Origin of the sequence: Streptomyces sp. NPDC002181 (genome assembly GCF_042890485.1) — a bacterium.
In the GTDB taxonomy this organism is placed as follows: domain Bacteria; phylum Actinomycetota; class Actinomycetes; order Streptomycetales; family Streptomycetaceae; genus Streptomyces.
Genome location: NZ_JBIASC010000006.1, coordinates 114,324 through 171,761 on the forward strand (window position 1 = coordinate 114,324; position 57,438 = coordinate 171,761).

The 57,438-nt window shown below is 72.0% G+C and carries 45 protein-coding genes and 1 riboswitch (2 of these 46 running past the window's edge); of the genes, 31 read left to right on the top strand and 14 right to left on the bottom strand.

What is annotated here, in order from left to right:
• The 4 genes in view from ACFYXV_RS17835 to ACFYXV_RS17850 are tightly spaced (at most 27 nt apart) and all read left to right on the top strand, a layout consistent with a single transcriptional unit that may run on beyond the window.
• Positions 1-913, top strand: the 3' portion of a protein-coding gene (locus ACFYXV_RS17835; protein WP_389383391.1) for an extracellular solute-binding protein. 488 nt of this gene lie to the left of the window's left edge; the window shows 913 of its 1,401 coding nt (coding positions 489-1,401); the start codon falls outside the window, past its left edge; its stop codon occupies positions 911-913.
• 11 nt (positions 914-924) lie between these two features.
• Positions 925-1,818, top strand: coding sequence for a carbohydrate ABC transporter permease (locus ACFYXV_RS17840; RefSeq protein ID WP_389383393.1), 894 nt, complete (start codon positions 925-927; stop codon positions 1,816-1,818).
• 15 nt (positions 1,819-1,833) lie between these two features.
• Complete coding sequence (locus ACFYXV_RS17845) at positions 1,834-2,709, top strand: carbohydrate ABC transporter permease (RefSeq protein ID WP_385460391.1); 876 nt, start codon at positions 1,834-1,836, stop codon at positions 2,707-2,709.
• Positions 2,710-2,736: 27 nt separating this feature from the next.
• Positions 2,737-4,353: an alpha-amylase family glycosyl hydrolase gene (locus ACFYXV_RS17850; RefSeq protein ID WP_389383394.1), complete on the top strand. Its 1,617-nt coding sequence runs from the start codon at positions 2,737-2,739 to the stop codon at positions 4,351-4,353.
• Positions 4,354-4,393: 40 nt separating this feature from the next.
• Here the strand turns inward: ACFYXV_RS17850 and ACFYXV_RS17855 are convergent, their stop codons facing one another.
• Positions 4,394-5,647, bottom strand: a complete 1,254-nt coding sequence (locus ACFYXV_RS17855) for a citrate/2-methylcitrate synthase (RefSeq protein ID WP_389383395.1) — start codon at positions 5,645-5,647, stop codon at positions 4,394-4,396.
• Positions 5,648-5,702: 55 nt separating this feature from the next.
• Between ACFYXV_RS17855 and ACFYXV_RS17860 the strand changes: the two genes are divergently transcribed.
• Both ACFYXV_RS17860 and ACFYXV_RS17865 read left to right on the top strand, forming a co-directional pair.
• Positions 5,703-6,869 (top strand): citrate synthase/methylcitrate synthase, encoded by a 1,167-nt coding sequence (locus tag ACFYXV_RS17860; RefSeq protein ID WP_385460863.1) that lies wholly within the window; start codon positions 5,703-5,705, stop codon positions 6,867-6,869.
• A gap of 14 nt (positions 6,870-6,883) precedes the next feature.
• Positions 6,884-8,068 (top strand): CobW family GTP-binding protein, encoded by a 1,185-nt coding sequence (locus ACFYXV_RS17865; protein ID WP_389383396.1) that lies wholly within the window; start codon positions 6,884-6,886, stop codon positions 8,066-8,068.
• Between the two features lie 6 nt (positions 8,069-8,074).
• Here ACFYXV_RS17865 and ACFYXV_RS17870 read toward each other — a convergent pair whose 3' ends face one another.
• Both ACFYXV_RS17870 and ACFYXV_RS17875 read right to left on the bottom strand, forming a co-directional pair.
• The gene (locus ACFYXV_RS17870; RefSeq protein WP_389383397.1) at positions 8,075-10,180 is read right to left on the bottom strand and encodes a restriction endonuclease; all 2,106 of its coding nucleotides are present in this window, start codon (positions 10,178-10,180) and stop codon (positions 8,075-8,077) included.
• A 100-nt stretch (positions 10,181-10,280) separates the two neighbouring features.
• Complete coding sequence (locus tag ACFYXV_RS17875) at positions 10,281-12,737, bottom strand: DNA topoisomerase (ATP-hydrolyzing) subunit A (protein WP_385460406.1); 2,457 nt, start codon at positions 12,735-12,737, stop codon at positions 10,281-10,283.
• A 250-nt stretch (positions 12,738-12,987) separates the two neighbouring features.
• Here ACFYXV_RS17875 and ACFYXV_RS17880 point away from each other — a divergent pair, with 250 nt between their 5' ends.
• From ACFYXV_RS17880 to ACFYXV_RS17895, 4 genes are all read left to right on the top strand, one after another.
• Entirely contained in the window at positions 12,988-14,337 is a 1,350-nt protein-coding gene (locus tag ACFYXV_RS17880) for a M16 family metallopeptidase (protein WP_383337379.1), read from the top strand.
• 20 nt (positions 14,338-14,357) lie between these two features.
• On the top strand, positions 14,358-15,725 hold the full coding sequence (locus ACFYXV_RS17885) for a M16 family metallopeptidase (protein ID WP_385460866.1): 1,368 nt from the start codon (positions 14,358-14,360) through the stop codon (positions 15,723-15,725).
• Positions 15,726-15,909: 184 nt separating this feature from the next.
• Positions 15,910-16,069, top strand: a riboswitch (cyclic di-AMP (ydaO/yuaA leader).
• Positions 16,070-16,081: 12 nt separating this feature from the next.
• Positions 16,082-16,876, top strand: a complete 795-nt coding sequence (locus ACFYXV_RS17890) for a M23 family metallopeptidase (protein WP_389383398.1) — start codon at positions 16,082-16,084, stop codon at positions 16,874-16,876.
• 163 nt (positions 16,877-17,039) lie between these two features.
• Positions 17,040-17,705, top strand: a complete 666-nt coding sequence (locus ACFYXV_RS17895; RefSeq protein ID WP_385460412.1) for a GntR family transcriptional regulator — start codon at positions 17,040-17,042, stop codon at positions 17,703-17,705.
• Between the two features lie 177 nt (positions 17,706-17,882).
• Here ACFYXV_RS17895 and ACFYXV_RS17900 read toward each other — a convergent pair whose 3' ends face one another.
• Positions 17,883-18,164, bottom strand: a complete 282-nt coding sequence (locus ACFYXV_RS17900; RefSeq protein ID WP_053691473.1) for an HPr family phosphocarrier protein — start codon at positions 18,162-18,164, stop codon at positions 17,883-17,885.
• Between the two features lie 184 nt (positions 18,165-18,348).
• On the opposite strand from ACFYXV_RS17900, the gene ACFYXV_RS17905 reads away from it, so the two are divergent.
• From ACFYXV_RS17905 to ACFYXV_RS17920, 4 genes are all read left to right on the top strand, one after another.
• Positions 18,349-21,114, top strand: a complete 2,766-nt coding sequence (locus tag ACFYXV_RS17905) for a GNAT family N-acetyltransferase (protein WP_389383399.1) — start codon at positions 18,349-18,351, stop codon at positions 21,112-21,114.
• 64 nt (positions 21,115-21,178) lie between these two features.
• Positions 21,179-21,784 carry a DUF5998 family protein gene (locus tag ACFYXV_RS17910; protein WP_383337387.1) on the top strand — a complete coding sequence of 202 codons (606 nt, stop codon included), beginning with the start codon at positions 21,179-21,181 and terminating at the stop codon, positions 21,782-21,784.
• Positions 21,784-22,986, top strand: a complete 1,203-nt coding sequence (locus ACFYXV_RS17915) for an alkaline phosphatase family protein (protein ID WP_389383400.1) — start codon at positions 21,784-21,786, stop codon at positions 22,984-22,986. Before ACFYXV_RS17910 ends, ACFYXV_RS17915 begins: the two co-directional genes overlap by 1 nt.
• Before the next feature lie 71 nt (positions 22,987-23,057).
• The gene (locus tag ACFYXV_RS17920; RefSeq protein WP_366104666.1) at positions 23,058-23,708 is read left to right on the top strand and encodes a thymidine kinase; all 651 of its coding nucleotides are present in this window, start codon (positions 23,058-23,060) and stop codon (positions 23,706-23,708) included.
• Positions 23,709-23,773: 65 nt separating this feature from the next.
• On the opposite strand, the gene ACFYXV_RS17925 is transcribed toward ACFYXV_RS17920, so the two are convergent.
• Positions 23,774-24,571, bottom strand: a complete 798-nt coding sequence (locus ACFYXV_RS17925) for a VOC family protein (protein WP_385460423.1) — start codon at positions 24,569-24,571, stop codon at positions 23,774-23,776.
• A 175-nt stretch (positions 24,572-24,746) separates the two neighbouring features.
• Here ACFYXV_RS17925 and ACFYXV_RS17930 point away from each other — a divergent pair, with 175 nt between their 5' ends.
• On the top strand, positions 24,747-25,601 hold the full coding sequence (locus ACFYXV_RS17930) for a sulfurtransferase (protein ID WP_389383401.1): 855 nt from the start codon (positions 24,747-24,749) through the stop codon (positions 25,599-25,601).
• Positions 25,602-25,685: 84 nt separating this feature from the next.
• On the opposite strand, the gene sepH is transcribed toward ACFYXV_RS17930, so the two are convergent.
• Complete coding sequence (gene sepH, locus ACFYXV_RS17935; RefSeq protein ID WP_385460429.1) at positions 25,686-26,714, bottom strand: septation protein SepH; 1,029 nt, start codon at positions 26,712-26,714, stop codon at positions 25,686-25,688.
• Positions 26,715-27,251: 537 nt separating this feature from the next.
• On the opposite strand from sepH, the gene ACFYXV_RS17940 reads away from it, so the two are divergent.
• Entirely contained in the window at positions 27,252-28,034 is a 783-nt protein-coding gene (locus tag ACFYXV_RS17940; RefSeq protein ID WP_389383402.1) for a hypothetical protein, read from the top strand.
• A 6-nt stretch (positions 28,035-28,040) separates the two neighbouring features.
• Here the strand turns inward: ACFYXV_RS17940 and ACFYXV_RS17945 are convergent, their stop codons facing one another.
• Positions 28,041-29,369, bottom strand: coding sequence for a D-arabinono-1,4-lactone oxidase (locus tag ACFYXV_RS17945; RefSeq protein WP_389383403.1), 1,329 nt, complete (start codon positions 29,367-29,369; stop codon positions 28,041-28,043).
• Positions 29,320-30,576 (bottom strand): MFS transporter, encoded by a 1,257-nt coding sequence (locus ACFYXV_RS17950; protein WP_385460438.1) that lies wholly within the window; start codon positions 30,574-30,576, stop codon positions 29,320-29,322. The genes ACFYXV_RS17945 and ACFYXV_RS17950 overlap by 50 nt, the downstream gene beginning before the upstream one ends.
• A 193-nt stretch (positions 30,577-30,769) precedes the next feature.
• Here ACFYXV_RS17950 and ACFYXV_RS17955 point away from each other — a divergent pair, with 193 nt between their 5' ends.
• Both ACFYXV_RS17955 and ACFYXV_RS17960 read left to right on the top strand, forming a co-directional pair.
• Positions 30,770-31,939, top strand: a complete 1,170-nt coding sequence (locus ACFYXV_RS17955) for a ferrochelatase (RefSeq protein ID WP_389383404.1) — start codon at positions 30,770-30,772, stop codon at positions 31,937-31,939.
• Positions 31,940-31,954: 15 nt separating this feature from the next.
• Positions 31,955-32,755: an inositol monophosphatase family protein gene (locus ACFYXV_RS17960; RefSeq protein WP_389383501.1), complete on the top strand. Its 801-nt coding sequence runs from the start codon at positions 31,955-31,957 to the stop codon at positions 32,753-32,755.
• Between the two features lie 76 nt (positions 32,756-32,831).
• On the opposite strand, the gene ACFYXV_RS17965 is transcribed toward ACFYXV_RS17960, so the two are convergent.
• Positions 32,832-32,999, bottom strand: a complete 168-nt coding sequence (locus ACFYXV_RS17965) for a hypothetical protein (RefSeq protein ID WP_359168322.1) — start codon at positions 32,997-32,999, stop codon at positions 32,832-32,834.
• Positions 33,000-33,243: 244 nt separating this feature from the next.
• Here ACFYXV_RS17965 and ACFYXV_RS17970 point away from each other — a divergent pair, with 244 nt between their 5' ends.
• The 4 genes from ACFYXV_RS17970 to ACFYXV_RS17985 all read left to right on the top strand — a co-directional run bounded on the left by ACFYXV_RS17970 (position 33,244) and on the right by ACFYXV_RS17985 (position 36,760).
• Positions 33,244-33,897, top strand: a complete 654-nt coding sequence (locus tag ACFYXV_RS17970) for a response regulator transcription factor (RefSeq protein ID WP_030154340.1) — start codon at positions 33,244-33,246, stop codon at positions 33,895-33,897.
• 5 nt (positions 33,898-33,902) lie between these two features.
• Positions 33,903-35,147: a sensor histidine kinase gene (locus ACFYXV_RS17975; protein ID WP_383337408.1), complete on the top strand. Its 1,245-nt coding sequence runs from the start codon at positions 33,903-33,905 to the stop codon at positions 35,145-35,147.
• A gap of 383 nt (positions 35,148-35,530) precedes the next feature.
• The gene (locus tag ACFYXV_RS17980) at positions 35,531-35,827 is read left to right on the top strand and encodes a DUF4193 domain-containing protein (RefSeq protein ID WP_030154344.1); all 297 of its coding nucleotides are present in this window, start codon (positions 35,531-35,533) and stop codon (positions 35,825-35,827) included.
• Positions 35,828-35,839: 12 nt separating this feature from the next.
• On the top strand, positions 35,840-36,760 hold the full coding sequence (locus ACFYXV_RS17985) for a hypothetical protein (RefSeq protein WP_385460447.1): 921 nt from the start codon (positions 35,840-35,842) through the stop codon (positions 36,758-36,760).
• 63 nt (positions 36,761-36,823) lie between these two features.
• Here the strand turns inward: ACFYXV_RS17985 and ACFYXV_RS17990 are convergent, their stop codons facing one another.
• On the bottom strand, positions 36,824-37,279 hold the full coding sequence (locus ACFYXV_RS17990) for a DUF3093 domain-containing protein (RefSeq protein ID WP_389383405.1): 456 nt from the start codon (positions 37,277-37,279) through the stop codon (positions 36,824-36,826).
• Between the two features lie 58 nt (positions 37,280-37,337).
• Between ACFYXV_RS17990 and ACFYXV_RS17995 the strand changes: the two genes are divergently transcribed.
• From ACFYXV_RS17995 to ACFYXV_RS18025, 7 genes are all read left to right on the top strand, one after another.
• A complete protein-coding gene (locus ACFYXV_RS17995; RefSeq protein WP_383337414.1) occupies positions 37,338-37,922 on the top strand; it encodes a PaaI family thioesterase in 585 nt (194 codons plus the stop codon).
• Complete coding sequence (gene dut, locus ACFYXV_RS18000) at positions 37,922-38,458, top strand: dUTP diphosphatase (protein WP_383337416.1); 537 nt, start codon at positions 37,922-37,924, stop codon at positions 38,456-38,458. The genes ACFYXV_RS17995 and dut overlap by 1 nt, the downstream gene beginning before the upstream one ends.
• Before the next feature lies 1 nt (position 38,459).
• Positions 38,460-39,245, top strand: coding sequence for a DUF3710 domain-containing protein (locus ACFYXV_RS18005; RefSeq protein ID WP_383337418.1), 786 nt, complete (start codon positions 38,460-38,462; stop codon positions 39,243-39,245).
• Between the two features lie 162 nt (positions 39,246-39,407).
• Complete coding sequence (locus ACFYXV_RS18010; protein ID WP_389383407.1) at positions 39,408-42,059, top strand: DUF4118 domain-containing protein; 2,652 nt, start codon at positions 39,408-39,410, stop codon at positions 42,057-42,059.
• Positions 42,056-42,742: a response regulator gene (locus ACFYXV_RS18015; protein ID WP_030154358.1), complete on the top strand. Its 687-nt coding sequence runs from the start codon at positions 42,056-42,058 to the stop codon at positions 42,740-42,742. Before ACFYXV_RS18010 ends, ACFYXV_RS18015 begins: the two co-directional genes overlap by 4 nt.
• Before the next feature lie 24 nt (positions 42,743-42,766).
• Entirely contained in the window at positions 42,767-43,186 is a 420-nt protein-coding gene (locus tag ACFYXV_RS18020) for an OB-fold nucleic acid binding domain-containing protein (protein WP_383337424.1), read from the top strand.
• A gap of 3 nt (positions 43,187-43,189) precedes the next feature.
• Positions 43,190-43,924, top strand: coding sequence for a DUF3159 domain-containing protein (locus ACFYXV_RS18025; RefSeq protein ID WP_383337426.1), 735 nt, complete (start codon positions 43,190-43,192; stop codon positions 43,922-43,924).
• 112 nt (positions 43,925-44,036) lie between these two features.
• On the opposite strand, the gene ACFYXV_RS18030 is transcribed toward ACFYXV_RS18025, so the two are convergent.
• Positions 44,037-44,699 (bottom strand): TrkA family potassium uptake protein, encoded by a 663-nt coding sequence (locus tag ACFYXV_RS18030; protein WP_030859497.1) that lies wholly within the window; start codon positions 44,697-44,699, stop codon positions 44,037-44,039.
• Complete coding sequence (locus ACFYXV_RS18035; RefSeq protein WP_030154367.1) at positions 44,696-45,364, bottom strand: TrkA family potassium uptake protein; 669 nt, start codon at positions 45,362-45,364, stop codon at positions 44,696-44,698. The genes ACFYXV_RS18030 and ACFYXV_RS18035 overlap by 4 nt, the downstream gene beginning before the upstream one ends.
• Before the next feature lie 209 nt (positions 45,365-45,573).
• Between ACFYXV_RS18035 and ACFYXV_RS18040 the strand changes: the two genes are divergently transcribed.
• On the top strand, positions 45,574-47,622 hold the full coding sequence (locus ACFYXV_RS18040; RefSeq protein ID WP_385460458.1) for an APC family permease: 2,049 nt from the start codon (positions 45,574-45,576) through the stop codon (positions 47,620-47,622).
• 96 nt (positions 47,623-47,718) lie between these two features.
• On the top strand, positions 47,719-49,050 hold the full coding sequence (locus ACFYXV_RS18045) for a class I SAM-dependent RNA methyltransferase (RefSeq protein ID WP_389383410.1): 1,332 nt from the start codon (positions 47,719-47,721) through the stop codon (positions 49,048-49,050).
• Positions 49,051-49,294: 244 nt separating this feature from the next.
• Here ACFYXV_RS18045 and ACFYXV_RS18050 read toward each other — a convergent pair whose 3' ends face one another.
• Entirely contained in the window at positions 49,295-55,981 is a 6,687-nt protein-coding gene (locus ACFYXV_RS18050; RefSeq protein ID WP_389383411.1) for a DUF3320 domain-containing protein, read from the bottom strand.
• Positions 55,982-56,261: 280 nt separating this feature from the next.
• Positions 56,262-57,438: the 3' end of an AAA domain-containing protein gene (locus ACFYXV_RS18055; protein WP_389383412.1), read on the bottom strand. 2,690 nt of this gene lie beyond the right edge of the window; the window shows 1,177 of its 3,867 coding nt (coding positions 2,691-3,867); its start codon lies off the right edge, out of view; it ends in the stop codon at positions 56,262-56,264.

A 57,438-nucleotide genomic window follows, 5' to 3' on the forward strand; every position in this document is an offset into this window, starting at 1 on the left:
CGGCAAGCTGTACGGCCTGCCGACCAGCAACTACACGATGGGCCTGCTGGTCAACCGCAAGCTCTTCCAGCAGGCCGGGCTCGACCCCGACACCCCGCCGCGCACCTGGGAAGAGGTCCGGGAGGCCGCCAAGAAGATCGCGGCCCTCGGCAACGGCACCGCCGGCTACGGCGAGTACAGCGTCGAGAACACCGGCGGCTGGCACTACACCGCCGCCATGTACGGCCTCGGCGGGGACATCGTCGGCGCCGACGGCAAGGCCGCCTTCAACAACCCCACCGGAAAGCAGATCGCCGGCAACCTCCACGCCATGCGCTGGGAGGACGACAGCATGGGCAAGACCCAGTTGCTCAAGTGGGGCGACCTGCAGAAGCAGATGGCCTCGGACAGACTCGGAATGTTCCTCGCCGCGCCCGACGACATCACGTACATGGTCCAGCAGCTCGGCGCGAAGTACGAGAACTTCGGCATGGGCCCGCTCCCCGGCGGCGCGGCCACCCTGGCCGGCGGCAACGGGTACATGATCAAGAAGGGCAGCTCGCCCGACAAGATCAAGGCCGCCGTGGCCTGGCTGAACTTCAAGACGCTCGCGGTCGGCAAGGGCCAGTTCCGGTACGACCGCTCCAAGGCCGACGGCCTGCCGGTCGGACTCCCGCAGCCCGCCTTCTTCACCGGCGCGAGCAAGGCGAAGGACGACGAGCTCAAGGCCGCGAGCGCCACCATGCCCGTGGCCAACTTCAAGGCGTTCCTCGACAACCCGGTACCCGGCAAGGCGGAGCCGCAGAAGGCCCAGGAGGTCTACAAGATCCTCGACAAGGTGATGTCCGGGATCCTCACCAACAAGGACGCCGACGCCGCGCAGCTCCTGGCCGAGGCGGAGAAAGCCGTCAACCAGCTGCTGGCGAACCAGTAGGAGCGGGCGGGATGTCGGCCATCGCCCCGGAGGGCCTTCGCCGGGCGTTCAAGCGGAACCTCACGGCCCACGGTTTCCTGATCGGCGCGGTCCTCTGCTTCTCCTTCTTCTCCTGGTACCCGATGGTCAGGGAGTTCCTGCTGGCCTTCCAGAAGACGGAGGCCGGCACCACCCGATGGGTCGGCTGGGACAACTTCCGTCACGTCTTCCGGGACCCGGGCTTCTGGCAGGCCTGGCGCAACACCCTCCTCTTCACCGCACTCGCCCTGGTCCTCGGCTTCCTGCTGCCCTTCCTGGTCGCCGTCGTCCTCAACGAATTCCGGCACGCGCAGGGCTACCTGCGCCTGCTGGTCTACCTGCCCGTGATGATGCCGCCGGTGGCCTCGGTCCTGCTGTTCAAGTACTTCTACGACCCCGGATACGGTCTGTTCAACAGGGCCCTGGAATTCCTGCACCTGCCGGCGCAAGACTGGCTGCAATCGGGCGACACCGCCATGCTGTCCGTGGTCATCGCGTCGACCTGGATGAACATGGGCAGCGCGACCCTGATCTACCTCGCCGCTCTCCAGGGCATCCCCGGGGAGCTGTACGAGGCCGCCGAGCTCGACGGCGCCGGACTGCTGCGCAAGGTCTGGCACGTCACCGTTCCGCAGACCAAGCTCATCCTCTCGCTCATGCTGCTGATGCAGATCATCGCGACGATGCAGGTGTTCACCGAACCGTTCCTGCTCACCGGCGGCGCCGGCCCCGAAGGCTCCACCACCACCGTCGTCGTCCTCATCTACCAGTACGCCTTCAACTTCAACCAGTACGGCGGCGCCGCGGCCCTGGGCCTGTGCCTGCTCGTCCTGCTCTCCGGCTTCTCCGCCCTGTACGTCCGCCTCAGCCGCGACAACGAGAGCTGACAGGAGCCCCCGCCCATGGCAGAGCGCACCCTGATATCCCCGGCCCAGCTGGGCCGCACCCGGGGGAAGGTCCTCTACTGGACCGTCCTCGCCGTGGTGGTCACCGGCTTCACCGTCGTCTTCCTCGGCCCCCTCTACTGGATGGTGGCGAACGGCCTCAAGAGCACCGAGGAGTTCGCCCGCGTACCGCCCACCCTGGTGCCGCACTCCGCGCACACCGCCAACTACGCGGCCGCCTGGAAGGTCATGGACCTCGCCAAGCTGCTGTTCAACACCCTCTACTACGCCTTCGGAGCCCTCGCCTTCCAGCTCGTCCTCGACGTCGGCGCCGCCTACTCGCTGTCCAGGCTGCGACCGGTCCTCGGCAAGGCGGTCCTCGCCATGATGCTGGCGACCCTCATGATCCCGGCCGCCGTCCTCGTCGTACCGCAGTACCTCACGGTCCTCGACGTGCCGCTCATCCAGCGGAACCTGCTCGACTCACCCTGGGTCATCTGGCTGCCGTCCGTCACCAACGCCTTCAACATCTTCCTGCTCAAGCGGTTCTTCGACTCCATCCCGCAGGAGATCCTCGACGCCGCCTCCATCGACGGGGCGAGCGCCCTGCGCACCCTGCGCTCCGTGGTCCTGCCGATGTCCCGGCCCGTCCTCGGCGTCGTGTCGATCTTCGCGATCGTCGGCGTCTGGAAGGACTTCCTCTGGCCGATGCTGACCCTCCCCGATCCGGCACTGCAGACCCTCAACGTCGGCATCTACTCGCTGTCCACCGGAGTGCCCGAGAACCACCTCATCGCCGCCCTCGCCATGGCCTCCGCGCCCACGCTCCTCATCTTCCTGGTCTTCCAGCGCAACATCATGAGCGGCCTGACGGCGGGCTCCCTCAAGGGCTGACCGGCCGCCCCCGTGAAAGGAGCCCCCGTGGCTGACCTCCCCCTGCCCGCAGACGCCGCCGACTGGTGGCGCTCGGCCGCCATCTACCAGGTGTACGTCCGCAGCTTCGCCGACGGCGACGGGGACGGCACCGGCGATCTCGCGGGCGTCCGGGCCCGCCTCCCGTACCTCGCCGAACTGGGCGTGGACGCACTCTGGTTCACCCCCTGGTACCTCTCCCCGCTCGCCGACGGCGGCTACGACGTCGCCGACTACCGCACCATCGATCCCGCTTTCGGCACCCTCGCCGAGGCCGAGAAGCTCATCGCAGAGGCCCGCGCGCTGGGGCTGCGGACCATCGTCGACATCGTCCCCAACCACGTCTCGGACCGGCACGCCTGGTTCCGGGCCGCACTCGCCGCCGGCCCCGGCAGCCCCGAGCGCGAGCTCTTCCACTTCCGGCCCGGCCGCGGCGAGAGGGGCGAACTGCCGCCGGGGGACTGGCCCTCGCAGTTCAACGGCGCCGCGACCTGGACCCGCGTACCGGACGGCGAGTGGTACCTGCACCTGTTCACCCCGCAGCAGCCCGACCTCAACTGGGCCCACCCGGCCGTGCGCCGGGAGCACGAGGAGGTACTGCGCTTCTGGTTCGAACGCGGAGTGTCCGGCGTGCGGATCGACTCCGCCGCCCTGCTCGCCAAAGACCCGGCCCTGCCCGACCTGGCCGGCCGCCCGCCCGAGCCCTGGCCGCCCGGCGCCGGCGAGTCCCACCCGTACATCGACCGCGACGACCTGCACGCCATCTACCGCTCCTGGCGCGCGATCGCCGACTCCTACGGAGCCGTGTTCGTCGGCGAGGTCTGGCTGCCCGACTCCGAGCGCTTCGCCCGCTACCTGCGCCCCGACGAGCTGCACACCGCCTTCAACTTCTCCTTCCTCAGCTGCCCCTGGGACGCCGGACGGCTGCGCACCTCCATCGAGGAGACCCTCGCCGAGCACGCCCCGGTCGGCGCCCCCGCGACCTGGGTGCTCTGCAACCACGACGTGACCCGCACCGTCACCCGCTACGGGCGCGCCGACACCGGCTTCGACTTCGCCGCCAAGGCCTTCGGCACCCCTGCCGACCGGGCCCTCGGCACCCGGCGGGCGCGCGCCGCGGCGCTGCTGACGCTCGCGCTGCCCGGCGCCGTGTACGTCTACCAGGGGGAGGAACTGGGCCTGCCGGAAGCGGACATACCGATCCACCGGATCCAGGACCCCATGCACTTCCGCTCCGGCGGCACCGACCCGGGGCGCGACGGATGCCGGGTGCCGCTGCCGTGGACCGCCGAGCCCTGGCACGACCCCTGGCTGCCGCAGCCCGCGGACTGGGGCACGTACGCCGCGGACCGCCAGGGCGGCGACCCCGACTCGATGCTCAGCCTCTACCGGACGGCCCTCGGGCTGCGCCGTGCGGCCGGCGGCTTCGGGAACGGCTCGCTCGCGTGGCTGCCCGCGCCGCCCGGGGTACTGGCCTTCGCCCGCCCGGACGGGCTGGTCTGCGTGGTCAACCTGTCCGGCGCTCCGGTCGGGCTGCCGGCGCACACGAGCCTCCTGCTGAGCAGTTGCGCCCTGGACGCGGACGGGCTGCTTCCGCAGGACACGGCGGTCTGGCTGCGGACCTGACCCCGCGGCCGGACCGCCGGCACCCGCCCCACCCGAATCGCTACGGCATCGGCATCGGCATCGGCTGTGGCGGGCGGGGCCCCTGGTACTGGCCGCTCGGGCGCATGCGGAGCGGGCGCTCCTGGTACTCCTCCAGCGCGTGCGCCATCCAGCCCGCGGTCCGGGACACGGCGAACACCGTCTCCCCGGCCTCGGCGGGCATGCCGCAGGACACCGTCAGCACCGCCAGAGCCAGGTCCACGTTGGCGTGGAGCCCGCCCCGCCGGGCCGCCGCCGTGGCGACGACCTCCCGGGCGGCCGCCAGCGCGGGACCGGCCTGCGGCACGCCCTCCAGCCGGCCGAACAGCGCCGTGGCCCGCGGGTCCTCGCCCTCGTAGAGCCGGTGCCCGAGCCCCGGAACCCGCCGCCCCGCCCGCAGGTGGTCCGCGACCACGGGTGCGGCCCCGCCCCGCTCCAGCGCCTCCACCAGCATCCGGTGCGCGAGCCGTCCGGCGGCGCCGTGCAGCGGGCCTTCGAGCGCGCCCAGGCCGGCCGAGACCGCGGCGTACGGATGGGCCCGCGCGGACGCGGCCACCCGTACGGCCAGGGTGGAGGCGGCCAGATCGTGGTCGATGAGCAGGGTGAGGGCCAGGTCCAGCACGGCCAGCGCGTCGGGGTCCGGCTCCTGCGCGGTCAGCCGGCTCCACAGCCGGCGGGCCAGCCGCCCGTCCCCGCGCCAGCCGGCCGGGCCCACCTCGGGCAGTGCGCCGACCAGCGTCGGGACCAGGCAGCGCGCGGAGCCCAGTACGGCCTCCTCGGACAGGTCGAAGCGCAGCGGATCCGTCACCGCGGCGGCCGCGGTCGCCACCCGGAGCCGGTCGATCGGACCACTGTGCTCGGGCAGCGCGGCCACGGCGCGCCGGGCGGCGGCCAGCGCCTGCGGGGGAGCGGTGAACCGAGCGCCGCGCGGGAGGGTCCCGGTCCAGAGCCACTCGGCGACCTCCTCGTAGCAGTACCGGGAAGCCAGCCCGACGGCGTCCACGCCCCGGAAGTAGTACCGGTCGGGCTCGATGAGCGTGAGCGAGGTGCGTACGGAGAGCTCCGCGCCCGCAGGCGCCGCCGCCTCGCGCCGGCTGCGCAGGGCCAGGGCCTCCACCTCGCGCGCGTCGAAGCTGCTGCCGCGGCCGACCGGATCGCGGCGGCTGGTGAGCTGGCCGCGGCTGACGTACGCGTACACCGTCGCGGGCTTCACCCCCAGCAGTTCCGCCGCCTGCCGGGTGCTGATCCGGCGCTCGCCGTCCGCCTGGTCGTTCATGACATCCACCCTACATATATTGATTCAATCAATATTGACAAGGATTCAATCCATGATGGATGGTCGATCCATGAACACCACCGTCGATGTGCCCCGCGGTCTCGCGGGAGTCGTGGTCACCGAGACCGAACTCGGTGACGTCCGAGGCCGCGAGGGCTTCTACCACTACCGCCAGTACTCGGCCGTCGAGCTCGCCACGAGCCGCACCTTCGAGGACGTGTGGCACCTGATGTTCCGCGGCGCCCTCCCGGCCGACGCCGCCGAGCGGGCCGCCTTCGCCGCCGAGATCGCCCCGCTGCGCCGGCTGCCCGACGCGGTGCGCGATGCGCTGCCCGCCCTCGCCCGCGCCACCGCGCTCTCCGGCCCGCTCGCCGGGCTGCGGACCGCGCTCTCCCTGCTCGGCGCCTCCGCCGGGTTCCGCCCGGTGTACGACATCGACCCCGGGCGGCGGGCCGCCGACGCGCTGGCCGCCTGCGCCGCCGTACCGACCCTGCTCACGGCGCTGCACCGGCTGGGGCAGGGGCTGGAGCCGGTCGAGCCGCGCGCGGACCTCCCGTACGCCGCCAACTACCTGTACATGCTCACCGGCCGGGAACCCGACCCGGTCAGGGCGCGGGCCGTCGAGCAGTACCTGATCTCCACCATCGACCACGGCTTCAACGCCTCGACCTTCACCGCGCGCGTGATCGCCTCCACCGGCGCGGACGTGGCCGCCGCCCTCACCGGGGCGATCGGCGCCCTCTCCGGCCCGCTGCACGGCGGCGCGCCCAGCCGGGCCCTGGACACCCTGGACGCCATCGGCACGGCGGACCGCATCGAGCCGTGGATCCGCGAGAGGGTCCTCGCCGGGGACCGGATCATGGGCTTCGGCCACCCCGTGTACCGCACCGAGGATCCGCGTTCGCGCATGCTGCGGGAGATCGCCCTCGGCTTCGGCGGCCCGCTCGTGGACTTCGCCGTGGAAGTGGAGCGGCACGTCGAGCAGATCCTCGCCGAGCTCAAGCCGGGACGGGAGCTGCACACCAACGTGGAGTTCTACGCCGGTGTGGTCATGGAGCTGTGCGGGCTGCCGCGCGAGATGTTCACCCCGACGTTCTGCGCGGCACGCGTGGTCGGCTGGAGCGCGAACATCCTCGAACAGGCCGCCGATTCGAAGATCATCCGTCCGGCCGCCCGGTACGTGGGCCCGACCCCGCCCGAGCCGGTTCCGGCGCTCGGCTGACTACGATCGGCCGTGTGAACAGCAGTGAGACCGCGCAGCAGTCCGATCAGCCGCCCGTCCGGCATCCCGTCCAGCCGATTCCCGTCGTCGTGCTGTCCGGATTCCTCGGATCCGGCAAGACGACGCTGCTCAATCACCTCCTCGGCAACCGGGGAGGCACCCGGATCGGCGTCGTCGTCAACGACTTCGGCTCGATCGAGATCGACGCGATGGCCGTGGCGGGCCAGGTCGGCGACTCGATGGTCTCGCTCGGCGGCGGCTGCCTGTGCTGCGCGGTCGACGGCAGCGAGCTGGACGCCTACCTGGAGAAGCTCTCCGCGCCCGTCCACCGCATCGACGTGATCGTCATCGAGGCGAGCGGACTGGCCGAGCCCCAGGAGATGATCCGGATGCTGGTGGCCAGCGAGAACCCGGCGATCCGGTACGGCGGGCTGGTCCAGGTCGTGGACGCGGCGGAGTTCGAAGCGACCCGGGTCAAGCACCCCGAGACCGATCGCCACCTGGCCGTCGCGGACCTGGTGGTGCTGAACAAGACCGACCGGGCGGAGCCGGCCGGCCTCACCCGGATCGCGGCCGAGCTGGCCACGCTCTGCCCCGGCACACCGGTGGTGGCCGCCGACCACGGCCGGATCGACCCGGAACTGCTCTTCGACCGGCGCCCGTGGACCGAGACCCGGGGCCAGCTGTCCTTCGAGGACCTGATCTCCCAGGCCAGGGAGTCCGACGGAGCGGACGACGCCGACCACGAGGACCACGAGGACCACACCGGGCACGCCCACACGGTCTACGAGAGCACGGAGTTCGTCTCCGAGCAGGCCCTGAACCCGCGCCGGTTCATCGACTTCCTCGACCGCCGCCCGGCCGGGCTGTACCGGATCAAGGGCTACGTCCACTTCGGCGTCCCCGGCCACGAGGAGCGCTACGAGGTCCACGCCGTCGGCCGTTTCCTCCGCTTCGTACCGGGCCCCTGGGGCCGGGGCGAGCCGCGCCGGAGCCAACTGGTCCTGATCGGCGCCGGTACGGACGGCCCCGCGCTCCTCGGCGAGCTGGAGGCCTGCCGCGAACCGGCCCCGCAGCACGCGCCGCCGGAGAGCATGTGGGGCGTCCTGCGCTACGTCGACCGCCCGGCGCGGCCGGCCGACGACCCCGAACCGGGGCCGGAGCCGTACGATTTCGTCGCCGACCCGGAGGACCTGTAGCCGGGGTCAGGCGACCTCGACCCCGTACTCGGCCAGCAGGTCCTCCAGGCCGCCCCGGTAGCCCTTGCCGCCGATCACGAAGTCCCAGTCGCCGTTGGGGCGGTGCCGGAACGAGCCGAGGACCAGCGCGGTCTCCCCGGCCCGCCCGTCGGAGACCTCCAGCCGGCCGAGTTCCCCGCCGCCCGCGGACAGCAGGCGGATGTGGGCGTCCGTGAACCCGGCGAGGTCGGCGTGCGGATCGACGTCCGGGTCGATCGCCGCCACGAGGACCAGCCGGTCGGCGGCCTCGGGCAGGGCGTCGAAGGAGACCTCCAGAGCCGCCTTGTCCGGCTCCGCGTGCTCACGGGCGCGCACCGAACCGTCGGGGGTCCGGGGGTTGTTGTAGAACACGAAGTGCTCCTCGCTCAGCACCCGGTTGCCCGTGCAGACGAGGGCGCACACGTCCAGCGCGACGGAGCCCGACCAGGACATGCCGAGCACGTTGTGGTCCGCCGCGGGAGCGGCCGGATCGGGCTCGGGCCCGGGCCCGGGCGCGCGCTGCGCGGGAGCGCCGCCGCCGAGCCGCCCGCGCAGCCCGTACTGGTGCAGCAGCTCGACGAGGTCCGCCCCGGGAACCAACTCCAGCGGCTTGCCGTTGGCAAAGGTGTACGACCCGGGCCCGAAGGACGCGGTGGTGACGAGCACCCCCTTGTTCGCCCCCTTGTCCTGGACCGTGCCGTACAGATCACGCACGGCCGTCGGCGGCACCGTGTTCCGGTAGCGCTTGACCTGCACCACGATCCGCCCGCCCCGGATCGGTGCCGGGTCCAGCGCCTCCACGTCCACCCCGCCGTCGCCCGACCGCTGCGTGGTCACCGCCTCCATGCCCATCGCCCGGAACAGCTCGGCGACGAGGTTCTCGAAGGCGATCGGATCCATCGCGAAGAGGTCCGGCTCGTCCTCGTCCGCGCCGCCCGCCTGCCCGCCGTGGCTGACGACCCCGCCGCCGACCTCGTCGGGCCGCCGCCCGGGGCGCACCGCCGTCAGCTGGTCGGGCCGTCCCGACAACAGCCCGCCCAGCCCTGACACCAGACAGTCCACGGCGCTGACCTGCTCCAGGCGCAGCCCCGCGAACGCGCCGCGCTCCGCCGGCACGGTCGCCATGACCACCCGTGCCTCCCGGCCCGTCGCCGGATCGTGGGCGTCCACGAACCCGTTGACCACCACCGATTCGAGTACGCCGAACTCGTCCGCCGCGTACAGCTCGCGCACGACCAGCAGCATGGACTGCGCCAGCAGGTCCCGGTAGAGGGCCCGGCGCTCCGTCACCGGACGGGACTTGATCTTGTCCTGGTCCGTGCTCGGCAGGTACTGCACCGCCCTGGCCTCCGGCACCACCGCGTACCCCGGGAGCTCCCAGTCCAGCACCAGCTGGCGCGCCGCCTGGTCGTAGGCCGCCGCCACCTGCCGGGGCAGCGCCTCGGGCCAGGCCGCGGAGGCGTACAGGGCCGCCGAGAAGTACTCCACCGCCGCCTCCGCGTCGCCCCTGCGCAGGGCGGCGGCCAGCTCGGTGAGCCCGCTGTTGTGCGCCCGTACCCCGGCGAGCTGCTCGGCGGCCCACCGGTCGTACTGCTGCCGGTACGCGGCCAGTTGCCGCTGCCGCTGCGCCTCCGCGGCGCTCGCGGCCTGCCAGGCCTCCGTGTACCGGGCGTGGGCCTCCCGCTCCGCCTGTGCCCGGTGGCCGGAGCCGAGCGTCCAGCCGCTGCTCTGCTGCTGGAACTGATCGATGCGCGGCATGGGCACCGGATGCGCCAGGGCGCCGGGGTTGAAGGGCTCCAGCTGCTCGGGCCGGGCCAGGGCGGATATCCGGAACGCCGGCGCCCGGCAGCCCGCGACCAGCAGCCCCTTCAGGGCGTCCACCTCGGCGTCGATCTGCGCGGTGCGCCGCAGAGCCTCGGCCTCGCGGTACTGCCGGTGGCTGCGGTTGGCGTCCCGCTCCTGGGTCCGCTGCCGGTCCCGTTCGTACGCCAGCAGCCGGCGCTCGGCCTCCCGCTGCTGGATCACCTGTGTCTGCTGCTGCCGGCGCTGGGCCTCGGCCCAGTCCCCGATCAATCCGCCCGGCCGACGACTCATCAGCTCTGTACTCCCCCCACCAACACCCAGAGGGAAAACACTAGTCGGCATTCGGGTGGTACGTCCCCCCGGTCGCACCACCCGAATGCCGCAGTACGTCCTACAGCGCGCCCCCCGCCAGAGCGGCGACGACCGCGGGCAGCGCGGCCCCCGAACCGTCTCGGCGCGGGTCCACGGCCGGCAGTTCGGCCGGGCTGCCGTTGGCCGCGGCCGCACGCACGGGGGCGTTGCCGGCCCAGGCCAGCACCAGCAGGTCCTCGCCCTTCAGGAACCGCTGGCAGCGCACGCCGCCGGTGGCCCGGCCCTTGCGCGGGTACTGGTCGAACGGGGTGAGCTTCCCGGACAGCAGCGAGTCGTCCAGCGTCCCCTGCGAGCCCGCCACCGTGAACACCACGGCCTCGCGCGCCGGATCCACCGCCGAGAAGTGGATCACCTTGGCGTTCTCGGCGAGCTTGATGCCCGCCATGCCGCCCGCGGGGCGGCCCTGCGGGCGCACCTGGCCCGCCGGATAGCGCAGCAGCTGGGCGTCGTCGGTGAGGAAGACCAGGTCCTCCTCGCCCGTGCGCAGTTCGACCGCGCCGACGATCCGGTCGCCCTCCTTGAGGGTGATGACCTCCAGCTCGTCCTTGTTCGCCGGGTAGTCCGGCACGACCCGCTTGACCACGCCCTGCTCGGTGCCGAGCGCCAGGCCCTGCGAGGACTCGTCCAGCGAGGTCAGGCAGATCACCTTCTCGTCCGCCTCCAGCCCGGAGAGGAACTCCGAGACCGGGGCGCCGCCCGCCAGGTTCGGCGCGGCGTGGGTGTCCGGCAGTTGCGGCAGGTCGATCACCGCGAGCCGCAGGAGCCGCCCGTACGAGGTGACCACGCCGACGTCGGCCCGGGCCGACGCGGCGACCTGGGAGACGATCAGGTCGTGCTTCGCGCGGGAGCCGCCCTCCTCCTCCGGCAGCGGCTCGCCGTTGGCGGTGCGCGCCAGCAGGCCCGTCGAGGACAGCAGGACCCGGCACGGGTCGTCCGCGACCTCCAGCGGGACCGCGGCGACCGCCGTGCCCGCCGACTCCAGCAGGACCGTACGGCGCTCGGTGCCGAACTTCTTCGCGACCGCGGCCAGTTCCGCGGAGACCAGCTTGCGCAGCTCGGTGTCGGACTCCAGGATCCCCGTCAGCTCGTCGATCTCGCCCGTCAGCCGGTCGCGCTCGGACTCCAGCTCGATCCGGTCGAAGCGGGTGAGCCGGCGCAGCGGGGTGTCCAGGATGTACCGGGTCTGGATCTCGCTCAGCGAGAAGCGCTCGATCAGCCGCTCCATCGCCTGCGCCGAGTTGTCGCTGTCCCGGATGATCCGGATGACCTCGTCGATGTCGACCAGGGCGACCAGCAGGCCCTCGACCAGGTGCAGCCGGTCGCGCCGCTTGGTGCGCCGGAACTCGCTGCGCCGGCGCACGACCTCGAAGCGGTGGTCGAGGTAGACCTCCAGCAGCTCCTTGAGGCCCAGCGTCAGCGGCTGGCCGTCGACCAGCGCGACGTTGTTGATGCCGAAGGACTCCTCCATCGGCGTCAGCTTGTACAGCTGCTCCAGGACGGCCTCCGGGTGGAAGCCGTTCTTGATCTCGATGACCAGGCGCAGGCCGTGCGAACGGTCGGTGAGGTCCTTGACGTCCGCGATGCCCTGGAGCTTCTTGGAGCCGACCAGGTCCTTGATCTTCGCGATGACCTTCTCGGGGCCGACCGTGAAGGGCAGTTCCGTGACGACCAGGCCCTTGCGGCGGGCCGTCACGTTCTCCACGGCGACCGTGGCGCGGATCTTGAACGTCCCGCGGCCGTTCTCGTAGGCGTCCTTGATCCCCGAGAGGCCCACGATCCGGCCGCCCGTGGGCAGGTCCGGACCCGGCACGAAGCGCATCAGCGCCTCAAGGTCCGCCTGCGGGTAGCGGATCAGGTGGCGGGCGGCCGCGATGACCTCGCCCAGGTTGTGCGGGGGCATGTTGGTGGCCATGCCGACCGCGATCCCGGACGCGCCGTTGACCAGAAGGTTCGGGTACGCCGCGGGCAGCGCGACCGGTTCCTGCTCCTGGCCGTCGTAGTTGGCGGTGAAGTCGACCGTGTCCTCGTCGATCGACTCCGTCATGAGTGACGTGGCGTCCGCCATCTTGCACTCGGTGTAGCGCATCGCGGCCGGCGGGTCGTCGTTGCCGAGCGAACCGAAGTTGCCGTGGCCGTCGACCAGCGGCAGCCGCATCGAGAAGGGCTGGGCCATGCGCACGAGGGCGTCGTAGATCGACGCGTCACCGTGCGGGTGCAGCTTGCCCATGACCTCGCCCACGACGCGGGCGCACTTCACGTAGCCGCGGTCGGGGCGCAGGCCCATCTCGTTCATCTGGTAGACGATGCGCCGGTGTACCGGCTTCATGCCGTCCCGGGCGTCGGGCAGGGCACGGGAGTAGATCACCGAGTACGCGTACTCGAGGAAGGAGCCCTGCATTTCGTCGACGACGTCGATGTCGAGGATCTTCTCCTCGAAATCCTCCGGCGGCGGGGTCTTCGTGCTGCGGCGGGCCATCGCTGCGCGGCTCCTTAACCAAGAAAGAAAGTGTGCTGGGGTCTGGCGGGTGGTCTGATCGGCGTGGACGGGGTTGTCGCGGACCATTGTGGCCCGAGGCACCGACAACGCCGACTCCGACCCTGGGGTCACCCCCGGACGGAGGCGTGGGTGAGTGTCAGCCGGGAACTTCTCCGGTGCCCGACGCGCTTGCATACAGTGGCAGGTCTGACGGAAAACTCTGCATCGCGATCGAAGGGACCACATGCCCATGGGTCACACGGCCACAGCCCAGGCCGGCTCCGGCGGCCTGACAGCGACCGAGCACCGGCTGGCCAACGGCCTGCGCGTGGTGCTCTCCGAGGATCACCTGACCCCGGTCGCCGCGGTCTGCCTCTGGTACGACGTCGGCTCGCGCCACGAAGTCAAGGGACGGACCGGCCTGGCTCACCTCTTCGAGCACCTGATGTTCCAGGGCTCGGCGAGCGTACCCGGAAACGGGCACTTCGAGCTGGTCCAGGGGGCCGGCGGTTCGCTCAACGGCACCACCAGCTTCGAGCGCACGAACTACTTCGAGACCATGCCGACCCACCAGCTGGAGCTCGCGCTCTGGCTGGAGGCCGACCGGATGGGCTCGCTGCTGGCCGCCCTGGACGACGAGTCCATGGAGAACCAGCGCGACGTCGTCAAGAACGAGCGCCGCCAGCGGTACGACAACGTCCCGTACGGCACGGCCTTCGAGAAGCTGACCGCCCTCGCCTACCCCGAGGGCCACCCGTACCACCACACGCCGATCGGCTCGATGGCCGACCTGGACGCGGCCTCCCTGGAGGACGCCCGCGCCTTCTTCCGCACGTACTACGCGCCCAACAACGCGGTGCTGTCGGTCGTCGGCGACATCGACCCCGAGCAGACGCTCGCCTGGGTCGAGAAGTACTTCGGCACCATCCCCGGGCACGACGGCAAGCAGCCGCCGCGCGACGGCACGCTGCCCGAGATCATGGGCGGGCAGCTGCGCGAGGAGATCGTCGAGGAGGTCCCGGCACGCGCGCTGATGGCCGCGTACCGGCTCCCGCACGACGGCACCCGCGAGTGCGACGCCGCCGACGTGGCGCTGACCGTGCTGGGCGGCGGCGAGTCCTCCCGGCTCCACAACCGCCTCGTACGCCGGGACCAGACGGCGGTCGCGGCGGGCTTCGGCATGCTGCGGCTCGCCGGCGCCCCCTCGCTGGGCTGGCTGGACGTGAAGACCTCCAGCGGTGTCGAGGTGCCCGCCATCGAGGCGGCCGTCGACGAGGAGCTCGCGCGGTTCGCCGCCGAGGGCCCCACGGCCGAGGAGATGGAGCGTGCCCAGGCGCAGCTGGAGCGGGAGTGGCTGGACCGGCTGAGCACGGTGGCCGGGCGCGCCGACGAACTGTGCCGCTTCGCGGTGCTGTTCGGCGACCCGCAGCTGGCGCTGACCGCCGTCCAGCGCGTCCTCGACATCACCGCCGAGGAGGTGCAGGCCGTGGCCGCGGCCCGGCTGCGCCCCGACAACCGCGCGGTGCTGGTGTACGAGCCGCTCCCGGCAGAAGCCGGCGAGAACGGCGAGAGCGACGAGAACGAAGGGGCGGAGCAGTGAGCGACACCGCAGCCGTCACGATGACCTTCCACCCGCAGCCGCAGGCCGGCCAGGCCCGGCCGTGGGCCTTCCCGGCCCCCGAGCGCGGCGCGCTGCCCAACGGCCTGACCGTGCTGCGCTGCCACCGGCCCGGCCAGCAGGTCGTCGCGGTCGAGGTCAACCTCGCCGCCCCGCTGGACGCCGAGCCGAAGGGCCTGGACGGCGTGGCGACCATCATGGCCCGCGCGCTGTCCGAGGGCACCGACAAGCGTTCCGCCGAGGAGTTCGCGGCCGAGCTGGAACGCTGCGGCGCCACGCTCGACGCGCACGCCGACCACCCGGGCATGCGGGTCTCCCTGGAGGTCCCGGCCTCCCGCTTGCACAAGGCGCTGGGCCTGCTCGCCGAGGCGCTGCGCGCGCCGGCCTTCGCCGACAGCGAGGTCGACCGGCTGGTGCGCAACCGGCTCGACGAGATCCCGCACGAGCTGGCCAACCCGCAGCGCCGGGCCGCCAAGGAGCTCTCCCGGCAGCTGTTCCCGCCGGCCCTGCGGATGTCCCGGCCGCGCCAGGGCACCGAGGAGACGGTCGCCCGGATCGACTCCGCGGCCGTACGCGCCTTCTACGAGGCCCACGTACGCCCCGCCACCGCCACCGCGGTGGTCGTCGGCGACCTGACCGGCATCGACCTGGACGAGGTCCTGGGGGACACCCTGGGCGCCTGGACCGGCGACTCCGCCGAGCCGCTCCCGGTTCCGCCGGTCACCGCCGACGACACCGGCCGCGTGGTCATCGTGGACCGGCCCGGCGCGGTCCAGACGCAGCTGCTCATCGGCCGCATCGGGCCGGACCGGCACGAGCGGGTCTGGGCGGCGCAGGTGCTCGGCACGTACTGCCTGGGCGGCACCCTCACCTCGCGCCTGGACAAGGTGCTGCGCGAGGAGAAGGGCTACACCTACGGCGTGCGCGCGTTCGGCCAGGTGCTGCGCTCCACGGCCGACGGCAAGGGCGCCTCGATGCTCGCCATCAGCGGCTCGGTGGACACCCCCAACACCGGCCCGGCGCTCGACGACCTCTGGAAGGTGCTCCGCACCCTCGCGGAGGGCGGCCTGACCGACGCCGAACGGGACGTGGCGGTGCAGAACTTGGTGGGCGTGGCCCCGCTGAAGTTCGAGACGGCCGCGGCCGTCGCCGGCACGCTCGCCGACCAGGTCGAGCAGGAGCTCCCCGACGACTACCAGGCGCGGTTGTACGCACAGCTGGCCCAAACGGGCACGGTGGAGGCGACGTCGGCCGTCCTGGCCGCCTTCCCGGTGGACCGCCTGGTCACGGTCCTGGTGGGCGACGCCGCCCAGATCGAGGAGCCGGTGCGGGCGCTGGGCATCGGTGAGGTCACCGTCGTCACCAACTGACGGACATTTCAAGGGGCTCCGGCGGCTTGTCCGTCGGGGCCCCTTTTGTCTGTTTCGTGAAGAGGTTGCTCGTATGGGGTGTGGCGTACGCAACAAAAACGCGTGTCTGTTTGGCGATTGACTGATGATCCGCCTAGCGTCGGCCGTGCTGTCCGTCAGTTGTACCCGCCGCATCCGCGGCACCGGGCAGCGATCGCCGAGTCCCCGTCAGGCGCGAGCCTGGGGAGCCGGGGACCCACATGTGTCCCTGGGGTGAATCGGACCGCCTCGTCAGAGGGGGCCCGTAGGAGACCTTCCTGCTCCGAACCCGTCAGCTAACCCGGTAGGCGAGAAGGAAGGAAAGGATCAACCCCTTCATGGCGTTTGGCAGTCGTGCCGCCGGTAAGCACCGTGGTTCCAGTCGTCTGAGCCGCAAGACCGCCGGTTACGCCGGCATCGCCGCCCTCGCCACCACCGGTGTCGTCGGCTCCCTCGCAGGCCCCGCGTTCGCCGCGTCGGACAAGGCCCCCTCCATGGAGGACACCGGCCTGAACGCCGTCGTGACCGCCGAGGACCTCCAGGGCCAGATCGAGGCCCAGGCCGACGCCCAGGAGCACGCGGCCGAGGCCGCCGCCCTCAAGGCGAAGGCGGAAGCCGAGGCCAAGGCCCGTGCCGCCGAGGCCAAGCAGAAGGCCGAGGAGAAGGCGAAGGCCGAGCGGGAGGCCGCCGAGCGCGCCGCCCGCGAGGAGGAGCGCAAGCGCCTCAACACCTTCGTGGCCCCCGTCGACGACTCCTACGTCAGCACCCAGTGGCACGCGGGCGGCGGCATGTGGTCCTCCGGCAGCCACACCGGCATCGACTTCCACGCCGCGTCCGGCACGACCGTGCACGCGGTCGGCATCGGCACCGTGGTCGAGGCGGGCTGGGGCGGCGCGTACGGCAACAACGTCGTCATCAAGCACGCCGACGGCACGTACACGCAGTACGGCCACATGTCCTCGCTGAACGTCTCCGTCGGCGACCAGGTCACCGCCGGCCAGCAGATCGGCCTGTCGGGCTCCACCGGCAACTCCAGCGGCCCGCACCTGCACTTCGAGGCCCGTACCGGCGCCCAGTACGGCTCGGACATCGACCCGGTCGCGTACCTGCGCAGCCACGGCGTCGACGTCTGACACGCGCTACCCCGCACTTCACCGAAGGCCCCGGCTCCCCGAGCCGGGGCCTTCGTGTTGGCTGTAAACGTCTGCTATTTCCGCCCGCGCTCGGAATTTATCGCCCGGTGCAATAGAGTCCCCGTAAGGTGGTCGGCAGTCGGAAATAGGCGGAGGTCCGGACTTGCGAATTCCTGCGCACGCGGTATGCACGGCAATCCGCGAAGACATCGTCTCCGGGGTCTTCGAACCGGGTGCCCGGCTGACCGAGGAACTGCTGGCCCGCCGGTACGGGGTCTCCCGCGTCCCCGTCCGCGAGGCACTGCGGACCCTGGAGTCCGAGGGCTTCGTCACCACCCGGCGGCACGCGGGCGCCTGCGTCGCCGAACCCACCGAGCAGGAGGCGGCCGACCTCCTGGAGCTGCGGCTGCTGCTGGAGCCGCTGGCGGCCGCGCGCGCGGCCCGGCGGCGCACCGAGGGCCACCTCAAGGTGCTCCGCGGGCTGGTCAGGCTGGGCCAGGAGCGGGCCAGGCGGGGCCAGGGGGAGGATCTGAGGTCCCTGGGGGGCTGGTTCCACGAGACCCTGGCCCAGGCCTCCGGCAGCCCCGGGCTGATCGTGCTGCTCACACAGATGCGGCACAAGGTCGCCTGGATGTACGCGGTGGAGGCGCCGGCCCGTCCCGTGGACTCCTGGGCGGAGCACGGCGCGATCGTGGACGCGGTCGCGCGCGGGGACGCCGAGCGGGCCCGCGCGCTGACGGTGATGCACGCGGACCGCGCGGCCGGGGCGCACCGGCTGCGCGTGAGGACTTCGCAACATGCCGTAAACACGGCGGGCGGTCCGCATTAACAAAAGGCGGGTATCAAAGTGTGGGGCCCGCGATTGAATTCACGCCGCGAATGTCCTCGCCCCGCCCCGTGCGATGAATTCCCGAATACGGCAGACGCGCAGAACGCGGAAGCCGCGGCCACCGGAATATCGGTGGTGGCCGCGGCTCCTGCGTGTGCCCGGGGTGAACCCGAAGGGTCAGACGGTCTCGGGGAGCTCCTCGAGACCCTCGGCGACCAGCTTCGCGAGGCGGTCCAGAGCCGCCTCGGCGCCTTCGGCGTCGGACGCGAGGATGATCTCCTCGCCGCCCTGCGCGCCCAGGCCCAGCACCGCGAGCATGGACGCGGCGTTGACGGGGTTCCCGTCGGCCTTCGCGATGGTCACCGGGACGCCGGAAGCGGTCGTCGCGCGGACGAAGATCGAGGCGGGACGAGCGTGCAGGCCCTCGGCCCACCCGACGTTGACGCGGCGCTCTGCCATGGTGATGCCCTTCAGGTTCTTACGGTTGTCTAGACCAGTCTCTCACGACGCCCCTCATGCTCCGACCGACCTTCGGCCCGAAGTTGCCGCCGTTCGACCTACCCCAGCTTGCACTGGTTTGCCCGTGCTTGCCTCGTGCGCCGCGCAGGAGCCATTCGGCCAGTCCTGGCCTTAAGATCGCCGCATGACCATCGCGTCGGACCCCTCGTACCCGGCCCACTGGGAAGCGGACGTCGTCCTGCGCGACGGCGGTACCGCCCGGATCAGGCCGATCACCACGGAGGACGCGGGCCGGCTGGTCAGCTTCTACGAGCAGGTCTCCGACGAGTCGAAGTACTACCGCTTCTTCGCGCCCTACCCCCGCCTCTCCGCCCGCGACGTGCACCGCTTCACCCACCACGACTACGTGGACCGGGTCGGGCTCGCGGCGACCGTGGGCGAGGAGTTCATCGGCACCGTCCGCTACGACCGGATCGGCCCCGACGGCCGGCCCGCCTCCGCGCCCGCCGACGAGGCCGAGGTCGCCTTCCTCGTCCAGGACGCCCATCAGGGCCGCGGGGTCGCCTCCGCCCTCCTCGAACACATCGGCGCGGTCGCCCGCGAGCGGGACATCCGCCGGTTCGCGGCCGAGGTGCTGCCCGCCAACAACAAGATGATCAAGGTGTTCAAGGACGCCGGGTACGAGCAGAAGCGCAGCTTCGAGGACGGCTCCGTCCACCTCACCCTCGACCTCGAACCCACCGCCGAGTCCCTGGCCGTCCAGCGCGCCCGCGAGCAGCGCGCCGAGGCCCGCTCCGTGCAGCGGCTGCTGACCCCCCGCTCGGTGGCCGTCATCGGGGTCAGCCGCTCCGGCGGGGGCGTCGGCGCGGCGGCCCTGCGCAACCTGCGCGACAGCGGCTTCCGCGGCCACCTCTACGCCGTGAACGAGGCCGCCACCACCGATCTGCTGGACGGCGTACGGGCCTACCGCGCGCTCGGCGCCGTCGACGCCCCCGTCGACCTCGCGGTGATCGCGGTCCCCGCCGAGCGCGTCCCCGAGGCCGTGGCCGCCTGCGGCGAGCACGGGGTGCAGGGGCTCGTGGTGCTGTCCGCCGGGTACGGGGAGAGCGGCGCCGCCGGTCTCGACCGCCAGCGCGAACTGGTGCGCCAGGTGCGCTCGTACGGGATGCGGCTGATCGGGCCGAACGCGTACGGCGTGATCAACACCGCCCCCGAGGTCGGGCTCAACGCCTCCCTCACCCCGGCGCCCGCCCCGGCCCGCGGCCGCATCGGGCTGTTCACCCAGTCCGGGGCCATCGGCATCTCGCTGCTCTCCGCTCTGCTGCGGCGGGGCGAGGGGCTGTCGTCCTTCGTCTCGGCGGGCAACCGGGCGGACGTCTCCGGGAACGACATCCTCCAGTACTGGTACGAGGACGAGGCCACCGACGTCGCGCTGATGTACCTCGAAACCCTGGGCAACCCCCGGAAGTTCACCCGCCTCGCGCGCCGCACGGCGGCCGTCAAGCCGGTGGTCGTCGCGCGGGGCGGCCGCCACACCCCCGCGGGCCACGTGGTCCCCGGGACCAGACTGCCGGACGCCACCGTCTCCGCCCTGCTGCGCCAGGCCGGGGTGATCCGGGTCGGCACGGTGACGGAGCTGGTGGACGTCGGACTGCTGCTCGCCTCGCAGCCGCTTCCGGCCGGGCCGCGCGTGGCGATCCTCGGGAACTCCGAGTCGCTCGGAGTCCTCTCGTACGACGCCTGCCTCGCGCAGGGGCTGCGGCCAGGAGCCCCGCAGGACCTGACGACCGCGGCGACGGCGGCGGACTTCCGCACGGCACTGGGCGCGGCGCTCGGCTCCGCCGAGAGCGACGCGGTGATCGTCACCGTGATCCCGTGGGTGAACGAGCAGGAGCCGCAGGACGACCTGGCGGGCGCCCTGCGCGACGCGGTCGCCGCGCACCCCGGCAAGCCGGTGGCGGTGGTCCACGTGGAACTGGCCGAGCTCGTCGACGCCCTCTCCCCGGCGGGGGCGCTGTCCCCGCGCCTGCGCCCCACCGAGGAGGACGAGGGCGGGTACGCCAGACCGGACGTACGGATCCCGGCGTACCCGGCCGCCGAGCGGGCCGTACGCGCGGTCGCCGAGGCCGTCCGGTACGGACAGTGGCGCCGGGCCAACGCCGACACCGGACAGGTCCCCGAGTACGAGGACATCGACGAGGCCGGGGCCGCCGCCCGGCTCGCCGCCCTCCTCGCAGATTTCGGCGAGGGCGCCGGCGAGGGCGTCCTCACCCTCACCGAGACCGACGCCGCCGCCCTCCTCGCCCACTACGGGATCCGGGTCCTGCCCACCCTGCCCGCGCCCACCGCCGACGCCGCCGTCCGGGCCGCCCGGAGCCTGGGCTACCCCGTCGCCCTCAAGACCACCGCCCCGCACCTGCGCCACCGGGCGGACCTCGGCGGCGTACGCCTCGACCTCGCCACCGAAGCCGACCTGCGCCGCTCGTACGAGGAGCTGACCGACCTCCTCGGCACCCCCGGCGAACTGCTCCCCGTGGTCCAGGCCATGGTGCCGCGCGGGGTCGACACCGTGGTGCGGTCCGTCATCGACCCGGCCGCCGGAGCCGTCCTCTCCTTCGGGCTCGCCGGCGTCGCCTCCGAGCTGCTCGGCGACACCGCCCACCGCCTCGTCCCCGCCACGGACCGGGACGCCGCCGGGCTGATCCGGTCCATCCGGACCGCACCCCTCCTCTTCGGCTGGCGCGGCAGCGACCCGGTGGACACCCCCGCTCTCGAAGAGCTCCTGCTGCGGCTGTCCCGGCTCGTCGACGACCACCCCGAAGTGGTGGGCGTCACGCTCGAACCCGTCGTCGTCGCCACCGAAGGCCTCTCGGTGCTCGGCGCCTCCGTCCGCGTGGCCCACCCGCCGGCCCGCACCGATCTCGGTCCCCGGACGCTCCCGAGCTACTGACCGGCACCGCAACCTCGGGAAGACGGGTCCGCGGGCGCCCGGTGTGCCCCGTACGGGCCTTAGGATGGACCCCATGGCGAAATCCGGTACGACGACCCAGGGGCTGCGCACGGCGATCGAGCGCAGCGGCTACTACCCGGCCCTCGTGGCCGAGGCCGTGGAGGCCGCGGTGGGCGGCGAGCCGATCTCGTCGTACCTGGTCCACCAGGAGACGACCTTCGACTCCAACGAGGTGCGCCGGCACGTCACGGTCCTGGTCCTGACCGGCAACCGCTTCATCGTGAGCCACACCGACGAGCAGGCCGCCGACGCCGGGTCCCCGTCCCCGTACGCGACCACCTCCACCGAGTCCGTCAAGATCGGCGCGATCTCCTCCGTGGTGCTCAGCCGCGTCGTCGCGAACCCGGAGTCGTACACCCCGGGCACCCTGCCCCGCGAGGTCGTCCTGACCATCGGCTGGGGCGCGGTCTCCCGGATCGACCTGGAGCCCGCCGCCTGCGGCGACCCGAACTGCGACTCCGACCACGGCTACACCGGCAACTCCACCGCCGACGACCTCAGCCTGCGCGTCAGCGAGGCCGGCGACGGCCCGGAGGCGGTCCGCCAGACCCTCGTCTTCGCGCAGGCGCTCAGCGAGGCGACAGCGGCGACGTCCCAGTCCGCCCGCTGATGTCCTACTCCGCACCGTCGAACTGGGACGAGCCGGAGCTGCTGGACCTCACCGGCGCCCCCGTCCCGGAGTACGGCACCGGCTCGCTCGCCGACCTGCTGCCGACCCTCGTGGCCGGCCAGGGCGTCCCCGGGTTCACCGCCTCGATCCCCGAGCTCGCCCCGGCCGACCGGAACTGCGTGTTCCTGGTCGACGGCATGGGCTGGGAGCAGATCAAGGCCCACCCGGACGAGGCCCCGTACCTGACCTCCCTCCTCGGCACCTCGCGCGGCGGCACCGGCCGCCCGATCACCGCGGGCTTCCCGGCGACCACCGCCACCTCGCTGGCCTCCGTGGGCACCGGCCTGCCGCCCGCCCGGCACGGCTTGCCCGGATACACCGTGCGCAACCCGGCCACCGGCGAGCTGATGAACCAGCTCCGCTGGCACCCGTGGACCTCGCCGAAGCCCTGGCAGCCGTACCCGACCGTCTTCCAGCAGGCCGACAAGGCGGGCGTCGCCACGGCGCAGGTGTCCTCGCCCGCCTTCCAGACCACCCCGCTCACCAAGGTCGCGCTGAGCGGCGGCACCTTCCTCGGCCGGATGACCGGCGAGGAGCGGATGGACCTCGCGGCCGAGCGCCTCGCCGCGGGCGACCGCTCGCTGGTGTACACGTACTACAGCGAGCTCGACGGGGCCGGCCACCGGCACGGCGTGAACTCCGACGCCTGGCGCGGCCAGCTGATGTACGTCGACCGGCTCGTGCAGCGGCTCGCCGAACAACTCCCGCCGCGCACGGCGCTGTACATGACCGCCGACCACGGCATGGTGGACATCCCCTTCGACGAGGACTCCCGGATCGACTACGACGAGGACTGGGAGCTGGGCGCGGGCGTGGCCCTGCTCGGCGGCGAGGGCCGGGCCCGGCACGTGTACGCCGTTCCCGGTGCCGAGGCCGACGTCCTGACCGTGTGGCGCGAGGTGCTGGGCGACCGGTTCTGGATCGCCAGCCGCGAAGAGGCCCTGGAGCTGGGCTGGTTCGGCCCGCCGGGGCAGTGCGACGAGCGCGTCCTCGGCCGGATCGGCGACGTGGTCGCCGCCGCGCAGGCCGATGCGGCGATCACCGCGTCCGTGAACGAGCCCAACGAATCGGCGCTCGCCGGGATGCACGGCTCGATGACCGCGGCCGAGCAGCTGGTCCCGCTGCTCGAAATCCGCACCTGAGACGACCGACCCGCACACCCGCACACCGCCCCGCACCCGCCGACCACGACTCGAAAGGCCCCGTTCCCTCCATGCCCGAATTGGTGTTTTTCTCCGGCACGATGGACTGCGGGAAGAGTACGTTGGCGCTCCAGATCGCGCACAACCGCGACGCGCGGGGACTCCAAGGCGTCATCTTCACCCGCGACGACCGGGCGGGCGAGGGCAAACTCTCCTCCCGCCTGGGCCTGGTGACGGAGGCGGTCGAGGCGCCGGAGGGCATGGACCTGTACGGGTACCTGGTCGCGCAGCTCTCCCAGGGCGGCAAGGCGGACTACGTGATCGTGGACGAGGCGCAGTTCCTCGCGCCCGACCAGATCGACCAGCTGGCACGCATCGTCGACGACCTCGGCCTGGACGTCTTCGCCTTCGGCATCACCACGGACTTCCGCACGAAGCTCTTCCCCGGCTCGCAGCGGCTGATCGAACTGGCGGACCGCCTCGAACAGCTCCAGGTCGAGGCCCTGTGCTGGTGCGGCGCCCGTGCCACGCACAACGCCCGTACGGTGGGCGGCGAAATGGTGGTGGAAGGCGCCCAGGTGGTGGTCGGCGACGTGAACCGTCCGGCGGAGGAGATCGGCTACGAGGTCCTGTGCCGCCGCCACCACCGCAAGCGGATGACGAGCGGCTCCGTCTCCGCCGGCGCGCTCTCCCCGGACGTACTGCCGGTCGCCTCCGACTGAGACGCGCCGACCACCTGCGCCCGCGCCCGGGCCCGTGCCCGTGCCCGTGCCGCAGACCAACCCCGTCAACGGCCCTTCGCCGGGCGTGACTCCACGAGCGTGAACACCGCGCCCTCCGGGTCGGTGACCGTGGAGACCCGGCCGGTCAGCCCCTCGCGGGGCGGCTGGACGACCCGCCCGCCGAGGCGGTGCACCCGGGCCGCGGCCGTGTCCACGTCCTCGACCTCGAAGTACGTCATCCAGTGCGGGCCCCGGTCGTGCGGGAGCGAGCGGCCCACCCCGTGCACGGCGGCGACCGGACGCCCGTCCAGCAGCAGCGTCACGTAGTCGAAGTCGGAGCCGGCCGCGGCGTGCGTCTCGGCCTCGTGGCCGAAGACGTGCTGGTAGAACTTGCCCACGGTCGAGGTGTCCTGCGTGACCAGCTCGGCCCAGACCGGGGTGCCGGGGACGCCCGACAGCCGGGTCCCGATGTGCTCCTCGGCTTGCCAGATCCCGAAGATCGCCCCCAGCGGGTCGGAGCAGATCGCCAGCCGCCCCTCACCGCCCGCGTCCAGGGGCCCCACCGCGACCGTGCCGCCGCAGGAGCGGATCGTCTCGGCCGTCGAGTCCGCGTCGTCGGTGGCGAAGTACGTGGTCCAGGCCACCGGAAGATGCCGGTCCGGGGGCATCTCGCCGATGCCGGTCACCTCTTGGCCGTCGAGGAGGGCGCGGACGTACGGGCCGAAGGGCTGCGGGCCGGGCTCGTACTCCCAGCGGAACAGATCGGTGTAGAAGGCCTCGGTGGTCCCGAGGCCGTGCACCATCAGACTCGACCAGCACGGGGTGCCGGGCGGGCGCCGCGTTTCTTCCGGTTCCTCGGTCATGTCAGCCGTCTCCTCCGTCGTCGCTCATCCCGGACCAGATGCTTCCACTACGGCGGGTCCGGCGCGCCTCGACCGGCCGGGTTTCGCCGGTGCGGGGAGAGATGACCGAATCGATGCGGCCTGTCGATGTCGGGCTTGTTACACGGGCCGCGGAGCGGGGAGGAAGATGGGCCGCATGACTGCGAATTCTGCGCCCTCCGTGATCGTTTCCGCCGCCGAACTGATGGACGAGGTGGCCGGCTCCCGGCCGCCGGTGCTGCTCGACGTCCGCTGGCAGCTGGGCGGTCCGAACCTGCGCTCCGCCTACGACGCCGGCCACCTGCCGGGAGCCGTGTACGTGGACCTCGACCGCGAACTGGCAGGTCCGCCGGGATCGGGCGGCCGCCACCCGCTGCCGCAACCGGAGGAGTTCGGGGCCGTCATGCGCCGGGCCGGGGTCTCGGCCGACGCGCCGGTGGTCGTGTACGACGGGGGTCTGGGCTGGGCCGCCGCCCGGGCCTGGTGGCTGTTGCGCTGGACGGGTCACACGGACGTGCGGGTACTGGACGGGGGGCTGGCCGCGTGGACGGAGGCGGGCGGTCCGGTGACGGAGGATGCCGTCACCGTTACGGAGGGCGATTTCAAGCCAAACCCGGGGGCGGTGGGGCTCCTGGACGCGGACGCGGCGGCGGCGCTCGCGCGCAGCGGCGTCCTGCTGGACGCGCGTGCGGGGGAGCGGTACCGGGGCGAGGTCGAGCCGATCGACCGGGTCGGTGGGCACATCCCGGGTGCGGTGTCGGCGCCGACGACCGAGAACGTGGGCGCGGACGGGAAGTTCCTCGCGGCGGCCGCCCTGCGGGCGCGCTTCGCCGGGCTGGGCGCTTCGGGTGCGGCGCCGGTCGGCGTGTACTGCGGTTCCGGGGTCTCGGGGGCGCACGAGGTGCTGGCGCTTGAGGTGGCGGGAATTCCGGCCGCCCTGTACGCGGGCAGCTGGTCGGAATGGTCCGCGGACCCGGCGCGGCCCGTGGCCACCGGTCCGGACCCGCGGTAGGGGGCTACGCCCCGGGCCCCGCGCCCGTGACGGCGGCGGGGCCGGGGCCGGGTTGCGGGCCCGGGGCGCGGGGCGACCGCTCCGCTACTCCTGTTTCTTGCGGCGCGTGCCGAAGACGATCTCGTCCCAGCTCGGGACCGCCGCGCGGCGGCCGGGGCGGACGCCGTCGGCCTCCGCCTGCCGGTCCGTGGTGCCCGTCAGGCGGTCGCGGTGGCCCGCCACCGTGCGCGGCATCAGGACGTCCGCGTAGGCGGCGCCGGCTCCGGCGCTCGCCGAGGCCGCCGGGGGCTCCTCCGCCTCCGGCTGCTCCTCCGCCTCGGGCTCGGGGCGTTCGGGGACCACCAGGTCGCCGCGGAAGCTGGGCACGGCCTCCAACAGGCTCGTCAGCGTGTCCCGTTCCTCCTCGGGCTCCGGCGCGGGCGCCGCGTTGTTGGCGGTCCGCTCCAACTGCCGGTCCAGGGCGCGGTCCAGCGGCCGGTCCCGCGGCAGTCGCGCGATCCTCGGCACGAACGGGAAGCTGGGCTCCGGCGTCGCCGGGAGGTCGTCGGCCTCGCCGATCAGCGAGCGGGCCTCGTCGTCGACGGCCACGACCAGCCGGCGCGGCGGGTCGTACGTCCAGCTCGCCGCGTGCGGTTCGCCCGCGACGCGGTAGACGAGCAGGACCTCCCAGGTGCCGTCGTCACGACGCCAGGAGTCCCACTGCACGGACTCCTTCTCGGCGCCGCGCAGCGTCAGCCGCTCCTGCACGGCCTCGCCGAGCTGGGGTCCGGTGTTCTCGCCGGGGCGGCGCACGGGCGTCTTGCGGGCCCGCTCGGCCATGAAGGCGCGCTCGGCCAGCACCGGCCCCTCGAAGCGGCGTACGCGGTCGACGGGGATGCCCGCGAGTTGGGCGACCTCCTCGGCGGAGGCACCGGCTCGTATGCGGGCCTGGATGTCACGGGGGCGGAGGTGGCTCTCCACCTCGATCTCGATCTGGTTCAGGCGCGCGCGGTCGTTGCGCACGGCAGCCCGCAGCCGCTCGTCGATCGGAAGCGTGTACTCCGTGCTGTCCGCAGCCTTGAGCACCAGTCGTGTGCCGTCATTTGAGACGGCCACGACACGCAGTTCGGGCATGGGGACCTCCCGGGTGGTGCCTGCCGACGTCACGTGCGTCGCTGCTTCCGCTAGTCGAGTGTGGCCTGCCCGGGTGCAGCCTGCCACAACCTTGCCGAGTTCAACCGGCGTGTCGGGCATGCGCCCTTGATCGCCGTTATGGCACGGTTACCTGTTGGGCACACACAGTGACCGAACGGTTACTGTGCGCATCAGAAATGCGTGCAATGCCGCGGCATCACCGGTCTCGAGTGCCGTTTCTTCATCAGTCGGCCCCCTCTCCCGAGTCCGGACATCCGTAAGGAAGGACGGCCCCAGGGCTCGCCACAGTACTCCATTCGGGCCACCTGGGTGGACCGCCGCGCCGCCGAACTTGTCGCGGGCGGCGGGAGTTGGGCTGCCCTGAATCGGGCGGGACCTGCGCCCGCACCCGAATCCGCGTGTCCTGCTTCACAGAATCCCCAGAAACGGAACTATCCGTTTCGCTCGGCGGTCAGTAACTGCTGAGAGCAGTGAAGCGCGAGACGTCGCGAGAGGCAGCACACACAGGGGATGAGGATGGGTCAGAAGACCACGCCGGAGGCCGCGGGCGCGGACGGCGCCGAGAAGAAGAAGCTCGATCTGAGCGTGGCGCAGATCGCGGGCTCCTCCCTCGCCACCGTCGCGGCCGCCCTGCTCGCCTCGCAGCTGGGCGTCTACGGGACCATCCTCGGCGCCGGCGTGGTGAGCGTGGTCGCCACCGCCGGCGGCCCCGTCATCCAGCACCTCTTCAAGCGCACCGGCGACCAGCTCCGCGAGAGCACCCGGCCCAGGGCCCGTCAGGTCCCGCCGCTCGGCGGGGAGAAGGCTCCCGACGGCACCCTGCCGCTCCGCGCGGCGGCACCCTCCGGGGAGTTCGGCGAAGCCACCGTGCACGGCACCCGCGTACGGGGCTGGAAGCGGACCGCGGTGGCCTCGGGCGCCGCCTTCGCCATCGCGCTCGGCGGGCTGGGGGCGTACGAGGCCTTCTCCGGCACGGCGATCAGCCAAGGCGGCGGGACCCTCTGGTCCATCGGTACGCACAAGGTGAGCGACGAGCGGCCCAGTGACCCGGACACGGGCACCGGCACCGGCGGCAAGGGCGGGGAGCCCTCGGACACCGGGGCCTCTCCGAGCCCTTCGGCTCGGCAGGACGGCCGGGGCCCGAGCCCGAGCCCCGACCCCTCGGGCTCCGGAGGCCCGGGGCCGGAGCCGAGCTCCACGCCCACCCCGACACCGACGCCCACCCCGACCCCGACTCCGACCCCGACGCCCACCCCCACACCGGACCCGAGCGGCAAGGGGCAGCAGCAGGCTCCCTGAGCCGAACTACTCGCCCAGGACCCGGCGCAGGTAGTCGTTGCCGAACAGCCGGTCCGGGTCCAGCCGGTCCCGGAGCGCGGTGAACTCGCCGAAGCGCGGGTAGACGCCGGCGAAGTACTCCGCGTCCCGCGTGTGCACCTTGCCCCAGTGCGGCCGCCCGCCGTGCGCGGTGAAGATCCGTTCGGCGGCCGTGAAGTAGGCCTGGTACGGGGTGCCCTTGTACATGTGCACCGCGATGTACGCGGTCTCCCGCCCCGAGGCCGTCGACAGCGCGATGTCGTCCGCCGGAGCCGTCCGCACCTCCACCGGGAAGCTGACGCGCAGCGAGGAGCGGTCCACCATCGCCTTGAGCTCGCGCAGCGCCTCGACCACCTGTTCGCGCGGAAGGGCGTACTCCATCTCCACGAAGCGCACCCGGCGCGGGCTGGTGAACACCTTGTACGGGATGTCCGTGTAGGTGCGCGCGGACAGGGCGCGGCTGGCGATCCGGGCGATGGAGGGGATGGTCGCGGGGACGGCGCGGCCGAGGGAGTTGACGGCCTGGAAGACGCCGTTGGACAGCAGCTCGTCCTCGACCCAGGCGCTCACGGCTCCGGGCGGGGCGGCGGGGCCCTGGCTGCGGTTGTTGCGCTTGGTGTTGCAGTTGCCGGTGTGCGGGAACCAGTAGAACTCGAAGTGCTCGTTCTCCGCGAAGTGCTGCTCGAACTCGGCGGTCACCCGGTCGAAGCCCATGGGCTCCTCACGGGCGGTCAGGAAGAAGACCGGCTCCACGGCGAAGGTGATCGCGGTGACGATGCCGAGGGCGCCGATGCCGATCCGGGCGGCCGCGAAGACCTCCGGGTTCTCCTTCTCGGAGCACGTCAGCAGCCGGCCGTCCGCCGTGACCAGCTCCAGACCGCGGATCTGGGCGGCGATGGAGGCCGAGTCGCGGCCGGTGCCGTGGGTTCCGGTACTGGTGGCCCCGGAGACCGTCTGCTCCATGATGTCGCCCATGTTGGTGAGCGAGAGGCCCTCCCGGGCCAGGGCCACGTTCAGGTCCTTGAGCACCGTCCCCGCGGCCACCGTCACGGTGCCGGCGGCCCGGTCGATCTCCCGGATCCCGGCCAGTGCCTGCGGACGTACGAGCACCCCGTCGGTCGCGGCGGCCGCGGTGAACGAATGGCCGGTGCCGACCGCCTTCACCTTCAGCCCGTCCTCGGCGGCCCGGCGCACCGCCTCCTGAAGCTCCCCGACCGACACCGGGGTCACCACGCGGGCGGGGGTGGCCGTGACCGTGCCCGCCCAGTTATGCCACGCGGTCGCCCTGCTGTTCTGCCCTGCTGTCGCCGTCCCCATCGGTTGCTGGCTCCTCCCCTTGCGCCGGCTTCGTCAGCCGGCGGTATCCCGCGAACGCGACCGCCGCCGCGGCCACTCCCGCCGAGATGGAGACGACGTACCCGCTGCGCGCCCCGGAGGCGTCGATGACCAGTCCGGTCACCGACGAGCCGACCGCCACGCCGACCGCGAGGCCGGTGCTGATCCAGGTCATGCCCTCGGTCAGCTTCGCGCGTGGTACGTGCGCCTCGATCAGGGCCATCGTGGTGATCATCGTGGGAGCGATGGCGAGGCCCGAGACGAAGAGCGCCACGGCCAGAAACGGAAGGTTCCCGGCCAGTAGGAGGGGGATCATACTCACGGCCATCGCACATACGCCCAGTACCCAACGGCGTTCGCTCTTGCCCTTGAGGTGGAGGAGGCCGAATACGATGCCCGCCAGGCAGGATCCGAACGCCCAGATGGCCAGGATGAAGCTGGCGGCGGACTTGTGGCCCTGCTCCTCGGCGAAGGCCAGCGTGGACACGTCGATGGAGCCGAAGATCGCGCCGGTCGCCACGAACGTCGCGGTCAGGACCTGGAGTCCGGGGGAGCGCAGGGCGGAGGTGCGGTCCCCGTGCTCCGCGCGCGGGTGCGGCTCGGGCTCGGTGGAGCGCTGCGCGGTCAGCAGCCAGACGCCGACGAGCAGGCACAGGGCGGCGATCAGGGGGCCGGCCTCGGGGAACCACGTGGTGGACAGGCCGATGGCGATGATCGGGCCGAAGATGAAGCAGACCTCGTCCACGACGGACTCGAAGGAGTACGCGGTGTGCAGTTCGCGCGGGGAGTCCCGGTAGATCACGGTCCACCGGGCGCGGACCATCGAGCCCACGCTCGGCACGCAGCCGGCGACGGCCGCGCAGACGAACAGGGTCCAGTCGGGCCACCCGTTGGCGGCGGCCGCCAGCAGGACGGCGACCGAGGCCACGCAGATGAGGGTGGCGGGACGGAGCACCCGCCGCTGCCCGTACTGGTCCACCAGGCGGGAGACCTGGGGGCCGATGAACGCGGCGGCCAGGGCGAGGGTGCCGGTGAGGGCGCTCGCCATCGCGTAGCGGCCGGTGATCTCGGAGATCATCGTCAGGATGCCGACGCCGACCATGGATATGGGCAGGCGGCCTATGAGGCCTGCGGCGCTGAACCCCAGCGTGCCGGGGGCCGCGAATATCGCGCGGTAGGGACTGGGCAAGGTGCCCTCCGTAAGGGACGTCATTGGCCCATACAGGTTACGACCGCCGACAAGGCACCCGCACGGGGAGAATCCGGACCAGGACCCGGACCGGATCCGGAAGGGAACTTAGGGTCACCTTACCCAGCTCGGGGTGCGGGCGCGCCGCCGGGCCGGTTCCCGGCCGGGGACGCCGGGTGGCAGGATTCGAACCATGTCAGACCAGCTCCGCGCCGCCGCCTCGCCCCCGGCCGAAGGCCTCGCCGCCCCCTACGACGCCCTCCTGCTGCTCTCCTTCGGCGGTCCCGAAGGACCCGACGACGTCGTGCCGTTCCTGGAGAACGTCACGCGCGGGCGCGGCATCCCGCGCGAGCGGCTCAAGGAGGTCGGGCAGCACTACTTCGGGTTCGGCGGGGTCAGCCCGATCAACGGGCAGAACCGCGAGCTGCTGGACGCCCTGCGCAAGGACTTCGCCGAGCACGGGCTGGACCTGCCCGTGTACTGGGGCAACCGGAACTGGGCCCCCTACCTCGACGACGTGATGCGGGAGATGGCCGCCGACGGGCGCCGGCGCATCGCGGTCCTCGCCACCAGCGCGTACGCCTCGTACTCGGGCTGCCGGCAGTACCGCGAGAACCTGGCGGACGCGCTGGCCGCGCTGGCCGCCGGCGGCGTGGCCGCACTGCCGGAGGTCGACAAGCTGCGGCACTACTTCAACCACCCGGGCTTCGTGCAGCCGATGATCGACGGGGTGCTCGCCGCGCTGGAGTCGCTGCCCGAGGAGGTGCGCTCCGGCGCGCACCTCGCCTTCACCACCCATTCGATCCCCACCGCGGCCGCCGACACCTCCGGCCCGGTCGAGGAGCACACCGGCGGCGGCGAGGGCGGGGCGTACGTCAGGCAGCACCTGGACGTCGCCCAGGTGATCGCGGACGCGGTGCGGGCGGAGACGGGCACGGAGCTGCCCTGGGAGCTCGTCTACCAGTCGCGCAGCGGCGCCCCGCACGTCCCGTGGCTGGAGCCGGACATCTGCGACCACCTGGAGTCGCTGCACGGGGCCGGGGCGCCCGCGGTGGTGATGGTGCCGATCGGGTTCGTATCGGACCACATGGAGGTCCTGTACGACCTCGACACGGAGGCGACGGCCAAGGCCGCCGAACTCGGGCTGCCGATCGCCCGGTCGGCGACCGTCGGGGCCGATCCGCGGTTCGCGGCGGCGGTCCGCGAGCTGGTGCTGGAGCGCGCCGCCGCGGAGCGGGGCGAACCGGTGGAGCGGTGCGCGCTGGGGCTGCTCGGGCCCAGCCACGATCTGTGCGCGGTGGGCTGCTGCCCGGCGCGCGGGCCCCGGCCGGCGGCCGCGGGCGCCGACAGCCCGTACGCCTAGGAAGGAGCGAGCGTGATCTCCGAAGAGCTGAAGGCCGAACTGCTGGACGTGGGCCTGGACGCCGCCCGGCAGGCCGGGGAGCTGCTGCGCGACGGCCGGCCGGCCGATCTCGCGGTGGCGGCGACCAAGAGCAGCCCGATCGACGTGGTGACCGAGATGGACATCGCGGCGGAGAAGCTGATCACCGGGATCCTGGCGCGGAGGCGTCCGGAGGACGGGCTGCTCGGCGAGGAGGGCGCGGACGTCCCGGGGACCAGCGGGGTGCGCTGGATCGTCGACCCGCTGGACGGGACCGTCAACTACCTGTACGGGCTGCCGAGCTGGAGCGTCTCGATCGCCGCCGAGTACGGGGGCGAGACCGTGGTCGGGGTCGTGGCGGCCCCGATGCGGGGCGAGACGTACACCGCGGTGCTCGGCGGCGGGGCATGGCTGGACGGGGTCCGCCTCGCCTGCCGGACGCCGGCGCCGCTGGACCAGGCGCTGGTCGGGACGGGGTTCGCCTACCTCCAGGCGCGCAAGGAGCAGCAGGCGGAGGTGGCCCGGCGGGTGATCCCGCGGGTGCGGGACATCCGGCGCGGCGGATCGGCGGCGCTGGACCTCAGCGACGTGGCCGCCGGGCGGCTGGACGCGTACTACGAGCGCGGGCTGAACCCCTGGGACCTGGCCGCGGGCGAGCTGATCGCCCGGGAGGCGGGGGCGCTCACGGGCGGGCGGCCCGGGAGGCCCGCCTCGGGGGAGCTCGCGCTGGCCGCCACGCCCTCGGTGTTCGCCTCGCTCCAGCCGCTGCTGGACGAGGCCGGGGCCTGGCACGACTGACACGGCACCGGCCCGGCATGAGGGAACCCCGGCTGCCGCGATGCGGCCGCCGGGGTTCTGGCTGGACTGGAGGTCGTCAGCAGACGGAGACGGGAACGCCGTGTTCGGCGGCGAGGCGCTGGAGATCTTCCAGTTCCGCCTGTTCCACTTCCACGAGGAAGTCGTCGCCCGTTTCGCGGGCCTGGTTGAGGTCCGACTGCGTGGCCCGGATGCGCTGCAGGAGACCCGCGGTGAATGCGTCCATGGTGGGTTCGCCCCCTCTTCGTGGGTCGGCGGCGGCACGTGGCAGTCCGCCGTCAGGGAGTGGTTGGGGTGTGGTGACGTCCTCCCCGGCACCCTGGGCCCAGAAACCTCGGGAGGCGAGGGAATCCTCACTTCCGGCCCTCGCGGGCCCCGGAGGGGCGCCTTACAGCCGGTTTACGGCTGAAACGGGCAGGATGGACGACGCAATACACGTGTGCCCTCAGGGCTCGATGGAAGGAAACGACGTGCGCGTACTCGTCGTCGAGGACGAGCAGCTGCTCGCCGATGCGGTGGCCACCGGGCTGCGCCGGGAGGCCATGGCCGTGGACGTCGTGTACGACGGCGCCGCGGCCCTGGAGCGCGTCGGGGTGAACGACTACGACGTGGTCGTGCTCGACCGGGACCTCCCGCTCGTGCACGGCGACGACGTCTGCCGCAAGATCGTCGAGCTCGGCATGCCCACCCGCGTGCTGATGCTGACGGCGTCCGGCGATGTGAGCGACCGGGTGGAGGGCCTGGAGCTGGGCGCGGACGACTACCTGCCCAAGCCCTTCGCGTTCAGCGAGCTGACCGCGCGCGTGCGCGCCCTGGGGCGGCGCACCACCGTGGCCCTGCCCCCCGTACTGGAGCGGGCCGGCATCAAGCTCGACCCGAACCGGCGCGAGGTGTTCCGAGAGGGCAGGGAGGTGCAGCTGGCGCCCAAGGAGTTCGCGGTGCTGGAGGTTCTCATGCGGAGCGAGGGGACCGTGGTCTCCGCCGAGCAGCTGCTGGAGAAGGCATGGGACGAGAACACCGACCCCTTCACGAACGTGGTGCGGGTGACGGTCATGACCCTGCGGCGCAAGCTGGGGGAGCCGCCGGTCATCGTGACCGTGCCCGGCTCCGGCTACCGGATCTGACGCGGGTGGCGGCGACCCCGGCACCACCAACGGTGCCGCCGAGACCGACCTGGGACCCCGGCCAGCCCGAGGGTCCCTTCCCTTGGCTGCGGCCGACCATCCGCATACGCCTCACGCTGCTGTACGGCGGGATGTTCCTCATCGCGGGCATCCTGCTGCTGTCGATCATCTACCTGCTCGCGGCGCAGGCGCTGCGCGAGGGCAACGGACTGCCGTTCAAGATCGTCGGCGGTACGGACATCCAGGTCACCAGCACCTGCCCCGGCGTGATCGGCAAGGGCCAGAACTACGACCAGTTCAACGGCGCGATCAACACCTGCATCCTGGAGCAGCGCCGGCACGCCCTCGACGACCTGCTCAGCCGGTCGCTGATGGCCCTGCTCGGGCTCAGCATCATCGCGTTCGCCTTCGGCTACGCCATGGCCGGACGGGTGCTCTCGCCGCTGGGCAAGATCACCCGGACCGCCCGCCGGGTGGTCGGTTCCGACCTGACCCGGCGGATCGAGCTCGACGGACCGGAGGACGAGCTCAAGGAGCTCGCCGACACCTTCGACGAGATGCTCGACCGGCTGGAGCGGGCCTTCACCGCCCAGCAGCGGTTCGTCGCGAACGCCTCGCACGAGCTGCGCACCCCACTGGCGATCAACCGGACGCTGCTGGAGGTGCACCTGTCGGACCCGGGCGCGCCGGTGGAGCTACAGCAGCTGGGCAAGACCCTGCTGGCCACCAACGAGCGCAGCGAGCAGCTCGTCGAGGGCCTGTTGCTGCTGGCCCGCAGCGACAACCAGATAGTCGAGCGCAAGCCCGTGGACCTGGCGGAGGTCGCCTCGCGCGCCATCGACCAGGCGCGCGGGGAAGCCGCCGTGAAGGGCGTGGAGATCCGGGGCGAGCGTGCGCTCGCCGTGGTCCAGGGCAACGGCGTCCTGCTGGAGCGGATCGCGCTCAACCTGGTGCAGAACGCCGTCCGGTACAACGTGCCGGAGGACGGCTGGGTGGAGGTCACCACCGAGTCCCAGCACGGTCAGGCGATCCTCATCGTCTCGAACACGGGTCCCGTGGTTCCCGCGTACGAGGTGGACAACCTCTTCGAGCCCTTCAGACGGCTGCGTACGGAGCGCACGGGCAGCGACAAGGGTGTGGGCCTCGGCCTGTCCATCGCGCGCTCCGTGGCCCGCGCTCACGGCGGACGGATCTCGGCGACGCCGCGCGAGGGGGGTGGCCTCGTGATGCGTGTCACTTTGCCCCTGTGAGTCCCCGGCCCCTTGTTCGCTGTTGGCTGAATGGCGAGGGGGTGGCTGAGGTGGCGCCTGTGCGATCGATCACATTGGCGAGTGTCGGGTCATGTGCGTTCAGTGACCCCCGAGGCGGCCGGAAAGCCCGGGAAGTCCGGGTTTCCCGCCCCTCGAACGGCGGGAAATACACGGGGTGGCGTTTGTGCAAGACGGCCCCCGGACCGTGTACGGTCCCGGTCGTCATCCCAGCCAATCGCTCCTTCAGGTGTGCGGCTGGGTGTCGATTGAGTAACAGACCTTGATGTGAGGCAAAATCTCCGCCTCAGGTCGGGCACAAGTCCGGCCTCTCGCGCGTTACGTGCGCTGAGACACCGCTAAATCCCAGAGGGGGAGAGCGAAAAATGGCAACGGACTACGACACCCCACGCAAGACCGACGACGACGTCGACAACGACAGCATTGAAGAGCTGAAGGCCCGGCGCAACGAGAAGTCGTCTTCCAGCGTCGACGTCGACGACTTCGACGCGGCGGAGGGCATGGAGCTCCCCGGCGCAGACCTCTCCAACGAGGAACTGGCCGTTCGGGTGCTGCCCAAGCAGGCCGATGAGTTCACCTGCATGAGCTGCTTCCTGGTGCACCACCGCAGCCAGCTGGCACGCGAGAAGAACGGCCAGCCGATCTGTCGCGACTGCGACTGAGAGGCGTCGGCCGTGACCGGCTCGACACCGTTTCGGAAGCGCCGCTTTCGAAAAGCTGGTGATCCGGTGGAGACGCAAGAGGTGGCCACGGGCCCGGAAACGGGCCCAGCGGCCTCGGGCGTACCCGCCGTGTCGTCCGGCACCGCCGCAGCGGTGCCGTCGGCCTCAGAGTCCGACGAGGGAGCCCGGCGCCGGTCCGGGGCTCGTCGGCTGCAAGCCGTCAAAAGCGGTGTGCGCAAGGGCGGCGAACATGCCAGGGCCGCCGTCCTGCACCTCACGGACCGCGTCATCGAGAACGCACCGCGCGTTCCGGTTCGGGACCTCGCGACCCTGCGCGCGCAGTTCCCGGGCCTCGGTCCCGATCAGCTTGCCGACAAGCTGATCGCGGGCGCCGCGTACGGCACCTCCACGGTCGGCGCGGGCGTCGGAGCCGCCGCGATGCTGCCGGTGCCCCCCGCCATGCCCGCAGAACTGGCCGCGGAGATCACCGGGGTCGCCGCCATCGAGCTCAAGCTCGTCGCCGAACTCCACGAGGTGTACGGCCAGCGGCCGCCCGGGAACCTCAAGGACCGCAGCCTCGCCTACCTGACCGCGTGGACGGAGGAGCGCGGGGTGGACCTGACCAAGCCCACGACGCTGAACATCGCGCTCGGCGGTCAGATGAAGCGCGAACTGCGCCAACAGATCATGAAGCGGACGTTCCGCAACCTGCCGAACCTGCTGCCGTTCATGGTGGGCGCCACCGTCGGCGCGGTCATGAACCACCGCGACACCCGCAAACTCGCCGAGAAGGTCCGTGCCGACCTGCGGAGCCGGGCCGTGGCGTGGGAGTCGCTGCCGGAGCTCCCGCCCCTTGAGCAGCCCTCCCAGCCCCTTCCCGAGGCCACCAGGGCGGCACTCGAAGGCTCCGACGGAGACTGGCCCCCGGCCTGACGCCCGCCGGCCCGCGCCCGGCCCCCGCCGGGCCCGGCCCGACGCCTTCCGGGCGCCGGCGGATCAGCCCTTGGCCGACCGGATCGCCTTGGCCAGCGCCTTCGGCTCGCGCGTGGAGACGTACGCGTACGGCGTCGGGTCCCCGGGGTCGGTGATCGGGATCCGCACCGCCGTCGGCACGTAGCTGCGCAGCAGCATGAAGGCGCGCGCGTCCGCCTTGTGCGTGCGCCAGGCGCGCGCCTCCTCCGCGTCCAGCACCTCGGGCTCGCCGAGCGCCGCCACCGGGATCCGCGCCTCGCCGGCCGCCAGCGCGCCGCCGACCACGCGCACGCGCGCGGAGCCGTACGAACTCACCAGCATCCCCGCCAGCGCGGTGCCCCCGACGAGCCCGGCCAGCAGCGGCAGCGTGCCCAGCGGCAGCAGCATCAGCGCGCACGCCAGGCCGATGAGTACGGCGATGGCCCACCAGGAGCGGGGGGCGGTCAGACGTTCGTCGTGGTGCGCGGGGGAGAGCTGCATACGGCCAAGCCTGCCACGAGGCGACCGGCGGGTAGCGGCGCGGGTAAGGTCTGCGCCTGTGAGTGGACGAAACACAGCGCTGACGCCCCCGGACGATGCCGCCGCACCGGTCCGGCACCCCGACGCCCCCGCGCCCGGCGAGCTGCTCGGTGCGCACTACGGGCACTGCTTCGGCTGCGGTGAGGGCCAGCCCCACGGACTCCACCTGGAGGCCCGTGCCGGGGAGGGCGTCCGCGTCAGCGCCGAGTTCACCGTCAAGCCCGCGCACCAGGGCGCCCCCGGCCTCGCCCACGGCGGTGTGCTCGCCACCGCGCTCGACGAGACGCTGGGCTCCCTGAACTGGCTGCTGCGCGTCATCGCGGTGACGGGCCGCCTGGAGACCGACTTCGTGCGGCCGGTGCCCGTGGACACCGTGCTGTACCTGGAGGCCGAGGTGACCGCCGTCGCCGGACGCAAGATCTACTCCACCGCGGTCGGCCGGATAGGCGGGCCCGACGGACCGGTCGCCGTGCGCGCGGACGCGCTCTTCATCGAGGTGAAGGTCGACCACTTCATCGACAACGGTCGGCCCGAGGAGATCCGGGCGGCGATGTCCGACCCGGACCAGGTCAGGCGCGCACGCGCCTTCGAGGTGAACCCCTGATGTCTGTGAACAACCACCCGCCCGTCGACGTGCTGATCAAGCGGGTCGACCCCGAGGTGCCCCTGCCCGCGTACGGCCACCCCGGCGACGCCGGCTGCGACCTGGTGACCACCGAGGCGGCCGTGCTGGAGCCCGGGGAGCGCACCGTACTGCCCACGGGGGTGTCCATCGCCCTGCCCGACGGGTACGCCGCGTTCGTGCACCCGCGCTCGGGCCTGGCCGCGCGCTGCGGGCTCGCGCTCGTGAATGCCCCGGGGACGGTGGATGCCGGGTACCGTGGGGAGATCAAGGTGATCGTGGTCAATCTCGACCCGCGCGAGAGCGTCCGGTTCGAGCGCTTCGACCGCATTGCCCAGCTGGTTGTCCAGAGGGTCGAGAAGGTGCGCTTCCACGAGGTGGCGGAACTTCCCGGCTCGGCGCGGGCCGAGGGGGGTTTCGGCTCCACCGGCGGTCATGCGGCCGTGGCCGGATCCGGCGCTGGTCAGCAGGGTGGGAATGGCTACGCTTCGGTCGTATCCGACCGGGAAGGACAGTGACGTGTTCGGACGTCGCAAGAAGAACGACTCCGCCAAGGACGGCGGCGCGGCCGAGCAGGTCGTGGACGGCGTGGCTGCCGATGAGCAGGACGGCGGCGAGGAGCTCGGCACCGACTCCGCGCCCCGCAGGGTGAACCTGCCGCCGGCCCCGCGGCCCGACGGCCCGTGGGACGTCTCCGAGGTGCCCGGCGCACCCGAAGAGGGCCGCGTGGACCTGGGCGGCATCCTCGTACCGGGTGTCGAGGGCATGGAGCTGCGCGTGGAGGTGGCCGGTGACGCGATCGTCGCCGCGACGGTCGTCCTCGGCGACAGCGCCGTACAGCTGCAGGCCTTCGCGGCGCCCAAGAAGGAAGGCATCTGGGGCGAGGTCCGCGAGGAGATCGCCACGGGCATCACCCAGCAGGGCGGCATCATCGACGAGGTCGAGGGTCCGCTGGGCTGGGAGCTGCGCGCCCAGGTGCCCGTACCGATGCCCGACGGCCAGACCGGCGCCCAGCTGGTCCGCTTCGTCGGCGTCGACGGCCCGCGCTGGTTCCTGCGCGGCGTCATCTCCGGCCAGGGCGCCGTGCGCCCCGAGTCGGCGGGCGTGCTGGAGCAGATCTTCCGCGAGACCGTCATCGTGCGCGGCGACGGCCCGATGGCTCCGCGCGACCCGATCGTGCTGAAGCTGCCGAACGACGCCCAGATGGTGCCGGACGGCGTGCAGACCGAGGACCAGGAGGGCTCGCGCTTCTCCGGCGGCATGGGCCAGCTGGAGCAGGGTCCGACGATCACCGAGGTCCGCTGACCGGCACCGACCGGGCACCGACCGACCGTTTCCGGCCGCGGGCCGTACTCCTTCGGGGGTACGGCCCGCTGTCGTACCCCCGCGGCGTCAGGGATCCGTATGGATGGCGGGACGGTCGGTAAAAGGTGCGTGATCGGTGCAAACGTCCCGGAGAATGGGCCCATGGGACGCGGCAAGCTACGGATCTACCTCGGCGCGGCACCCGGTGTGGGCAAGACGTACGCGATGCTGTCCGAGGCCCACCGCCGGGTGGAGCGGGGTGCCGACTGCGTCGTCGGCTTCGTCGAGCACCACGGGCGGCCGCGCACCGAGGTGATGCTGCACGGGCTGGAACAGGTCCCGCGCCGGCAGCTCCCGTACCGGGGCGCCGAGTTCACCGAGATGGACGTGGACGCCGTACTGGCGCGCCGGCCCGCGATCGCGCTCGTGGACGAGCTCGCCCACACCAACGTGCCCGGTTCGCGCAACGCCAAGCGCTGGCAGGACGTGGAGGAGCTGCTGCGGGCGGGCATCGACGTGGTGTCCACCGTGAACATCCAGCACCTGGAGTCGCTCGGCGACGTGGTGGAGTCCATCACCGGGGTGCGGCAGCGGGAGACCGTGCCGGACGAGGTGGTGCGGCGGGCCGACCAGATCGAGCTCGTCGACATGTCCCCGCAGGCGCTGCGCCGGCGGATGGCGCACGGCAACATCTACCAGTCCGACAAGGTCGACGCGGCCCTGTCCAACTACTTCCGGCCCGGGAACCTCACCGCCCTGCGCGAGCTCGCGCTGCTGTGGGTGGCCGACCGGGCCGACGAATACCTCCAGCAGTACCGGGGCGAGCACGGCATCCGCTCGACCTGGCAGGCCCGCGAGCGGATCGTCGTCGGGCTGACGGGCGGGCCCGAGGGCCGCACCCTCATCCGCCGCGCCTCCCGGATGGCCGCCAAGGGCTCGGGCAGCGAGATCCTCGCCGTCTACATCGCCCGCAGCGACGGGCTGACCGCGGCCTCGCCGAAGGAGCTCGCGGTCCAGCGGACGCTGGTCGAAGACCTTGGCGGAACGTTTCACCATGTGATCGGCGACAACGTCCCCGAAGCGCTGCTCGAATTCGCCCGCGGGGTCAACGCCACCCAGATCGTGCTCGGCTCCAGCCGCCGCAAGGCCTGGCAGTACGTGTTCGGCCCCGGCGTCGGCGCCACGGTGGCCCGCGACTCGGGGCCCGACCTCGACGTGCACATCGTCACCCACGAGGAGGTCGCCCGCGGCCGCGGTCTGCCCGTGGTCCGCTCGGCGGCCCGGCTCGGCCGGCCCCGGATCATCGCCGGCTGGATCGTCGGGATCCTCCTCCCCGCCCTGCTGGCCGTCCTGCTCACGCACGTGAACGCCGATCCGGGCCTCGCCAACGAGATGCTGCTGTTCCTCTCGCTGACCGTGGCCGCCGCCCTGCTCGGCGGGCTCTGGCCGGCGCTGGCCTCGGCCGCCTTCGGCTCGCTCCTGCTGAACTACTTCTTCGCCCCGCCCGTCCACCGCTTCACCGTCTCCGACCCGAAGAACATCGTGGCCATCGCCGTCTTCTTCGGGGTGGCGGTCTCCGTGGCCTCCGTGGTGGACCTGGCCGCCCGGCGCACGCACCAGGCCGCCCGGCTGCGCGCCGAGTCCGAGATCCTCTCCTTCCTGGCCGGCAGCGTGCTGCGCGGCGAGACCGCGCTGGACGCGCTGCTGGAACGGGTGCGCGAGACCTTCGCCATGGAGTCCGTGGCGCTGCTGGAGCGCACGAGCGACGTCGAGCCCTGGAAGCGGGCCGGCAGCGTCGGTCCGCGCCCGGTCGACCGCCCCGAGGAAGCCGATGTGGACATGCCCATCGGGGACCACATGGCGCTGGCCCTGTCCGGCCGGGTGCTGCCCGCCGAGGACCGCCGCGTCCTCGGCGCCTTCGCCGCCCAGGCCGCCGTGGTCCTGGACCGGCAGCGGCTGGTCGGGGAGGCCGAGGAGGCCCGCCGGCTGGCGGAGGGCAACCGGATCCGGACCGCGCTGCTGGCCGCTGTCAGCCATGACCTGCGTACGCCGCTGGCCTCCATCAAGGCCTCCGTGTCCTCCCTGCGCTCCGACGACGTGGACTGGTCCGAGGAGGACCGGGCCGAGCTCCTCGAAGGCATCGAGGACGGCGCCGACCGGCTGGACCACCTCGTGGGCAACCTGCTCGACATGTCCCGGCTGCAGACCGGCACGGTGACCCCGCTGATCCGGGAGATCGACCTCGACGAGGTGGTCCCGATGGCTCTGGGCGGCGTACCGGAGGACAGCGTGGTGCTGGACATCCCGGAGACCCTGCCCATGGTGGCGGTGGACCCCGGGCTGCTGGAGCGGAGCGTGGCCAACGTGGTGGAGAACGCCGTCAAGTACAGCCCGGCCGACGAGCGGGTGCTGGTCCGGGCGAGCCACCTGGGCGACCGGGTCGAGGTACGTGTCGTGGACCGCGGGCCGGGAGTGCCCGAAGAGGCCAAGGACCGGATCTTCGCCCCCTTCCAGCGGCACGGGGACGCCCCGCGCGGCGCCGGGGTCGGCCTCGGCCTCGCGGTGGCCCGCGGCTTCGCCGAGGCCATGGACGGCACCCTCGCCGCCGAGGACACCCCCGGCGGCGGACTGACCATGGTGCTGACGCTGCGCGCGGCGCCGCGCGACAGTGGACCGGAACGCGCGGACGAACGCGAAACCGAAAACGAAACCGAAACCGAAACCGAGCGCTCCGCGCCGGACGACGGCGTGGCCGCCGGCGCCGACGACCCCATCGATCTCGACCCCGTACGACAGAAAGCAGGACCTCAATGACCCGGGTGCTCGTGGTGGACGACGAGCCGCAGATCGTCCGAGCCCTCGTGATCAATCTGAAGGCGCGCAAGTACGAGGTCGACGCCGCGGCGGACGGGGCCCAGGCCCTGGAGCTCGCGGCCGCCCGCCACCCCGACGTGGTCGTGCTCGACCTGGGCCTGCCCGACATGGACGGCGTCGAGGTGATCAAGGGCCTGCGCGGCTGGACCCGGGTGCCGATCCTGGTCCTCTCGGCCCGGCACAGCTCCGACGAGAAGGTCGAGGCCCTGGACGCCGGGGCCGACGACTACGTCACCAAGCCCTTCGGCATGGACGAGCTGCTGGCGCGGCTGCGGGCGGCCGTCCGGCGGGCCGAGCCGGGAGCGGGCTCCGGCGAGGACGAGGTGATCGTGGAGACCGACGGCTTCACGGTGGACCTGGCCGCCAAGAAGGCCGTGCGCGAGGGCCGCGACGTACGGCTCACGCCCACCGAATGGCACCTGCTGGAAGTGCTGGTCCGCAACGGCGGCAAGCTGGTGAGCCAGAAGCAGCTCCTCCAGGAGGTCTGGGGACCCTCGTACGGCACCGAGACCAACTACCTGCGGGTCTACATGGCCCAGCTGCGGCGCAAGCTGGAGGCGGACCCCTCGCATCCGCGGCACTTCATCACGGAACCGGGCATGGGATACCGCTTCGAGAGGTAGGCGGGGCGCCGGTACGCTTCCTGTATGAGTGCTGAACCGCGTCCCGAGAAGTCCGTCAAGCCGGTCAGGCCGGCGGGCCGGTTCCGGAGGATGATAGAGCGGCTGTCCACCTCGCAGGAGGAGCTGCATTCGGCGGAACTGCAGGAGGACGCAGAAGCCGCGGGGTGCACCCGGATCTTCGACTGCCACGACCGCCAGATAGTCAAGGTGACGGGAACGCTGCGTACCGTCACCCTCCGCCCCCGCGCAGGGGTGCCCGCCCTGGAGGCGGAGCTCTTCGACGGCTCCGCCGCACTGGACGTGGTCTGGCTCGGGCGTCGCTCGATCGTGGGAATCGAACCGGGCCGGCGCATGATCGCCTCGGGGCGGATCGCGATGAGCCACGGCCGCAGGGTCCTCTTCAACCCGAAGTACGAACTCCGACCGCTCGGACAGGAGCAGTAGCCGGTGACGTCACTCGACAAACCGATCACCCCGGATCCCGCGGGCGAACCGACCGCGGACCAGAAGGCCGTGACCCAGGCGGCGCTCTTCGACGCGTTCGGAGGCGTGCGGGGCACCGTGGAGACGATGCTCCCCGGGCTCCTCTTCGTGATGATCTACACGGTCAACAAGGACGTGAAGATGTCCGCGATCGCGGCGGGGGCGGTCGCCGTCCTGCTCGTGATCGTGCGCCTGCTGCGCAAGGACACCGTCAAGCACGCGTTCAGCGGGGTCTTCGGCGTGGGCGTCGGCGTGGCCTTCGCGCTCTTCACGGGCACCGCCAAGGGCTTCTACCTGCCCGGCATGATCTACGGCGCCGGGCTGGGCGTGGCCTTCACGCTCTCCGCGCTGGTGGGCTTCCCGCTGCTGGGCGTGATCCTGGGGCCGGTCTTCAAGGAGAACCTGTCCTGGCGGACGCGCAATCCCGGGCGGAAGAAGGCGTACACCAAGGCCAGCCTGGCCTGGGGGCTCATCTTCCTCGCGAAGTACGCGATCCTCTTCCCGCTGTACTGGTGGGGGGACGCGACCCAGCTGGGCTGGGTGCTGATCGCGCTGAAGCTGCCGCCGATGGTGCTCGCGGTGTACTTCACGTGGGTCTTCCTGGCGAAGGCCCCGCCGCCGATCGACGTGATCGCGGAGTGGGAGGCCGAGGAGGCCGCGGAGAAGGCCCGCAAGACCCAGGCAAAGCACGCCAAGTGATGCCTAGCGCGCCAAGTGACACCAAGCACGCCAAGCGCGCCAAGTGACGTGGTGCCCACGTGAAGGGGGCGGGCAGCCGACCGGCTGCCCGCCCCCTTCACGTGCACGTCCGTCAGTGACGGGCCTGGAGGAGGTCCTCCAGCTGCTCCTCACGGGCCTGGGCGGCCACGAAGAGCAGCTCGTCGCCCGGCTCCAGGGTCTCCTCGCCGTGCGGGGTGAGGACCCGGTTGCCGCGGATGATCGTGACCAGCGAGGTGTCCTCGGGCCAGGTGATCTCGCTGATCTGGGTGCCGGCGACCGAGGAGTCGGCGGGCAGGGTCAGCTCGACGAGGTTGGCGTCGCCGTGGCTGAAGCGCAGCAGCCGCACCAGGTCGCCGACGCTGACGGCCTCCTCGACCAGGGCCGACATCAGGCGCGGAGTGGAGACCGCGACGTCCACGCCCCAGGACTCGTTGAAGAGCCACTCGTTCTTCGGGTTGTTGACCCGCGCCACGACCCGGGGGACCCCGTACTCGGTCTTGGCCAGCAGGGAGACGACCAGGTTGACCTTGTCGTCGCCCGTGGCGGCGATGACGACGTTGCAGCGCTGCAGCGCGGCCTCGTCGAGCGAGGTGATCTCGCAGGCGTCGGCCAGCAGCCACTCGGCCTGCGGGACCCGCTCCACGGAGATGGCGGTCGGCGCCTTGTCGACGAGGAGCACCTCGTGCCCGTTCTCCAGCAGCTCACCCGCGATGGAACGGCCCACCGCGCCGGCTCCGGCGATCGCGACCCTCATGCGTGTGCCTCCTCGGGGCCCTCGGCGAAGGACGCCTCGACCTTGTCGATCTCGTCCGTGCGCATCATCACGTGGACGAGGTCGCCCTCCTGCAGCACCGTCTGGGAGGTCGGCAGCATCGCCTCGCCCAGCCGGGTGAGGAACGCCACGCGGACGCCGGTCTCCTCCTGGAGCTTGCTGACCTTGTGCCCGATCCAGGCGGCGGAGGTGTGCACCTCGGCGAGCTGGACCCCGCCGCTCGGGTCGCGCCACAGCGGCTCGGCCCCGGACGGCAGCAGCCGGCGCAGCATCTGGTCGGCGGTCCACCGTACGGTCGCGACGGTGGGGATGCCCAGGCGCTGGTAGACCTCGGCGCGCTTGGGGTCGTAGATGCGGGCGGCGACGTTCTCGACGCCGAACATCTCGCGCGCCACGCGGGCGGCGATGATGTTGGAATTGTCACCACTGCTGACGGCGGCGAAGGCGCCCGCTTCCTCGATCCCGGCCTCGCGCAGCGTGTCCTGGTCGAAGCCGACCCCGGTGACGCGGCGCCCGCCGAATCCGGCTCCCAGCCGGCGGAATGCGGTGGGGTCCTGGTCGACGACAGCGACCGTATGCCCCTGCTGTTCCAAGGTCTGCGCGAGGGCGGAGCCCACTCTTCCGCAGCCCATAATGACGATGTGCACGGCCGTCCTTCCGGCTGTCAGCGCTCGCTGGTTCCCAGCCTCATTGCATGCTCTGGCTTCACAGGGTCTCAGACCATGGCCCAAGCTACACACGGGCGGTCCCCCATGTGGCCTTTGCCGTCCACGCAGGGTCTCAATGCGGGTGTCATTGCCCTGTAATGCGGGCGGGGGGTTCGTCAGGCCGATTTCGAACGCTTACGATCCTCTGCGTGTCCAAACTGACCGACGTGCCCAAACGGATCCTGATCGGCCGGGCGCTACGCAGCGACCGCCTCGGGGAAACGCTCCTCCCCAAGCGGATCGCCCTACCCGTGTTCGCATCCGACCCGCTCTCCTCGGTGGCATATGCCCCTGGCGAGGTCCTGCTGGTCCTGTCGATCGCCGGTGTTTCGGCGTACCACTTCAGCCCCTGGATCGCCCTCGCGGTCGTCGTGCTGATGTTCACCGTGGTCGCCTCCTACCGCCAGAACGTCCACGCGTACCCCAGCGGCGGCGGTGACTACGAGGTCGCCAACACCAACCTCGGGCCGAAGGCCGGACTCACCGTCGCGAGCGCGCTGCTCGTCGACTACGTCCTGACGGTCGCCGTGTCGATCTCCTCCGGAGTCGAGAATCTCGGCTCCGCCGTGGATTTCGTCATCGAGCACAAGGTGCTCTCCGCGGTGATCATGATTCTGCTGCTCACGCTGATGAATCTGCGCGGTGTGAAGGAATCCGGGAAGCTCTTCGCCATTCCGACGTACGTGTTCGTCGGAGCCGTCTTCGTGATGATCGCCTGGGGCGCCTGGCGCGGTCTGGTCGCCGGCGACACCATGGAGGCCCCGACGGCCCACCTGGAGATCAAGGCCGAGCACCAGGGGCTGGCCGGCTTCGCGCTGGTCTTCCTGCTGCTGAGGGCCTTCTCCTCCGGATGCGCCGCCCTGACCGGCGTCGAGGCGATCAGCAACGGCGTCCCCGCCTTCCGCAAGCCCAAGAGCAAGAACGCCGCCTCCACCCTCGCCCTCATGGGCGCCCTCGCCGTCACGATGTTCTGCGGGATCATCGGCCTGGCCATGGCCACCAACGTGAGGATGGCCGAGGCGCCCGCGACGAACCTGCTGGACAACGGCGTCCCCGTCGGCCCCGACTTCGTCCAGCACCCGGTGATCTCCCAGGTGGCCGAGGCCGTCTTCGGCAACGGCAGCTTCCTGTTCATCGTGCTCGCGACCGCCACCGCGCTCGTGCTGTTCCTGGCCGCGAACACCGCGTACAACGGCTTCCCGCTGCTCGGCTCGATCCTCGCGCAGGACCGCTACCTGCCGCGCCAGCTGCACACCCGCGGTGACCGGCTCGCCTTCTCGAACGGCATCGTGCTGCTCGCCGGCGCCGCCATCCTGCTCGTGTGGATCTACGACGCCGACTCCACCAAGCTGATCCAGCTCTACATCGTCGGCGTGTTCGTCTCCTTCACGCTGAGCCAGATCGGCATGGTCCGGCACTGGAACCGCCACCTGCGGACCGAGAAGGACCAGGCCGTCCGGCGCCGGATGCACCGCTCCCGGGCCATCAACACCTTCGGCGCGCTCTTCACCGGCCTGGTGCTGGTCGTCGTCCTGGCCACCAAGTTCACGCACGGCGCCTGGGTCGCCCTGCTGGGCATGGTGATCTTCTACGGCACGATGACCGCGATCCGGAAGCACTACGACCGCGTCGCCGCCGAGATCGCCGCCGCCGAGGGCCCCAGCGACGACAGCGTGCGGCCCTCCCGGGTCCACTCCATCGTCCTGGTCTCCAAGGTGCACAAGCCCACGCTGCGCGCCCTGGCCTTCGCCAAGCTGACCCGCTCGGACACCCTGGAGGCGCTCAGCATCAGCGTCGACCCGGTCGAGACGAAGGCGCTGAAGGAGGAGTGGGAGCGGCGCGGGATCAACGTACCGCTCAAGATCCTCGACTCCCCGTACCGCGAGATCACGCGCCCCGTGGTCGAGTACGTGAAGGGCCTGCGCAGCGAGAACCCGCGCGACGCCGTCAGCGTGTACATCCCGGAGTACGTCGTCGGCCGCTGGTACGAACACCTGCTGCACAACCAGAGCGCGCTGCGGCTCAAGGGCCGCCTGCTGTTCACCCCCGGCGTGATGGTCACCTCGGTGCCGTACCAGCTGGAGTCCTCCGAGCTCGCGAAGAGGCGGGCGAAGAAGCGCCAGGATTGGAACGCCCCGGGCGCGGTGCGCCGCGGACCGGTGGACACCCCGCGCCCGAAGGACCGTGCGGGCAAGTAGCCGCCCGGGGGCTTGGCAAACGGCCGGACGAGATCCACGTAAACTGGTGGGTCGGTCGTCCGGCCGTTCCCATTTATGTTTTGGAGTCTCCCCACCATGACCGAGCAGAACGAGAAGCAGTCCTTGGTCGGGGAGGAGTACGAGGTCGAGGTCGGCCCCGTCGCGCACGGCGGCCACTGCATCGCCCGGACGTCCGACGGCCGCGTCCTCTTCGTCCGCCACACCCTGCCCGGCGAGAAGGTCGTCGCGCGCGTGACGGAGGGCGAGTCGGACTCCCGCTTCCTGCGCGCCGACGCGATCACGGTCGTGGAGGCGTCCAAGGACCGGGTCGAGGCCCCGTGCCCGTACGCCGGCCCCGGCAAGTGCGGCGGCTGCGACTGGCAGCACGCCAAGCCGGGCGCGCAGCGCCGGCTCAAGGGCGAGGTCGTCGCCGAACAGCTGCTGCGGCTCGCCGGGCTCACCCCGGAGGAGGCCGGCTGGGACGGTACGGTCATGCCGGCCGAGGGCGACAAGCTCCCGGCGGGCCAGGTCCCGCAGTGGCGCACCCGCGTCCAGTACGCCATCGACGAGACCGGCCGCGCGGGTCTGCGCAAGCACCGCTCGCACGACATCGAGCCGGTCGACCACTGCATGATCGCGGCGCCGGGCGTCAGCGAGCTGGGCATCGAGAAGCAGGACTGGCCCCAGATGGCCACGGTCGAGGCGATCGCCGCGACCGGCTCCCAGGACCGCCAGGTCGTCCTCACCCCGCGCCCGGGCGGCCGCCTCCCGCTGGTCGAGCTCGACAAGCCGGTCTCGGTCCTGCGGGTCGAGGAGAAGGACGGCGGGGTCCACCGGGTCCACGGCCGCCCCTTCGTCCGTGAGCGCGCGGACGGCCGTACGTACCGCGTCGGCATGGGCGGCTTCTGGCAGGTCCACCCGCAGGCCGCAGACACCCTGATCAAGGCCGTCATGCAGGGCCTGATGCCGCGCAAGGGCGAGATGGCCCTCGACCTCTACTGCGGCGTCGGCATCTTCGCGGGCGCCCTCGCCGAACGCCTGGGCGAGACGGGCGCGGTGCTCGGCATCGAGTCGACGAAGCGCGCGGTCGAGGACGCCCGGCACAACCTGGCGGACTTCCCCCGGGTCCGCATCGAGCAGGGCAAGGTGGAGTCGGTCCTCCCGAAGACCGGGATCACCGAGTGCGACCTGGTCGTCCTGGACCCCCCGCGGGCCGGCGCCGGCAAGCAGACGGTCCGCCACGTGGCGGGCCTCTCCGCCCGCCGCATCGCGTACGTGGCCTGCGACCCGGCGGCCCTGGCCCGCGACCTGGCCTACTTCGCCGAGGCGGGCTACAAGCCCCGCACCCTCCGCGTCTTCGACCTCTTCCCGATGACGCACCACGTGGAGTGCGTGGCGATCCTGGAGCCGATCGCGAAGGGCGCCTGATCTGAGCTCTTATCCGTGCGCAGTGTGCACTCGCTGAGCTCGTTTGAGGGTTGGATTCAGGCGACGTGAAGCCTCGCTGCCCGGCGTAGCGGCCCTGCTCAAGCGTGTCCCGGGCTTTCGGGGACCGGGAGCCAGTAGCGGGGAACACGGCTGTGGGCCGGAAACGTACAGCACAGACCCATGTCCACGGGGACTCCCTCCTGCGGCCGCTGGGGCCGCAGGAGGCATCCTCACAGGGGAAGCGCTAGTCGGTGACGGACGGAGGTTCCACCGGGACGAGCCCTGCCGGGCCGTCCGTGATCGCGTTTCGGGCGATGAGCGAGGCGATGTCCGTGTCGAAGGCCGCGCGGATGTCGGCGCCCAGGCGCAGCCAGCCGAAGAACCGGGCCGTTTCCCGGGCCAGTTCCTCGCGGCTCAGACCGGGTGATTCGGACAGCACGCCCAGGAGGGCGAGCTGCCGTTCGACCGGTGGCACGTGCATGACCTTCTTGCGTTCGAGGTCCGCGCTGGGGGTGCGGGCCGCCGTCACCTCGCGCCCCGGCACGTCCCACGCGGTGTCCGTCCGCACCGCCTGCTTCCTCTGCCGCAGTCGCTCCAGAGCCCTTCGTACACTGGCCTGCACGATCTGGCCGGCGCGGTCGAGGTGCCACGCCTCCCGCACCCGGCCGATCAGAACCTCCTCCTCGATCGGGCCCTCGACCGACACGATGTGCCGGGCCAGCTCCGCCACGAGGCCGATGGCCTCGGCGTCCCGCAGGTCGACGGAGCCCAGCCCCGTTTGCGCACCCAGGAGGCGGCGAAGGTCCCGGAGTTCTCCGGGGCGCATCGCGCGGTAGGGGCGGCTCCACTCCGAGCGGTCCGATTCCTCGATGGGAACGATCTCGACCTCCGGCGTCTCGGGGACCAGGACCGGGACGTCTTCCGCGTCCGGCGCAGGCGCGTGAGGATCGACGGAGCAAGCAGCCGCGACGGCTTCGCGGAGCCGTCGCTGCGCGTCCCGGCGGTTGCGGTACCAGTCGGTGCCCCAGATCCGGTGCAGGTTCCATCCCAGGCCGCGCAGGACCTCCTCGCGCAGCCGGTCGCGGTCGCGGGCCGCGCGAGAGGAGTGGTACATCGCGCCGTCGCATTCGATGCCCAACGCGTACGAACCGGGAGCCGCAGGGTGGCGGACCGCCATGTCGATCCGGAAGCCGGCCACGCCGACCTGCGGTTGGACGTCGTAGCCCCAGCCGCGCAGGGTGTCGAGCACGTCCTCCTCGAACGGGCTCTCCGGTGCGGCGTCCGCGTCGGGTGCCGCCGTGGCCAGGATCGACGGACCCTGCTCCGCGTACTGCAGGTAGCGCTTGAAGTGCTGAACGCTCTTGTTCGTGCTGTCCGACAGCTCCGAGCCGTGGAAGGACGCCACGACCTCCATCCGGTGGCGAGCACGGGTCACGGCCACGTTCAGCCGTCGCCAACCCGTCTCGACGTTGTTGACCGGGCCGAACGTCGCCCGCAGCTTCCCCTCCGCGTCCCGGCCGTAGCCGACCGACATGATGATCACGTCGCGTTCGTCGCCCTGGACCGTCTCCAGGTTCTTGACGAAGAATCCGTCGAGTCGGTCCTCGGTGAAGTGCCGGTCGAGATCGGGCCGTACCTTACGGGCCTCGGCCACCGCGTCCTCGACGGCGTCCGCCTGGGCCTTGGAGAGGGTGACGACGCCGAGAGTCAGGTGCGGCCGCGTCGAGAAGTGGTGGATGACGCGCTCCGCCACCAGCGCGGCCTCTCCGACGTTGTCGCGCCGGTTGCCGCGGTCGTACACGCCGTCGGCCTTGTAGAAGGCGACGCCCACGTCGCGGCCCTCGGTGACCGCACCGGGGAACACGACCATGGAGTCCTCGTAGAACTCGCGGTTGCTGAAGGCGATCAGATCCTCGTGGCGGCTCCGGTAGTGCCAGCGCAGGGACAGCTCGCGTATGACTCCGCTGGCCTTGCAGGCGTTCAGGATCGACTCGAAGGTGTCGGGCACCTCCTCGTCCCATTCGTCGTCTTCATCGGAATCACCGCCTGCGCTGAAGAAGGAGGTGGGCGGGAGCTGTCGAGGGTCGCCCGCCACGATCAGGGCGTCCCCGCGGTAGATGGCGTTCACCGCGTCCTGCGGCAGGACCTGGGACGCCTCGTCGAAGATCACGACGTCGAAGCGGAAGTCGGCGGGCAGGAACTGGCTGACCGTCAAAGGGCTCATCATGAAGCACGGCTTGAGCCGTCGAACGACGTCGCGCGTCTCGTCGAGGAGATGCCGGACGGGCTTGTGCCGTCGTTGCAGCTTCGCCTGGCGGCTGAGGATCGCGGCCTGCCCCGTCGTCGCCCTTCGCGGTCGCCTCGCGTTGCAGGCATCGATCACCGTCGCATGTGCTGCTTGCACCAGCCCGCGGTCCAGCCGTCGGTACCGCTCCACCAACTCGTCCCGGTCCGTGGCCCGAACCATCGACAGACGGCCGTCGGTGGCGAGCTGGTGCTCCACCCACGCCCGTAGCACCGTGCGCTCCACGGCCACGGGGAACGAGGAGGCGGGCACGTCGCGGTCCGCCAGTTGTGCGGGCAGGTCCTCCAGGCCGTAGCGGCTCAACACGGCGTGGGCCGCGGCGGCGCGGAGCCAGGCGTCGGGTCCGTAGGGATCGTCGGCCATGCGGTCGAGGAGTGCCTCGGCGCCCGGCAGGGACGTCTCCAGCTCGGCACGGATCTCCGCCGCCCGCGCCGGCGCGAAGTGGCCGATCAGCACCTCGGTCCGTTCCAGCCGGTCGCGGTCCCGCCGCTCCACCGACGAGTCGGGTGCCGCGCGCAGCAGAAGTCGTGCCGCCTCGGCGGTGAACGGGGCGGCGGTACCGGTGCGGGAGGCCGTCCGCCGGGCGTTGAGGGTCCAGTCCAGAGCCCGGTGGACGTCTTCCCGAGTGGTGCGGACCCCCTCGTAGAGGTCACCGAGTACGCGGCGGTGGTCCGCATCGGAGCCCAGGAAGTCCTCCTCCGCGGAGCGCGCCGCCAGTACGGCCGCCACGAAGGCCCGGGCGCCGCCGAGGGACAGCCGGGTGGTGGCCCCCTGCGCCTGATCGGTGACGCGGGCCACCGAGTGGATGAAGCTCTGGGCTTCTTCCAGCGGCTCCAGGTGGGCGCGCAGCCATGCCGCGGCTCGGGGCAGCGAGCGGCCCCGCAGTCCCGAGCCGACGGCGGCCATCACCGGGGAGTGCGTGAAGCGCTCCCAGTCGGCGCAGCCGGCGCGAAGGCGCGCGGCGGTCTCGATCAGACCCGGCACGGCGGGCCGGCCGCAGGAGAGGACACGCGCGACCCCGCTCCGCCGTTCCGGGTCCGCGAGTACCGGCCCGAGGAGCCGGTGGGCATCGGACGCCGCCGCAAGGGCCATGGCCAGAGCCGTCGTGCGCAGACGGCCCTCGGCGGCGTACTCGCCCACGAGCCCGATGGCAGGGGACGCGTCGGCCGTCGGCGCGGACCCGCGGCCCCCGGCACGCAGAAGCCGCACCGCCTCGCGCAGCAGGGCGATCTCCACCGGTGCGTCGCCATCGGCGGACGGCCCGTCCTCAAGTCGGGTGTCCAGACCGGCGTACCAGGCACCCAGCAGCTCCCGGTCCGCGGCCTCGCCGGACGCGAAGGCCGCACTGTCCCGTTGAGCGGCGTGAGCCAGGGCGACGGCGGCGCGTGCCGAGGCCAGGGTGTACTCCGTGCCCGGGACGAACTCCCGGCGTGCGACGGACTGAAGGGTGTCGATGAGCCGCACCGCGTCGTCCAGCGCGGGCGTGTGCGCGTGCAGCCACGCGGCGGCCGCAGCCGGGCAGAGGCCGCTGAGCGCCACTTCGTACTCGCGCAACGGCGCTTCCCGCAACGCGGAGGCCCACGTGCCCAGATCACCGTCCAGCCGCACGGCCCATTCGAGGAGTCCGGGGTCGGGCTCGGCACCGTCTGCCAGTTGGGCGGCGAGCCGCCGGCGGCGAGACGCATCGGCCACGACGGCCCCGCCGAACCGATGGGCCTCCTCGGCCTGGCGGAGCGCGCCGTCGAGCGCATCGAGGTCGGGTACGTCGTCACCGGCGTAGCCCGCGAGCAGGTCACCGTACTCCGCGACCGCGGCCCGAACGGCCTGGTACGCCCGTTGCCAGGCGGCGGCCTTGGCCATCTCCTCGTGCAGTGCGGTGTGCCACGATCCGTTGTTGCTGAGCCGGCCGACGAGCTTCCGGTCGGCGCGGACCTGGGAGGACAGGCCGGCCGCGAATCGCCGGCCGTTCTCCGAGAGGCGGCTCACCGCATCGGTCAGACCGCCGGTACGCGGGGTGTCGGGTCCGAACAGCCCCTGCGCTTCACCTCGGGCCTCGTCGAGGACGTCCACGAGGCGGTGCAGGTCCTGCACGGCCCGACGGGCCCGGGGCAGCACCTCCGGGTCGAACCAGTCGGCGGGAGCCCGGTGGGAGTCCGCTGCCAGGGCGGCGAGTCCTGCGACCGACCGGGTCTCGGCGCCGGTCAGCGGAGGCGGGCAGCCCAGCAGATCCGCCGCGTCCAGCGCGCACTTCGCCGCACCCTCCAGCGTGTTGGCGAGGGCGTTCCAGTCGGAGGCGAGCGAGCCGGCTCGGTTGCGGCCCAGTGAGCCGAGATCGACTCCCGGCGGTTCCAGGGTGCTCAGCGCGAGTTCGGCAGCCTCCGGGGATTCGGGCACATCGGGAGCCAGGTCGGCCCAGCCGGTTCCGGCCTGCTGCCGTGCGGCCTCCCGCGCCGCCGCCGTCCGGTCCCGGCGCTCCTCGAACTCTCCCACTGCGGCAGCCGCGAGGCCCAGTGCCGCCTGCTGTGCGGCGGCGAATTCATGCGGATCGAACCATGCCTCCATCGGGCGGTGCGGGGCGGCGGCCAGGTCGGTCAGGTCGCACAGAGCCACCGTCCGGGCCAGTGACGGCGGTTCTTCGACGCCCAGGGCACGGCTGAGTTCTCGGGCCGCGGGGGTGAGACCCTCCAGCAGGACGGCCGCCTCGGCGAAGTCCCGGAGGCGGTCCTCGGTCTCCCGCTCGGTCAGCCCGGTCAGGTCCAGCCCTCGTGGTTCAAGGGCGGCCAGGGCTTGTTCAGCGGCCGGGAGCTCGGGCCGAAGCCGTGGGGACAGCTCCTGCCAGCGCTCGCCCACGAGGGCTCGCGCGGACCGGTGGGCTCCTCGCACGCCACGCAGCGCGCCGAGAAAGGCCTCGACCGGATCGGTCACGGAGTGGGCGACATCGTCATCGGTCAGCCACCACAGGGGCACGGACACGCGTTCGTCCAGAAGCCGGAGTAGCCGGAGCAGCCGGTCGACCTGCGCCGCCGTGGTGAAGGGCGCGCCGTCGGTGTTCAGCGCCTCGTAGTCGGCGAGGGCGATGCGCAGCCCGGTCAGGGCCGTACGCGACTCCTCCAGAGCGGGGCCCGGATGCGCCCGGTCCGTACGCAAGTCGCGCCAGGGGAAGGTCGGGTCCGCCACGGCCTGCCAGGCGCCGCCCACGTCCCTGGCGGCTTTGAGCAGGTCCGCCAGGTCCGTCTCGGAGAGAGTGGAGGGGTCGAAAGCCCGGGCGGTGCCGTCGCCGGTGGCGAGGTAGGCGACGGGGGCGTCGTCGAGCTTGCCGACCCGACCGACGATCTCGTGCAGCGTGCGCCCCAAGGGCTGCCGCAACTCGTTCACAGCTGCGGCGTACGCGGACAAGGCCTCACGATCGTGACGGGCCTGGGCCCTCTCCTGGTCGGGGAACCCGACGGCCCGCGGTTGCTCGGAGAGGGCTCGGCCCAGTTCCTGGGCCACTGCCTTGCGGCTGGTGTTGCGACTGTGGAGGGCGAGGGCGTAGGAGTCGAGCCCCACCGATTGCAGGCGCTGCAGCACGACGTCCAGGGCTGCTGCCTTCTCACTGACGAACAGCACGCTCCGCCCGGCGTGCATCAGCCCGGCGATGATGTTGGTGATGGTCTGGCTCTTGCCGGTTCCCGGAGGCCCGTCCAGTACGAAGGACTTGCCGGCCACGGCCGCCGCGACGGCCTGCCGCTGCGAGGTGTCCGCGTCGAGGACCAGGGGCGCGTCTTCCGGCGGGGCGAGCTCGTCGATGCGTGCAGCCGGCACTTCCTCGAAGTCGAAGCGGTCGGCGGCGAGGGATTCGCCCGGCCCCACGGCCACCGCGCGCACGAGATCGCTCTCCAGGAGCCGGTCCTCGTTCTCCAGCAGGTCGCGGTACATCGACTCCTTGTGGGAGGCGAACAGCGCCATGACAGCCCGCTCTTCCACCTCCCAGAGCGTCTTGCCGGCCACGGCCTCGCGCACGGCTTCAAGCACCGCGGTCACGTCGCGGCAGTCGGTGTCGGCGACAGGGCCCCAGTCGATGCCGAACTGTTCCAGCTTGATGGGCAGCGCGGGATTGAGCTGCGGATCCTCGTCGTCGTTCGCCTGGAGAAGGACCTGGCCGGTGGCCGTCCGGACCAGTTCCACGGGAAACAGGATCAAGGGCGCCTGGCTGTCGACGGCCGAACCGTCCTCCCGCCAGTGCAGAACGCCGATGCCCAGGTGGAGGGTCCACAAGCCGTAGTCGTTGAACACCTGCGTGGCCTTCGAACGCAGCGACCGCAACGCCCGCTGGAGCGCGGGCGACGTGGTCTTCTGCGTGACGACGTCCGTCTCGCCGGGCGGCCGGCACGACGGCTCCTCGCCCTCCGCCGGGGCCTCGTCGGGGAGCGGGGCGAACGTCAGCGCACCGCTCTCCAGCAGGTCCACGAGGACGGACGGGGCGGGAGCGGAGATCTCCAGTGTCGAGGCGCGGGTGTGCCGGAAGTTCAGCAGTCGGTTGCGTCCGCTGAGGTCCACGAGCGACGTGCGCCAACCCGCCAGGACGGTCTTGAGACGGTCCAGATCGCTGCCGTTCCCGAAAGTTCCCGGATCGGTCGTCACCATTGTCCTCGCTCTCGCCTCATGCCGTCGAACCCGAGGGAACAGAGCGCGCAACTCTGATCGGGGTACGGTGACGCGGGCAGGCCCGGCATTCGACTGATCCCCTGTGCGACGTTTTCACCCAGTCGCACACGCCCCCCACGGACGGGCGGATTCTATGTTCTTCATGGGGCAATCAGAAGCTGATCTCATATTTCGCCCGTCCTTCGGGTGGGCGGCACCGGGGATTTGGCGCTGCGAGAAGCGATCCGTGCATGCCTTCCACGACGCGGCCCCTGCCCGCTCAGGTGAACAGGGGATCCAGGGCTGACCCTCCGGCCGTGATCCGCCAGGCCGGGACGCGGATCGTGCGGGTCACCGGGCCGGGCTTCGCCCCGGCGCCGCCCGACGGCAGGCCCGTCAGCAAGTCGGCGCGGGCGTGGTGGAGGCGCAGGTGGCGGGCCGGGTCCTGGCCGTGTGCAGGGCCGGTGTCGATCAGGACCGCGGTGTTCGCGCCGGCCGCTGTGAACAGCAGGTCCACGACGTGTCCGCCGATCACCGCCGATCGCTCCAGGTCCGTGATGCCGCGCGCGTCCAGATACTGCTGGAGCCGATCGGCCAGCCCTTCGCGGAGGCCCGGGGCTGCCTCGGCCCTGCCGGCCGTCACCCGGTCGGCGGGTGTCCCGGCGCCCAGCACCGTCGACCGGTCGGCGAGGAGGGCGGGAAGCCCCGCCTGTCCCCGCCAGAACGCGTGGCTGCCGACTGTGATCAGCTGCGACTTCGCCCGGGTGATGGCGACGTTCCACAGGTTGACCTGGCTCGCCACCCAGTGCGTCGTGCGCGGCGGGGTGTTGCCCGTCGCCACCGGACTCAGGACCATGACGTCGCGCTGCCCTCCCTGGAAGGCGTGCACGGTGCCCACCCGGACCCGGGCGTCGTCCGCCCAGACGTGGGCCAGTGCCTCCTTCTGGGCCTTGAACGGGGTCACCACCCCGACCGTCGCGTCCTCGGGAAGGCTCAGGAGCAGTCCGTCCACCGTCTCCTGCACCCGCCGAGCCTCCGCCGCGTTCCGCCAGGACCGGTCGCCGCTGCCCCGGGCGGACTCGCCGTGCGGCACGTCCACCCAGCCCAGCACCGGGGCCGGACCGGCGTCGCCGTACGGGTCCGTCGCCGGGAACTGGCGTCGCACATCTGTGAGCACCTGCAACTGGCCCGCGTAGCAGTAGCCGTTGACGACGTCTGCGATCGCCGGATGGCAGCGGTAGTGCTCGTCGAGCAGTAGTGCCTTCTCCCCGTGCTGCGCGGCCGCGTGGTACGAGGCGTACACGTGGTACGCGAGCCGATGGTCCTCCAGCTGCGCGGCGCTCAGCCCGGCCCGGACCCGTGCCTGCCGTTCCTGCTGTGCGGTGATGCCGGGAATGTGGCCGAGCTGCATCGGATCACCGATGATCAGGGCTCGCTCGGCCCGGAACAGCAGGGGC

Excerpts from the sequence above, each read along its gene's own strand:
- ACFYXV_RS17845 (WP_385460391.1), top strand. The coding sequence starts at position 1,834 with ATGGCAGAGCGCACCCTGATATCCCCGGCCCAGCTGGGCCGCACCCGG.
- ACFYXV_RS17840 (WP_389383393.1), top strand. The coding sequence starts at position 925 with ATGTCGGCCATCGCCCCGGAGGGCCTTCGCCGGGCGTTCAAGCGGAAC.
- sepH (WP_385460429.1), bottom strand. The coding sequence starts at position 26,714 with ATGCCCGAACTGCGTGTCGTGGCCGTCTCAAATGACGGCACACGACTG.
- ACFYXV_RS17890 (WP_389383398.1), top strand. The coding sequence starts at position 16,082 with ATGGCGTTTGGCAGTCGTGCCGCCGGTAAGCACCGTGGTTCCAGTCGT.
- ACFYXV_RS17860 (WP_385460863.1), top strand. The coding sequence starts at position 5,703 with ATGGATGGTCGATCCATGAACACCACCGTCGATGTGCCCCGCGGTCTC.
- ACFYXV_RS18030 (WP_030859497.1), bottom strand. The coding sequence starts at position 44,699 with ATGAGGGTCGCGATCGCCGGAGCCGGCGCGGTGGGCCGTTCCATCGCG.
- ACFYXV_RS17940 (WP_389383402.1), top strand. The coding sequence starts at position 27,252 with ATGGGTCAGAAGACCACGCCGGAGGCCGCGGGCGCGGACGGCGCCGAG.
- ACFYXV_RS18050 (WP_389383411.1), bottom strand. The coding sequence starts at position 55,981 with ATGGTGACGACCGATCCGGGAACTTTCGGGAACGGCAGCGATCTGGAC.
- ACFYXV_RS18020 (WP_383337424.1), top strand. The coding sequence starts at position 42,767 with ATGAGTGCTGAACCGCGTCCCGAGAAGTCCGTCAAGCCGGTCAGGCCG.
- ACFYXV_RS17885 (WP_385460866.1), top strand. The coding sequence starts at position 14,358 with ATGACCTTCCACCCGCAGCCGCAGGCCGGCCAGGCCCGGCCGTGGGCC.
- ACFYXV_RS17955 (WP_389383404.1), top strand. The coding sequence starts at position 30,770 with ATGTCAGACCAGCTCCGCGCCGCCGCCTCGCCCCCGGCCGAAGGCCTC.
- ACFYXV_RS17855 (WP_389383395.1), bottom strand. The coding sequence starts at position 5,647 with ATGAACGACCAGGCGGACGGCGAGCGCCGGATCAGCACCCGGCAGGCG.
- ACFYXV_RS17965 (WP_359168322.1), bottom strand. The coding sequence starts at position 32,999 with ATGGACGCATTCACCGCGGGTCTCCTGCAGCGCATCCGGGCCACGCAG.
- ACFYXV_RS17925 (WP_385460423.1), bottom strand. The coding sequence starts at position 24,571 with ATGACCGAGGAACCGGAAGAAACGCGGCGCCCGCCCGGCACCCCGTGC.
- ACFYXV_RS17945 (WP_389383403.1), bottom strand. The coding sequence starts at position 29,369 with ATGGGGACGGCGACAGCAGGGCAGAACAGCAGGGCGACCGCGTGGCAT.
- ACFYXV_RS17880 (WP_383337379.1), top strand. The coding sequence starts at position 12,988 with ATGGGTCACACGGCCACAGCCCAGGCCGGCTCCGGCGGCCTGACAGCG.
- ACFYXV_RS17980 (WP_030154344.1), top strand. The coding sequence starts at position 35,531 with ATGGCAACGGACTACGACACCCCACGCAAGACCGACGACGACGTCGAC.
- ACFYXV_RS17875 (WP_385460406.1), bottom strand. The coding sequence starts at position 12,737 with ATGGCCCGCCGCAGCACGAAGACCCCGCCGCCGGAGGATTTCGAGGAG.
- ACFYXV_RS17900 (WP_053691473.1), bottom strand. The coding sequence starts at position 18,164 with ATGGCAGAGCGCCGCGTCAACGTCGGGTGGGCCGAGGGCCTGCACGCT.
- dut (WP_383337416.1), top strand. The coding sequence starts at position 37,922 with ATGTCTGTGAACAACCACCCGCCCGTCGACGTGCTGATCAAGCGGGTC.
- ACFYXV_RS17990 (WP_389383405.1), bottom strand. The coding sequence starts at position 37,279 with ATGCAGCTCTCCCCCGCGCACCACGACGAACGTCTGACCGCCCCCCGC.
- ACFYXV_RS17870 (WP_389383397.1), bottom strand. The coding sequence starts at position 10,180 with ATGAGTCGTCGGCCGGGCGGATTGATCGGGGACTGGGCCGAGGCCCAG.
- ACFYXV_RS18045 (WP_389383410.1), top strand. The coding sequence starts at position 47,719 with ATGACCGAGCAGAACGAGAAGCAGTCCTTGGTCGGGGAGGAGTACGAG.
- ACFYXV_RS18010 (WP_389383407.1), top strand. The coding sequence starts at position 39,408 with ATGGGACGCGGCAAGCTACGGATCTACCTCGGCGCGGCACCCGGTGTG.
- ACFYXV_RS17915 (WP_389383400.1), top strand. The coding sequence starts at position 21,784 with ATGTCCTACTCCGCACCGTCGAACTGGGACGAGCCGGAGCTGCTGGAC.
- ACFYXV_RS17910 (WP_383337387.1), top strand. The coding sequence starts at position 21,179 with ATGGACCCCATGGCGAAATCCGGTACGACGACCCAGGGGCTGCGCACG.
- ACFYXV_RS17930 (WP_389383401.1), top strand. The coding sequence starts at position 24,747 with ATGACTGCGAATTCTGCGCCCTCCGTGATCGTTTCCGCCGCCGAACTG.
- ACFYXV_RS17920 (WP_366104666.1), top strand. The coding sequence starts at position 23,058 with ATGCCCGAATTGGTGTTTTTCTCCGGCACGATGGACTGCGGGAAGAGT.
- ACFYXV_RS17905 (WP_389383399.1), top strand. The coding sequence starts at position 18,349 with ATGACCATCGCGTCGGACCCCTCGTACCCGGCCCACTGGGAAGCGGAC.
- ACFYXV_RS18015 (WP_030154358.1), top strand. The coding sequence starts at position 42,056 with ATGACCCGGGTGCTCGTGGTGGACGACGAGCCGCAGATCGTCCGAGCC.